Here is a 55,658-nt window from a genome sequence, read left to right as displayed (position 1 = left end):
ATGCCGGAGCCGTTCGGGCAGGCCGCCACGCAGGCGCCGCAGCCGATGCAGGCGGCCGACTCGAAGGCGGCGTCGGCGTCGGCCTTGGCCACCGGGGCGGCGTGCGCCTCGGTGGCGCTGCCGGTCGGGGCGGTGACGTAGCCGCCGGCGGCGATGATCCGGTCGAAGGCGCTCCGGTTGACCACCAGGTCCTTGACCACCGGGAAGGCCCGGGCGCGCCACGGCTCGATGTCGATCGTCTCGCCGTCGGCGAACTGCCGCATGTGTAGCTGGCAGGCGGTGGTGCCGCGCTGCGGCCCGTGCGCGTCCCCGTTGATCATCAGGCCGCACATGCCGCAGATGCCCTCACGGCAGTCGTGGTCGAACGCGACGGGCTCCTCGCCGGCGAGGATCAGCCGCTCGTTGAGCACGTCGAGCATCTCCAGGAACGACATGTCGGGGGAGACGTCGTCGACCGGGTAGGTCACCATCCGACCCTTGTCCTCGGGGCCGGACTGGCGCCAGATGCGCAGGGTCAGGTTCACTTGTAGCTCCGCTGCGTGGGGTGGACGTACTCGAACTTCAGGTCTTCCTTGTGCAGCACCGCCGGCTCGTCACTGCCGGTGAACTCCCAGGCCGCGACGTAGGCGAACCGCTCGTCGTCGCGCTGCGCCTCGCCGTCCGGGGTCTGGTGTTCGGCCCGGAAGTGGCCGCCGCAGGACTCCTCACGGTGCAGGGCGTCGACGCACATCAGCTCGGCCAGTTCGAAGAAGTCGGCGACCCGGCCGGCCTTCTCCAGCGACTGGTTGAGCCCCTCGCCGTCGCCCGGGACACGGACCCGCTGCCAGAACTGTTCGCGCAGGGCGCGGATCTCGTCGATCGCCTTGCGCAGCCCGGCCTCGGAGCGCTCCATGCCGCAGTGCTCCCACATGATCTGGCCCAGCTCCCGGTGGAACGAGTCCACCGTCCGGTCGCCGTCGACCGCCAGCAGCCGGGAGATCCGGTCCGCCACCTCGGCCCGCGCCTCGACCGCCGCCGGGTGGCTGGCGTCGACCTTCTCCAGCGGACCGGAGGCCAGGTAGTTGGCGATGGTGCTGGGCAGCACGAAGTAGCCGTCGGCCAGGCCCTGCATCAGCGCCGAGGCGCCGAGCCGGTTCGCGCCGTGGTCGGAGAAGTTCGCCTCGCCGATCACGAACAGGCCGGGGATGTTCGACTGGAGGTCGTAGTCGACCCAGAGGCCGCCCATCGTGTAGTGCACGGCGGGGTAGATCCGCATCGGGACCTCGTACGGGTCCTCGCCGGTGATCCGCTCGTACATCTCGAAGAGGTTGCCGTACTTGGCCTCGATGGCCTTGCGGCCGAGCCGGTCGATCGCGTCGGCGAAGTCGAGGTAGACGCCGAGCTTGGTCGGCCCGACCCCCCGACCCTCGTCGCAGACGTTCTTCGCGGCGCGGGAGGCGATGTCCCGGGGGACCAGGTTGCCGAAGGAGGGGTAGATCCGCTCCAGGTAGTAGTCCCGCTCGTCCTCGGGGATGTCCCGGGGGTTGCGGGCGTCGTCCCCGGCCTTCGGCACCCAGACCCGGCCGTCGTTGCGCAGCGACTCGCTCATCAGGGTCAGCTTCGACTGGTGGTCGCCGGAGACCGGGATGCAGGTCGGGTGGATCTGCGTGTAGCAGGGGTTGGCGAAGTACGCGCCCTTGCGGTGCGCCCGCCAGGTGGCGGTGACGTTGCAGCCCTTGGCGTTGGTGGAGAGGTAGAAGACGTTGCCGTAGCCGCCGGAGGCGAGCACGACCGCGTCGGCCATCTCGGTGCTGATCTCGCCGGTGACCAGGTCCCGGACCACGATGCCCCGGGCCTTGCCGTCGACCAGCACCAGCTCCAGCATCTCGTGCCGGGTGTGCATCTCCACGTTGCCCAGGCCGATCTGCCGCTCCAGCGCCTGGTACGCGCCGAGCAGGAGCTGCTGGCCCGTCTGGCCCCGGGCGTAGAAGGTGCGCTGCACCTGCGCGCCGCCGAAGGAGCGGGTGTCGAGCAGGCCGCCGTACTCGCGGGCGAACGGGACGCCCTGGGCGACGCACTGGTCGATGATGTTGACCGACACCTCGGCCAGCCGGTGCACGTTCGACTCGCGGGAGCGGAAGTCGCCGCCCTTCACGGTGTCGTAGAAGAGCCGGTGCACCGAGTCGCCGTCGTTGCGGTAGTTCTTGGCGGCGTTGATGCCACCCTGCGCGGCGATCGAGTGCGCCCGGCGCGGGCTGTCCTGGTAGCAGTAGCTCTTGACCCGGTAGCCCTGCTCGCCGAGCGTGGCGGCGGCCGAGCCGCCGGCCAGGCCGGTGCCCACCACGATGACCGTCATCTTCCGGCGGTTGGCCGGGTTGACCAGCTTGGCCTCGAAGCGGCGGGTCTCCCAGCGCTTCTCGACCGGGCCGGCGGGAGCCCTGGTGTCGGCGATCGGGTCGCCCTCGGCGAAGAGTTCCATGTCAGGACACCAATCCGGTGAGTACGGCGAACGGGACCACCAGGTAGCCGGCGCAGAGCGCGACGGCGAGGACCAGTGCGGCGGCGCGGGCCCGGCGCTCACCCTTCGGGGTCTGCTGCCCGAGGCTGCGGAACGCGCTGAACGCGCCGTGCCGCAGGTGGAAGCCGATCGTGACGATCGCCAGGGTGTAGAAGAGCGTGACGTACCAGCGCTCCGGCGCGAAGTCGGCGACCACGTTGCCGTACGGGTTGCTGGCGTCGCCGACCGGGTTGAGCGTGCCGGTGGTCAGGTCCAGGATGTGGTAGATCACGAAGAGCAGGATGATCACCCCGCCCCAGCGCATGGTGCGCGCGGCGTAGCTGCCCTGGACCTTCTTGCGGTGGGCGTACTTCACCGGGCGGGCGGCGCGGGCCCGGACGGCCAGCACGGTCGCCGCCGCGATGTGGGCGACCACGGCCACCACCAGCGCGGTCCGCAGGATCCACAGGAACCACACGCCCGGCAGCAGCGGCTTGCCGATGTCGCGCAACCAGTGGGCGTAGTGGTCGAACGAGGTCTCGCCCGTGAACACCTTCAGGTTGCCGAGCATGTGCGCGATCAGGAACAGCACCAGCAGAATGCCCGTCACCGCCATGACAGCCTTCAGGCCGACGTTCGAGCGGATGGGCGACCGAGTTTTCGTGATTACCACCTGACCGACGCTAGGAGCACTTCGATCAGTCGTCCAATGCATCGACCTCGCAGTCTTGATAGCCATAAACTATGAAGATGCAGCTCCATCAGCTCAAGTACTTCGTCGCGGTGGCCGAAGTGCGACATTTCACCCAAGCCGCCGATCTGGTCGGCATCACCCAGCCTTCGTTGAGTAAGCAAATTCACGCCCTGGAGACCGACCTCGGGGCCCCGCTCTTCGAACGGGTAAGGGGCAACATCACCCTCACCACCGCAGGTGAGGTGCTGCTGCCGCTGGCCAAGCGGATCCTGGCCGACGTCGACACCGCCACCCGGGAGGTGCAGGAGCTGGTCGGGCTGCGCCGGGGTCGGGTCCGCCTCGGTGCCACCCCCAGTCTGGCCACCTCGCTCGCCCCACCGGTGCTGCGCCGGTTCCGCGACGCCCACCCCACCGTCGACCTCCGGGTCGAGGAGGGCGGCTCCCAGGACCTGGTCCGCGACCTGCTGCGCGGCGACCTCGACCTGGCGCTGATCATCATGCCGGCCCAGGGCACCGACCCGGGGCTGCGCGCCGACGCGATCCTCCGGGAGAGCCTGGTGGTCGCCTCGGTGGACCCGGTGCCCACCGCCGGGGCCGGCGGCGAGTTGCGCATCACCGACCTGCGCGGCCAGCCCCTGGTGATGTTCCGCGAGGGCTACGACCTGCGCGATGCCACCATCCAGGCCTGCCGCGAGGCCGGCTTCGACCCCACCTTCTCCGTCGACGGCGGCGAGATGGACGCCGTGCTCAGCTTCGTCGAGGCCGGGCTGGGGATCGCCCTGGTGCCCGGCATCGTGGTCGCCCGCCGCCCCGGTGTCCGGGTCACCCGGCTGGCCCCGCCCGGCGTCCGGCGGACCATCGCGGTGGCCCGCCGCCGCGACGTCGTACCCACCCACGCCGGCCGGGAGCTGCGCCGCATCCTGCTGGAGTACGTCCACGACGCCACCACCGACGGCACCCTGCCACCCGGTGTCGAGCCGCTCTGAGGCCGGCCGACGGCGCACGGGAGGAGACGTGTCCGGGCACCCCGGATTCCTACGCTGGACCGCATGGCATCCACCGGACGCGCCGTCGTGGTCGGCGCCGGCATGGGCGGGTTGCTCGCCGCCCGCGCGCTGAGCGAGGCGTACTCCGAGGTGGTCCTGCTGGACCGCGACGCCCTGCCGGTGGGCCCGGCCAGCCGGCGCGGCGTGCCACAGGGACGCCAGCTCCACGTGCTGCTCGACCGGGGACGGCAGGTGCTCACCGAACTCTTCCCCGGCCTCGGCGACGAGTTGACCGCGCGCGGCGCCGCCGCCGTCGACCTGCACGGCGAGGTGCACTGGTACAACGACGGGCACCGGATGCGGCGCGCGCCCTCCGCGCTGATCGCCTACGGGATGAGCCGGCCGCTGCTGGAGCAGGTGGTGCGGGAGCGGGTCTCCGCCCTGCCCGGGGTACGGGTGCTGGCCGGTCACGAGGTGACCGGACTCCTCGCCACCCCCGACGGGCGGCGGGTCAACGGTGTCCGGGTGGTACCCGGCGGCGGCGACCGCACCGAGGTCAGCCTCGACGCCGACCTGGTGGTGGACGCCGGGGGCCGGGGCAGCCGCAGCCCGGTCTGGCTCGTCGACCTCGGCTACCGGGCCGCCCCCGAGGAGCGGGTGCCGGTGGACCTCACCTACGTGACCCGCACCTACCGTCGGGAGCCCGGCCAGTTGGAGGGGCTGCTCGGCGCGTTGGCCAACGCGATGCCCGGCCGGCCGCGCGGCGGCGTCGTCGCCCCGCAGGAGGACGGCCGGTTCGCGGTCGCGCTCAACGGCATGCTGGGTGAGCAGCCGCCCACCGACGACGAGGGGATGGCCGCGTTCGCCGGCTCGCTGTCCGCCCCGCAGATCGGCGAGCTGCTCCGCTCGGCGTCGCCGCTCGACGCGCCGGCCCGGATGCGCTTCCCGGCCAGCGTCCGCCGCCGGTACGAGCGGCTGCGCCGGCTGCCCGAGGGCCACCTGGTCTTCGCCGACGCGCTGTGCAGCTTCAACCCGGTCTACGGCCAGGGCATCACGGTCGCCGCGCTGGAGGCGCTGCTGCTGCGCCGGCTGCTGGCCCGGGGCGGTGACCCGCTGGCCCGGCGCTTCTACCGGGGCGCGGCCCGGCTGATCGACACGCCGTGGCAGATCTCGGTCGGCACCGACCTGCGCTTCCCCGAGGTCACCGGCCGGCGGACCCTCTCGGTGCGGCTGGTCAACGCCTACCTGGCCCGGCTGCACGCGGCGGCCAGCACCGACGCCGGGCTCGGCGCCGCCTTCCTGCGGGTGCTCAACCTCGTCGACCCGCCGACCCGGCTGCTCACCCCGGGCCGGGTGCTGCGGGTGCTCCGTGGCCCGCGTCCGGACCCGGCCCGGCCGGTCCGGGCCCACCGGGCCTGACCGGCCGGCGGCTCACCGCCCCTCGGCGTCGTCCATCGCCCGGTAGATGCGCTGCTCGGACACCGGGTACGGGGTCCCCAGCGCCTGCGCGAAGACGTTCACCCGCAACTCCTCGATCATCCAGCGGATCTGCCGGACCGCCGCCGACTGCCGCTTCGCCGGGGGCAGCGCGGCGAGCAGGTCCTGGTACTCCTTCTGCACCGCCGTGACCCGGTCCTGCTGCTGCTTGTCCCGCTGCGGGTTGCCGGCCAGCCGGTCCAGCCGCCGCTCGATCGCGGTCAGGTAGCGCAGCAGGTCGGGCAGCCGGGCGTACCCGGCCTCGGTGACGAACCCCTTGTGCACCAGCCCGGTGAGCTGGTGGCGCAGGTCGGCCAGGGCGGCCACCACGGCCAGGTTGCGGGTCGCGCCGAGCCGCTGCTCCACCGCGTACGCCACGGCGAGCACCTGGCGGACCCGGCCCATCACCTCGACCACGGTGTCGACCAGGTCGGCACGGACCCGCTCGCGCAGCGCGGCGAAGCCCTCGGCGTCCCAGGCCGGGCCGCCCGCGTCCGCGACCAACTTGTCGATCGCCGCCCCGGCCACGTCCTCGATGAGCGGGAGCACCCCGCCGTGCGGGTTGCGGCTCAGCGCCAGCTTCGCCTCGTTGCTCAGCCGCCCCTGGAGGAACTTCGCCGGTGACGGCACGGTCAGCCGCAGCAGCCGGCGGGTGCCCGCCCAGTGCGCGGCGGCCTGCTCGGCCTCCGAGTCGAAGACCCGCACCCCGACCGTCGTGCCCTCGTCCACCAGCGCCGGGTACGCGGTCACCGCGTACCCGGCCCGGACCTGTTCGATGGTGCGCGGCAGGGTGTCGATGCTCCACTGGGTCAGCCCGGTGCGGGCCAGGTCCGGCGCGGCGGCGGCGACGACCTGGCGTACCTCCTGGCGGAGCCGGCGTTGCAGGGCCGGCAGGTCCTTGCCCTCGGCGACCGGCTCGTCCTGTTCGCCGATCACCCGGAAGGTCACCCGCAGGTGCGGCGGCAGCTTGCCCGGCTCCCACGCCTCCCGGGGGACGGTCACCCCGGTCATCCGGCGTAGCTGCCGGGTGAGCGCGTCGAGCAGCGGCTCCGCGCCGGGGGTGATCGCGGCGAGCGCCGCCCGGGCGTAGTCGGGCACCGGCACGAAGTTGCGCCGGACCGCCTTCGGCAGCGACCGGATCAGCGCGATCACCAGCTCCTCGCGCAGCCCGGGCACCTGCCAGTCGAAGCTCTCCGCCGGCACCTGGTTGAGCAGCGGCAGCGGGATGTCCACGGTGACGCCGTCGGTGGGCGCGGTCGGGTCGAAGGTGTACCTCAGCGGCAGGGCGACCCCGTCGGCCCGCCACTCGTCCGGGTAGTCGGCCTCGTCGACCCCGCCGCGCCCGGCGTTGACCAGCAGCTCGCGGGTGAAGGTGAGCAGGTCGGGCCGCTCCCGGCGGGCGGTCTTCCACCAGGCGTCGAAGTGCCGGCCGGAGACCACGTCGGCCGGGATCCGCTGGTCGTAGAAGCCGAAGATGGTCTCGTCGTCGACCAGGATGTCCCGGCGGCGGGCCCGGTTCTCCAGCTCCTCGATCTCGGTGAGCAGCTTGCGGTTGTCCTGCCAGAACTGGTGGTGGGTCTGCCAGTCGCCCTCGACCAGGGCGTGCCGGATGAACAGTTCCCGGCTCAGCGCCGGATCGATCCGGCCGAAGTTGACCTTCCGGGCGGTGACCAGCGGGACACCGTACAGGGTGACCTTCTCGTAGGCCAGCACCGCGGCCTGCTTCTTCTCCCAGTGCGGCTCGCTGTAGCTGCGCTTGACCAGGTGCTGGGCCAGCGGCTCCACCCACTCCGGCTCGACCCGCCCGGCGACCCGGCCCCAGAGCCGGGAGGTCTCCACCAGCTCGGCGGCCATCACCCAGCGCGGCGGCTTCCTGAACAGCGCCGAGCCGGGGAAGACCGCGAACTTCGCGCCCCGGGCACCCAGGTACTCGTGCTTCTGGGCGTCCTTGAGCCCGATGTGCGACAGCAGACCGGGCAGCAGCGACTGGTGCACCTTCGGGGTGTCGATCTCCTCCGGCAGGTCGGCGGTCGGGCCGCGCCGGCCACCGTCCGCCGGGCCGTCGGCCGGGCCGCGCCGGCCCCGCCGCCCGTCGCCCTGCTCGGGGGTACGCAGCACCTGGCGGAGCTGGCTGACGATGTCCTGCCACTCGCGGACCCGCAGGTAGTTGAGGTACTCGGCCTTGCACATCCGGCGGAACGCGCTGGACGACAGCGCCCGCTGCTGCTCGCGCAGGTAGCGCCAGAGATTGAGGAACGACACGAAGTCGGATTCCCGGTCGGCGAACCGGGCGTGCGCCTGGTCGGCCTGCGCCTGCTTCTCCGCCGGCCGCTCCCGTGGGTCCTGGATGGACAGCGCAGCGGCGATCACCAGCACCTCGGCGGCGCAGCCGTTGCGTTCGCCCTCCAGCACCATCCGGGCCAGCCGGGGGTCGACCGGGAGCTGGGCCAGCCGCCGGCCCAGCGGGGTGAGCCGCTTCGCCGGGTCGGCCTCGGCCGGGTCCAGCGCGCCCAGCTCGTGCAGCAGGTTGACGCCGTCGGTGACGTTGCGCCGGTCCGGCGGGTCGATGAACGGGAAGGCGGCGAGGTCGCCCAGCCCGATCGAGGTCATCTGGAGGATCACCGAGGCGAGGTTGGTGCGCAGGATCTCCGGGTCGGTGAACTCGGGCCGGGAGGCGAAGTCCTGCTCGTCGTAGAGGCGGACGCAGATGCCGTCCGAGGTCCGGCCGCAGCGGCCCTTGCGCTGGTTGGCCGACGCCTGGGAGACCGGCTCGATGGGCAGCCGCTGCACCTTCAACCGGCTGGAGTAGCGGGAGATCCGGGCCGTGCCCGGGTCCACCACGTACTTGATGCCGGGGACGGTCAGCGAGGTCTCCGCGACGTTGGTGGCCAGCACCACCCGGCGGCCGGGGTGCGGGGCGAAGACCCGGTGCTGTTCGGCCGCCGACAGCCGGGCGTACAGCGGCAGGATCTCGGTGCCCAGCAGGGAACGTTTCGACTGCACCAGCTTGCCGAGCGCGTCGGCGGTGTCCCGGATCTCCCGTTCGCCGCTGAGGAAGACCAGGATGTCGCCGGGTCCCTCGGCGGCCAACTCCTGCACCGCGTCGCCGATCGCCTGGATCTGGTCGCGGACGTTCTCCTCGTCGTCGCCCTCGTCCTCGTCGGCCCCGGTGACCTCGACCAGCGGCCGGTAGCGCACCTCCACCGGGTACGTCCGCCCGGAGACCTCGACGATCGGGGCGGGCTTCCCCTCGGCGTCGGCGAAGTGCTTCGCGAACCGGTCGGTCTCGATGGTCGCCGAGGTGATGACCACCTTGAGGTCGGGACGCTGGGGCAGGAGCTGCCGGAGGTAGCCCAGGATGAAGTCGATGTTGAGGCTGCGCTCGTGCGCCTCGTCGATGATCAGCGTGTCGTACTGGCGCAGCATCCGGTCGGTCTGCAACTCGGCCAGCAGGATGCCGTCGGTCATCAGCTTGACCAGGCTGCGGTCGCTCACCTGGTCGGTGAAGCGCACCTTGTAGCCGACCACGTCGCCCAACTCGGTACCGAGCTCCTCGGCGATCCGGTCGGCGACCGTCCGGGCGGCCAGCCGGCGGGGCTGGGTGTGCCCGATCAGCCCGGTGATCCCGCGCCCCAGCTCCAGGCAGATCTTCGGTAGCTGGGTGGTCTTGCCGGAGCCGGTCTCGCCGGCCACGATCACCACCTGGTGGTCGCGGATGGCGGCGGCGATGTCGTCCCGGCGCTCGCTCACCGGGAGCTGTGCCGGATAGGTGATCACCGGCACCGCGGCCCGGCGGCCCGCCAGCCGCGCCTCGGCCCGTGCCACCTCGACGGCGATCTCGGCCAGCGCGTCGTCGCGCCGCTGCGGGTCCTTCAGCCTGCGTACCCCGTCCAGCCGCCGCTGGAGGCGGCGCTGGTCGCGGAACATCAGCGGGGTGAGGCGGCGGTGCAGGTCACGGGCGGTGACGGCGTCGGCGGGTGCGGCTGGATTCTGCATGTCGTCGCCAAGGATAGGCAGCCCGCCGCCGGACCGCTGCCGGGTTACGCCCGGCGTGGGTCACACCGCCCGGGCGGCTGCCCCGGCGGCGGGTCCGGCCGGGCTAGGCTGACCGCCGGAACCACGCCGACCACGGGGGCTGCCGGGATGACCACGACGATGCTGGACACCGACCGCGCGCTGGTGCAGGCCGCCACGGCGGTCGCCAAGCTGCGCTGCCGCAGTGACAACCACACCGTCGCGGCGGCGGCCCGGACCGCCGACGGGCGGGTCTTCACCGGCGTGAACGTCTACCACTTCACCGGCGGCCCGTGCGCCGAGGTGGTGGCCCTCGGCGCCGCCGTCACCCAGGGCGCGGGAGAGCTGGAGACCATCGTCGCGGTGGGCGACCGGGGGCGCGGCGTGCTCCCGCCCTGCGGCCGGTGCCGGCAGGTGCTGCTCGACTACCACCCGGCCATCCAGGTCATCGTGGGTCCGCCGGACGCGCTGCGGAAGGTGCCGGTGACGGACCTGCTGCCCGACACGTACGTCTGGGGCGACCAGCAGCTCGACGCCTCGGCGATGGTCCGGACCGGGCAGTGGCCGCTGCCGACGGTGCCGGGGAGCCGGCCGGCCTCGGAGGACTGAACCGGCTCAGTCGCCGGCCGCCGCCTCCAGCATCGACCGCGGCACCGGGACGCTCTCGAACCGGACGTTGCCCTCCGGCACCAACCAGCTCGCCACCCGCACCACCAGCCGGCCGGCGCGTACCGCCGGGTCGTTGGCGTACAGCTCGCGGGCCATCTCCGGGTCGACGGAGAGCACCGCGAAGCCGCGCAGCCGCTCGTCGTCGGGGTCGAGGAAGGGGCCGGCGGCGAGCACGTGGCCCTGCTCCACCAGGCCGGCCTGATGGGCCAGGTGCGCGTCCTGGAGGAGGTCGGCGGCGTCCCGGGGCAGCTCCGGGGCGTCCGCCGGGCGGACCAGGAGCAGCACGGTGTGCTGGTCGAATCGCATTTTCCCAGCCTAGGGGCAGTTCCGGTCGCCGGTCTCCGCTCCGCCGGCCGGTGCGCCGACCGATCGACAGTCCTCGGTTAGGTTAGCCTAAGTTCCTCGGTTAAGGTAAGGCGAACCTTATTCCAGTACCGGGAGCATCGTGACCACCGTCGCCGCACGTCCGGCCGCTGTCCCACAGGCCGGCGGGCAGCGGGGCCGCCGTACCGCGGTCGCCGCCGGTGCCCTGGTCGCGCTGACCCTCGCCGTGCTGGCCAGCCTCGCCCTCGGCAGCCGTCCGCTCGGCGTCGGCCAGGTCTGGCACGCGCTGGTCGCCCCCGACGGCGGGGTGGCCAGCACCATCGTCCGCGAGCTGCGCGTCCCCCGGACCGCCCTCGGCCTGGTCGTCGGGGTGGCCCTCGCCGTCGCCGGGGTGCTGTTCCAGGCGCTCACCCGCAACCCGCTCGCCGAACCCCGGATCCTCGGCGTCAGCGCCGGCGCCTCGTTCGGCGTGGTGCTCGCCATCTCCGTCTTCGGCGTCGGCAGTCTCACCGGCTACGTCTGGTTCGGCGTGGCCGGCGCGTTCGCCGCCGGCCTGCTGGTGCTGGCCGTCGCCGCCCGCAGCCGCGACGGCGGGAGCCCGGTCACCCTCGCGCTGATCGGCGCGGCCCTCGACGCCAGCCTCGCCTCCGCCGTGTACGCCCTGCTCAGCATCGACGCCCGCACCTTCGAGGAGTACCGGTTCTGGGTGGTCGGCGGGCTGACCGGCCGGGACGTCGGCGTCGCCGGGCAGGTGCTCCCCTTCGTCCTCGCCGGCCTGCTGCTCGCCGTCCTGGTCGCCCGGGGGCTCGACGCGCTCGCCCTCGGCGACGACGTGGCCCGCGGCCTCGGCCACCGGATCGGCCTGGTCCGGCTCGCCGGTGGCGGCGCCGCCGTGCTGCTCACCGGCGCCGCGGTGGCCGCCGCCGGGCCGATCGCCTTCGTCGGGCTGGCCGTGCCGCACCTGGCCCGCGCCCTGGTCGGCGCCGACCACCGCTGGACCCTGGCGGTGTCCGCGCTGCTCGGCCCGGCCCTGCTGCTCGGGGCGGACGTGGTGGGCCGGCTGGTCGCCCCGCCCGGAGAGGTGCCCGCCGGCATCGTCACCGCGCTGATCGGCGCGCCGCTGCTGGCGTACCTGGTGCGCCGGGCCACGGTGGTGACCGCGTGACCCCGCTCACCGCCGGACTGCCCGGCCGGTCGCTGCTGCGGCTCGGCCCGGTCAGCCTCCAGGTCCGCCGCCGGGCGGTGCTGGTCGCCGCCGCGCTGACCGTGCTGCTCGCCGCCGCCGTGGTGCTGAGCCTCTGTCTGGGCACCCCGTACGTCGCCCCGGCCGACGTGCTCCGCTCGCTGGCCGGCGCCGGCACCCCGTACGACCTGGTGGTGCGCGACCTGCGGCTGCCCCGGACGGTGCTGGCCGTGGTGGCCGGGGCGGCCTTCGGGATCGCCGGGACGCTCATCCAGAGCGTGGCCCGCAACCCGCTCGCCAGCCCGGACGTCATCGGTATCACCCAGGGTGCCGGCCTGGCCGCCACCGTCGCCATCACCACCGGAGCCGCCGCCGTGCTGGTCGCCCCGGCCGCCCTGGTCGGCGGGGTGGGGGCGGCGCTGCTGCTGCTCGTCCTCGGCGCCCGGCACGGCCTGGCCGCGCAGCGGTTCGTGCTGGCCGGCGTCGCCGTGGCGTTCGCCCTGCGGGCGTTGACCGAGGTGGTCATGCTCTCCGCCGACCCGATCGACGGGCTGCGGGCCCAGATCTGGCTGGTCGGCACCCTCGCCGGCAGGGGCTGGGCCGAGACCGGCTGGATCGCGCTGACCCTCGCCGTCCTGCTGCCGGTGCTGGCCTGGGCCGGCTGGGCGCTCAACGGCAGCGCGCTCGACGACGACACCGCCCGGGGCGTCGGGCTGCGCCCGGTGGCCCGCCGGATCGGCCTGGCCGTCACCGGCGTCGCGGTCGCCGCCTCGGTCACCGCCCAGGTCGGCGCGGTGGACTTCGTCGCGCTGGTCGCCCCGCAGGTGGCCCGCCGGCTGGTCCGCGCCGAACGGCCCCCGCTGCTCTGCGCCGCGCTGGTCGGCGCGCTGCTGCTGGTGCTGGCCGACCTGGCCGGGCGGCGGCTGTTCGCCCCGACCCAACTGCCGGCCGGCGTGCTCACCGCCGCGATCGGCGGGCCGTACCTGATGTTCCTGCTGGTCCGACGCCGTCGGCGGTCCGCGTGAACCCCACCCCTGGCAAGGAGGCGTGATGCTGTCCACCCGCGACCTGGTCGCCGGCTACGACGAGCGGACCGTCCTGGACGGGCTCGACCTGGCGCTGCCAGCCGACGCGTTCACCGTGATCGTCGGGCCGAACGCCTGCGGCAAGTCCACCCTGCTGCGCACCATGGCCCGGCTGCTCACCCCGCGCCGGGGCACGGTGCTGCTCGACGGCACCGCCATCCGTGACCTGCCCACCCGGGAGGTGGCCCGCCGCCTCGGTGTGCTCCCGCAGAGCCCGCTGGTGCCCGAGGGCGTCACCGTCGCCGACCTGGTCGGGCGGGGACGGCAGCCGTACCAGCGGTGGTGGCGGCAGTGGTCCGAGCAGGACGCCGAGGCGGTCGACCGGGCGATGGTCCTCGCCGACGTCGCCGGCCTGGCCGACCGGCCGGTGGACACCCTCTCCGGCGGCCAGCGGCAGCGGGTCTGGATCGCCATGACCCTCGCCCAGGACACCGAGGCGCTGCTGCTGGACGAGCCGACCACCTTCCTCGACCTGGCCCACCAGGTCGAGGTGCTGGACCTGCTGCGTCGGCTGCGGGTGGAGCGGGGCCGCACCGTGGTGGCGGTGCTGCACGACCTCAACCAGGCCGCCCGGTACGCCGATCACCTGGTCGCGATGAAGGCCGGCGCGGTGGTGGCCGCCGGCCCGCCCCGGGAGATCCTCGACGCGGCGCTGGTGCGGGAGGTGTTCGGGCTCGACTGTGTGGTCGTGCCCTGCCCGGTGACCGGGGCGCCGCTGGTGGTGCCCGCGCTGACCGGCCCCGCGCTGCCGCCATCCAGGTCCCCCGGCGACCAGACCTCGACCGTTGCCACGGACCCGACTGTTGCCGCGGCCTCGACCGTTTCCGTGGACTCGACCGTTTCCGTGGACTCGACCGTTTCCGTGGACCCGACCGTTCCGGCGGTCCGCTCTCACTCCGGCGACGCGGCTGGCCCGCGCGTCGGCTCGTACCCCTCGAAAGGACACTGATGCGCCGTCTCGCCGCCGCCCTCACCGCGGCCCTGGCCCTCGGCTTCGGACTCACCGCCTGCGGTGAGAGCGACCCGGTCGCCGACACCGCCACCGGAGAGACCCGGGAGATCACCCACGCCATGGGTACCACCAAGGTGCCGGCGGACCCCAAGCGGGTCGTGGTGCTCGACACCGACAAGATCGACACAGCGCTCTCGCTCGGTGTCACACCGGTCGGCGCCGCCACCGCCGGCGAGGCGAAGAGCTGGCCGACCTACTTCGGCGCGGAGAAACTGGCCGGCATCAAGGAGGTCGGTGTGCTCACCGAGCCCGACCTCGAGGCGATCACCGCGCTCAAGCCGGACCTGATCCTCGGCAGCAAGTTCCGCCAGGAGAAGTTCTACGACGAGCTGAGCGCCATCGCCCCGACCGTCTTCACCGCCAAGGTCGGCATCAACTGGAAGGAGAACCTGCTCCTCGACGGCCAGGCCCTCGGCAAGGAGCAGCAGGCCAAGGACCTGCTGGCGAGCTACGAGAAGCGAGCGAAGGACGTCGGCGCGAAGCTGGGTGACGCCGCCTCGCGGAAGGTCTCCATCGTCCGCTTCATCCCGGGCAACATCCGGGTGTACGGCCCGGACTCCTTCTCCGGCATCGTGGTCGGTGACACCGGGCTGGGCCGTCCCGAACGGCAGCGGCTCGACGGCAAGGAGGACAAGCGCTTCGACCTGGTCAGCGCCGAGCGGGTCAACGAGGTCGACGGCGACGTCATCTTCGTGACCGCGTACGGCGAGAAGGCCGCCGCCGAGCAGGCCAAGGTGACCACCGGCAGCCTCTGGCAGGGTCTGGCCGCGGTCAAGGCGGGCAGGGCGCACGTCGTCTCCGACGAGACCTGGATGACCGGCATCGGTGTCGGCGCCGCCAACAAGATCCTCGACGACCTAACGAAGTACCTGACCGCCTGAGCCTGGCTTGACCTGGCCTGGCCTCGGCCTGGCCCGGCCAGGCGTCCGTGCTTTGTCGTGTGGTGGCGAGCGTCTGGGCCTGCTGGTCCGTGCCGAGTCTCCGTGTTTGTCGTGTGGTGACGAGGGTCCGGGCCTGCTGGTCCCGTGCCGAGTCTCCGTGTTTGCCGTGCAGTGGCGAGGGTCTGGGCCTGCTGGTCTCTGCCGAGGGTCCGTGTGTTTGCCGTGCGGTGACCAGCGCCCGGGGACGCCGCGCCGCTGCCTGCCCCGCTTGTGCTCTCGCGCCTGTTGCTCTCGCGCTTGTGCCCGGTACCGGCGTCGTGGAGTTAGCCAAGATCACGCTCGATCCATGAAGTAGTGGCCTCCTGTCTCAGGGAGGCCACTACTTCCATGTTCGAGCGTGATCTTCCGCTAGTTCCGCAGGTGAGTGTGCAAGCAAGCGAGCCGAGGAGCCGAGGAGCCGAGGAGCCGACGAGCCGAGGAGCCGACGAGCCGAGGAGCCGACGAGCCGACGAGCCGGGAGCCGGGACCCGGGAGCCGGAGAGCCGGAGAGCCGGGGATTCGGGGAACTGGGTTGGGCGACGGAGAGCGGGCTGGGGCTGGGGAGCGGGCTGGGCAAGGTGGGCCGGCCTGGGCAAGGTGGGCCGGGCTGGGCAAGGGTGGGATCATCGGCCGGTAGGTGTCGACGGTCGTGATGCTGCCGGGGCCGGGGTGCCCGTCACGCGCGGTCGCGGTGGCCGCGCAGGCGCAGCGCGGCGCGAACCTCGGCGAGGAAGCCGGCGAAGTCCTCGCGGAGGCGCCGGGCGGTCACGTGCAGCACGATCCACTCTCCGCCGAGCAGCCGGTTCAGCCGGCGTCGGTCCCGGTGGAACTGCTCCGGGTCGCCGTGCCACAGCCCGTCGTACTCGACGGCGACCTTGAACTGTGGCCACGCGAGATCCAGCCGGGCGACGAACCGGCCGCCGGCCGTGACGACCCACTGGGTCTCCGGTCGGGGCAGCCCGGCCAGCACCAGCCGGACCCGGGTCCGGGACTCCGGCGGCGACTCGGCTCCCGGATCCGCCAGGTCGACCGCGCGGAGCAGGGACCGCCACCCTCGTTGTCCGGCGCGGGCGAGGGCGTACTCCCGGAGCGCGGCCACGTCGGTGAGGCGGCGGGCCAGCAGCGCGTCGATGACGACGACCGCTTCGACCACGTCCAGCCAGCGGGCCAGGTCCCAGCAGGTACGCGCCGGCGAGGTCACCAGCATTCCGGCCCGGTCGACGATGTCCTCGGCGGCGAGGTCGGCGTGGTGCACCCCCAGCCCCGCTGCCGGTCCGCGTCGTCGCCCGACCACTGTCGGGTCCCCGGTCAGGCCCGGAGGAGGACGTCGATCTTGGCGACACACACCTGCTGCTGGTCGGGGTACGAGCACGTCGACCGGATCGTCGGGTGGCACACTTCCGACGCCGAACAGGGCTGCGGCGGAGCGGCCGGCGATGGCGGCACCGGGTGGCAGCAGCCACCGGGCCACCGCCGTACACCGATGGCGGTGGGTGACCTGGAGTCGGGCGTCGGCGTAGACGTCCCGGAACAGCGGTCGCCAGGCGGTGCTGCGCAGGTCGTTACGGGTGAGCAGCCCTCGGGAGACGGCCACCGATCCACGGAAGATGCGCCCCCGCAGTTGCGGCGGGCGACGGGGAGCCTTCGGCATGCCCTCCACCCTGCCAACGTGCCGTGCCCCGTGCTGTCCCCTGTGGATAACCCGGTTTCCATGAACATCGCTGCCGATACGAGCAAGATCGTGCTGCGACATGGATGTAGTGGCCTCCCGGCCGCCGGGAGGCCACTACATCCTGGATCGAGCACGATCTTGCAGGCAGGCAGGCAGGCAGGCAGGCAGGCAGGCAGGGCGGGGCAGCAGGCGGGCAGGCGGTCAGGGGAGGCGGTAGCGGTCGGGAAGGCCGTGGCGGTCAGGGAGGCGGTGGCGGGCAGGGGTGCGGGCGGTGGCGCCAGACCTCCGCACCCCAACGCCGCCGCCGCGTGGTTGGGGCGTGGGTGGTGCTGTCAGGCGGCGGTGGACCAGATGGCGCGGAAGGCGGCGGCCTCGCCGGCCAGCCACTGCTCGACCTGCGCCGGCTTGACGTCGGTGGGCGTCCGGTGCGCGACGCCGCGGCGTACGTCGACCAGGACCGGCTCGGCGTGCGGGAGCACCGCGTCCATGTGCCGGGCCATCAGGTGCAGGGTGGCCAGCGCCGCCTCCTCGCTCGGCGGGGCCTCGTCGAAGTGCAGGCGTACCGCCTCGGCGTGGCCGTCGGCGTACCGGACGCCGAACTGGGGGTTGATCTTGACGGGCAGGTCGCCGAGCATGGCGAGGGCGTCGCGGGTCTGGGCCAGGTCGACGGCGGCCGGCTCGCCGAGGGACTCCAGCCAGGCCGTGGCGCCCGGCACGAGCGCCTGGTAGAGCGGACGCCAGCGCGGCTTGACCACGTCGGCCACGCCGGCCAGGTGGGTGCCGCCGGTGTGGAAGGCGATGTCGGCCTTGAGTGCCTTGACGAACTGGCCGTGCGGGTTGAAGCCGTGCCGGCTGGCGCGCTGCCGGCGCAGGCCGCCGACGAAGGTGGCCTTGGTGGGCCCGGTGCGGTCGACGTACCGGGTGAAACCGAGGAGGGTGGCGTACGGCGTGAGGGGGGTGGCGATGGGCGCGGTCACGAGCGTCCTCCCAGGTCAGGAACTCGATTAGTACACACATTCTAATCGATGGGGGTGACATCGCCCAGGGCAGAAAAGGGGCCGTCCGGACGCACCGGACGGCCCCTTCGAGAAATGCGACCTAGAGCTGCCCGACGTCCGTGATCCGGACCACCGCGGCCCCCTGCTCGTCGGAGGCGGCGAGGTCGACCTCGGCGCTGATCCCCCAGTCGTGGTCGTCCTCCGGGTCGTCCAGGATCTGCCGGACGGCCCACCTGTCCCGACCCTGCTCGATCATGAGCAGCGCCGGTCCGCGCGCGTCCGGCCCCACCCCGATCGAGTCGTACGACTCGAAGTACGGCTCCAGCGCCTCGGCCCACGCGTCGGCGTCCCAGCCGGCCGCCCCGTCCAGCTCGCCGAGGTCCCACCAGCGGCGCAGCGCGGCCAGCTCGACCCGGCGGAACAGCGCGTTGCGCACCAGCACCCGGAAGGCGCGGGCGTTACGGGTGACCGCCGGCACCCGCTCCTCCAGCGAGGCGTGGGCCTGGGCGGCGTCGGCGACGTCGGACGGGTTGCGCAGCCGCTCCCACTCGTCGATCAGGCTGGAGTCGACCTGCCGGACCAGCTCGCCCAGCCACTCGATGAGGTCGACCAGCTCCTCGGTCTTGGCGTCCTCGGGGACGGTCTGCCGCAGCGTCTTGTACGCGTCGGCGAGGTAGCGCAGCACCAGCCCCTCGGAGCGGGTGAGGGAGTAGAACTGCACGTACTCGGTGAAGGTCATCGCCCGCTCGTACATGTCCCGGACGACGGACTTGGGGGAGAGCTGGTGGTCGGCGACCCACGGGTGGCCCTGCCGGTACATCTCGTACGCGGCGTCCAGCAGCTCCGCGAGGGGCTTGGGCCAGGTCACCTCGTCGAGCAGTTCGATGCGGGCCTCGTACTCGATGCCCTCGGCCTTCATCGCGGCGACCGCCTCGCCGCGCGCCTTGAACTGCTGGGCGGAGAGCACCTGGCGGGGGTCGTCGAGGATCGACTCGATCACCGAGAGCACGTCCAGGGCGTACGACGGGGACTCGACGTCGAGCAGTTCGATGGCGGCCAGGGCCAGCGGCGACAGCGGCTGGTTGAGCGCGAAGTCGAGCTGGAGGTCGACGGTGAGCCGGACCCGCCGGCCCTGCTCGTCGGGCTGGTCGAGCTGCTCGACCACCCCGCCGGCGCGCAACGCCCGGTAGATCGCGACGGCCCGCCGGATGTGCCGGCGCTGGGCGGCGGCGTCCTCGTGGTTGTCGGTGAGCAGGTGCCGCATCGAGGCGAACGCGTCGCCGGGTCGGCCGATCACGTTGAGCAGCATCGAGTGGCTGACCTGGAAGCTGGAGGTGAGCGGCTCCGGATCGGCCTCGACCAGGCGCTGGAAGGTCGGTTCGCCCCAGCCGATCGAGCCCTCCGGTGGTTTCTTCTTGACCACCTTGCGGCGCTTCTTCGGGTCGTCGCCGGCCTTGGCGAGGGCCTTCTCGTTGTCGATGACGTGCTCGGGGGCCTGCACCACGACCCGGCCCAGGGTGTCGAAGCCGGCCCGGCCGGCCCGGCCGGCGATCTGGTGGAACTCGCGGGCCTTGAGCAGTCGGGTACGCACCCCGTCGTACTTGCTCAGGCCGGTGAACAGCACGGTGCGGATCGGCACGTTGATGCCCACGCCCAGGGTGTCGGTGCCGCAGATGACCTTGAGTAGCCCGGCCTGGGCCAGGGTCTCCACCAGCCGCCGGTACTTGGGCAGCATGCCGGCGTGGTGTACGCCGATGCCGTGCCGGACCAGCCGGGACAGCGTCCTGCCGAAGCCCGAGGTGAACCGGAAGTTGCCGATCGCGGCGGCGATCATGTCCTTCTCGGCCCGGGTGCAGACGTTCACGCTCATCAGCGCCTGGGCGCGTTCCAGCGCGGCGGCCTGGGTGAAGTGCACGACGTACACCGGGGCCTGCTTGGTCTGGAGCAGCTCCTCCAGGGTCTCGTGCAGCGGGGTCAGCGCGTACGTGAAGATCAGCGGGACCGGTCGTTCGGCCGAGCGGACGACGGCGGTGGCCCGCCCGGTGCGCCGGGTCAGGTCGTCGACGAACCGGGTGGTGTCGCCGAGGGTGGCCGACATCAGCACGAACTGCGCCTGCGGCAGTTCGATGATCGGCACCTGCCAGGCCCAGCCCCGGTCCGGCTCGGCGTAGAAGTGGAACTCGTCCATGACCACCTGGCCGACGTCGGCCTTCGCGCCCTCGCGCAGCGCCAGGTTGGCCAGGATCTCGGCGGTGCAGCAGATGATCGGGGCGTCGGCGTTGACGCTGGCGTCGCCGGTGAGCATGCCGACGTTCTCCGCGCCGAACACCTCGCAGAGCGCGAAGAACTTCTCCGACACCAGCGCCTTGATCGGCGCGGTGTAGAAGGTGGTGCGGTCGTCGGCCAGGGCGGCGAAGTGCGCGGCGATCGCCACCAGGCTCTTGCCCGAGCCGGTCGGCGTATTCATGATCACGTTGGCCCCGGAGACGATCTCGATGACCGCCTCCTCCTGGTGGGGGTAGAGGTCGAGGCCACGTTCCTTCGCCCAGCCGGCGAACGCGTCGAAGAGGGTGTCGGGGTCGGCGCGTCGAGGCAGCGCGGCAGTGAGCGTCATAGCGCCCCCCATCGTGCCCGCACCACCACCCCCCACGCCACCCGGGCCACCCCCACCCAGCCCGCCGGGCCCCGGCCCGGGAGGGTCGGGGGTGGCAATATCGCTGATCTGGCGGCATCGCCAGCGGGCGGATACCGCTACCTGGGCGATACCGAGCTGCGGTGGTGGATCAGGTCGAAGACGGGGCGGCCGGCGGTGAGGGCGCGGCGTTCGAACTTGGTCACCGGGCGGTGGGCGGGGCGGGGCGCGTAGCCGTCGTGCACGTCGTACAGCTCGGGGTCGGCGGTCAACGTCAGCCGCATCGACTCGGCGTACTCGGCCCAGTCGGTGGCGCAGTGCAGCGTCCCGCCGCCGGCCAGCCGGGAGCGCAGCAGCGCCACGTGCTCCGGCTGGATGATCCGGCGCTTGTGGTGCCGCGCCTTCGGCCACGGGTCCGGGAAGAAGACGTGCACGGCGTCCAGGGACCCCTCCGGCATGGCCCGGACCAGGTCCAGCGCGTCGCCCCGGGCGACCCGCACGTTGCGCAGGCCGTGCCGCTGCGCCAGGTCGAGCAGGTTGGCGATGCCGGGGGTGTGCACCTCGACGGCGAGGTAGTCCCGGCCCGGGTCGGCGGCGGCCATCGCGGCGGTGGCGTCACCCATGCCGGAGCCGATCTCCAGCACCACCGGGGCGTCCCGCCCGAAGAACCCGGCCGGGTCGACCGGCCCGTCGAGGCCGGCGATGTCGATACCGTACGCCGGCCAGAGCCGGTCCAGCGCGTCCGTCTGCCGGCCGCTCATCCGGCCACGGCGGGGGTGGAAGGTGCGGATCCGGGCGGCCGGCGGGGCCACCGGGACGGCGGGGTTCTGGTCGGTGGAGGTCACAGCGACCCGAGCGTACGCGACGGTTCCGCGGTATCGGATGTGATGTCCGCCCGGGGGTGAGACGATTCATCCCGTACGGCAGGTCAGCGCCTGTGTCGCTCCGGCGCTGCCCGAGCGCCGGGAGGGGGAATGGTGTCTGTCGTGCTGCACCGCGTCGCGTTGGCGGTCGCCTTCGGTGCCCTCGTTCCCACGCTGTCCGGCGTCGCCGCCGCGTCGGCCGCCCCGCCGCCGCTGACCGCTCCGGCACAGCCCCTGGCGGCCTCGCCGCCGTTGACCGCCCCGGCGCAGCCCGGTCCGGACCAGGGCGGAGGAGCGCAGCCGCCACCCCCCGGGGTGGTCTTCGTCGAGGTCACCCCGGGCACCGTCGCGCCCGGTTACCTGGTCGGCATCCGGGCCAGTTGCCAGGACAACGCGATCCCGGCGACTGTCGTCTCCGACGCCTTCGGCCGGGTCCAGGTGCAGCCGCAGCGTGGCCTGCTCACCGCCGCCCCGATGGTCAACGACCGCACCCGCCCCGGCAACTACCGGGTCAAGCTGGACTGCCCCGACGGCGCGACCGCCGCCACGATGCTCCAGGTGGTGAAGTCGGTGAAGCCCAGCCCCGGACCGCACACCGGGTTCGGTGGCGCCGCCGCCGGCGGCGGCGTCCCCGGTGGGCTGCTGGTCCCCGGTGGCCTGGCGCTGACCATCGCCGGGGCGGTGGTCGGCATCGCGGCGGCCCGCCGGCCCCGTGGTGCCGTCGGGCGCTGACCATGGCCCTGCCGCCCGCCCCGCCCGCCCGCCGACCCGACCGGGCGCGGCAGCGCGGCCCCTGGTCGACGCCGCTGGCCGTGGCGCTGGTGCTGCTCGGTGTCTTCGCCACCGGGGCCGGGCTGGGCCGTACGGTCGGGCCGCTGGACTGGGCCGCCGCGCCCCCGCCGCGCCCGGCGTCCGCCGAGGAGAACGGGCCGCGGAGCGGCCTGCCGGCCAGCCGCCCGGTGCGCCTCGCCGTTCCGGCGATCAAGGTGGCCGCCCCGGTCACCCCGGTCGGCCAGGCCCGGGACGGGTCGATCGACGTCCCGCCGCTGGACCGGCACGACGAGACCGGCTGGTACGACCGGGGCCCGACGCCCGGCGAGCCGGGCCGGGCGATCATCGTCGGGCACGTCGACTCGAAGGACGGTCCGTCGGTCTTCTACGACCTGCGCAAGCTCAAGCCGGGCGACGAGATCGAGGTGACCCGCGACGACCGGCGGGTGGTGGTGTTCCGGGTCGACTCGGTGGAGTACTTCGCCAAGTCGGCCCTGCCCGCCGACCGGGTCTACGGCGACGACGGCGCACCGGCGCTGCGGCTGATCACCTGCGGCGGCCAGTGGATCGGCGGGCGGACCGGCTACGCCGACAACGTCATCGCCTTCGCCTCGTTGGCCGGGACCCGGGAGCCCTGACCGCCGCGCCCCTCATCGGGCCGAGGGGCGGTGCGCCGCTCAGCCCCTGCCGGTGACCTGCTGGACGACCTCGAACTCCAGCAGCGTCGCGCCGGAGGCCACCGGCCAGGAGACCCGCCCCGGATCGCTGCGCTCGGGGGCGCGAGGCGCGCAACCCGGGGCGAGCCCGGGGGAGAGTAAGGCTCAGGTGCTGGGTGGGTGTGCCCAGGTTAGGAAGCGGTCGGTCACGTCGATCGGTCGGCTGCTGTCGAGCCGCGCGAGGTGGTCTTGCGCCTCCTCCTTCAGCGTCGCCAGTAGCGCCAACAGACCCGCCCGGGCGCCGGCGTACTTGTCGAGGAGGGCGAGTTTCGCCTCTCCGCACGGCCAGGGGTGGGCGTCGACCCGGCAGAGCCAGGTGGGCCGCAGCGGCGTGTGCCGGCCCGGCAGCGGGGCCGTCACGCGGGCACCCGCGTACGCGCCAGCGGCCGGCGCGGTACCTCCGTGCGCGGGGCCCGCTTCACGACATCCGCCCCCGCCGGCATGACGTACAGGCTCCGGCGGGCAACCGCGGCCCCGCCAGGGCCCAGCTCGTAAGCGTCGACCCAGAGCCACCCCTGATAGGTGTGCCAGTCGTGCAGCACCCGGATGACCCGCACGGTGATCGGCCTGATGAATTGCACGCTCGCGGCGCGGCCCAGGTGCAACACGTCCCCCGGCGTGATCGTCTGCTCGGTCACCACCGGCCCCCGTTCCGCCCGCCGGCCCAGCGCGACGCCGGGACGACGTTCGTCATCCGCCCCGGCCCCCGGTACGGCGGAATGAACGGCCCGATCGGACCGGGCACGATCGGCGGCGCGGGTGGTGGCGTCGGGTCGGTCTCGGGATTCCGGTCGGGCTTCGGGCGTGGCTGCGGCGTGTCGTCCGGCACAGTGCTCCCCTGACGTCGTGGCGTTTGGGAAGGGGGCGCCTCTCACCCCTCACAAGAGACGACCCCCGAGGACGACGCGACCGGGGCCCCTTCCTCCCGCCCGGCGGCGTCGTCCCGCCCAAAACCCTCCCAGCGAGTGACGGACGAATGAACCACCCGTGTGCGACCGTCGAGGGACGTCTAGGAAAGGTCTCTCGATGCCCCGAAACGAATCTCTGCGGGACGCGCTCGCCACCGCAGGTCTGACGGTCGGCGAGCTTGCGGCCCGCTGCGACGTCGATGCGAAAACCGTTGAGCGGTGGGTCAGCCGGGTCGGATTCCACACCCACGGTCGCGGGTGCGGGCGGCCGGGGTCCTAGGTAAAGATGAAGACGTGCTGTGGCCTGAATCTGTTCGCCGCGCGATCAAGCTGGGCGCAGACCGCGAGTTGGTCGGCGTCTACTCGCGGCGCTCTGACCTACCCCGCTCGCTCTTCCGGGGTCTGATCGAGGGGGCGCAGCACCGACTGTGGTTCGGCGGTTACACGAGTTATTTCGTCTGGCTCGGAGTGCCACACGCGGCCGAGACCATCGGCGCGAAGGCCCAGGCAGGAGCAGACGTGCGCTTCCTCCTGGGCGACTCGGCCAGTCCGGTCACCACCAGCCGGGACCAGATCGAGGCGACGCCCCTCAACCTCGCAACGCGGATCGCCATGACGCAGGCCGAAATCGCTAAGTCGCCGGTCCCTCTGCCCGTCCGGCTGTCTGACCGGCATATCGCGATGTCGGTCTGGGTTTTCGACAACGACGCGGTCGTGGCGACCCACATCGGCGGCGCGCTAGGGCAGGATTCGGTCACTCTGCACCTTCGGCGCAGGGAGGGCGACGGGCCGTTCAGCCGGTATGTCGAGCACTTCGAGACCCTATGGGCCGACGCTGACGGCGTGACGTAGCAACTGGGAGCACTCCGTCACTCCCGCGCCGCTCTTCCGCACCCGGCATCACCTCCGCGTCACCAGGCGTACCCGCAGACGCCCCCGGCGGCGGGCTATCTCGCGTTTACACGGCCACGTCAGGCTGAACCCATTCGGGCGATACGCGGGTGTCGACCGGCGCGCGGTGCCCTCGCGCCGGGGCCTTCCGGGCGGTGATCCGGTGTACGAAGATCGCCACCAACGCGCGCCGGTCCGCCAGCGATGCCGCGTGCCACCACGACCCCGGCCCGATCGGGTCGCCGCCGAGCTCGCCTAGCCACTGCTCAATCGGGCACGTCGGCGTCGACCACGATCGGGGCGTGGTCGGAGGGAGCCTTGCCCTTGCGGGCCTCCCGGTCGACGTACGCCGAGCGGACCGTCTCGGCCAGCGGCGCGGAGGCGTACACCAGGTCGATCCGCATGCCCTTGTTCTGGTGGAACATGCCGGCCCGGTAGTCCCAGTAGGTGTACGGGTGCGGCCCCTTCATCGGGGTGGGCACCACGTCGCTGAGCCCGAGGTCGCGCAGCGCGGCCAGGGCGGCCCGCTCGGCCGGGGTGACGTGGGTCGAGGTGGCGAAGAGCGCCGGGTCCCAGACGTCGGCGTCGGTCGGCGCGACGTTGAAGTCGCCGCAGACGGCGACCGGGCCGCCGGTGGCCAGCTCCGGTGCCAGCGCGTCACGCAGCGCCGCGAACCAGGCCAGCTTGTACGCGTAGTGCGGGTCGTCGGGTGCCCGGCCGTTCGGCACGTACACCGACCAGACCCGGACCCCGCCGCAGCTCGCCGAGATGGCCCGTGCCTCCGGCGCGGGGAAGCCCGGTTCGCCGGGGAAGCCGACGGCGACGTCGGCCAGGCCGGCGCGGGACAGGATCGCCACCCCGTTCCACCGGCCGTCGCTGTGGCTGGCCACCTCGTAGCCCAGCGCGCCGACCTCGGCGACCGGGAAGGCCCCGTCGGGGCACTTGGTCTCCTGGAGGCAGACCACGTCCGGGTCGGTGGCGGCCAGCCAGTCCAGCAGTCGGGGTAGCCGGGCCTTCACCGAGTTCACGTTCCAGGTCGCCAGGCGCATGTCACCAGCCTGCCGCATCCGGGCCCGGCCCGCCGGGCAGGCGGGGGCGAGTGTCGCCGCGCAGGGCCGGGAGGCGGTGGCGCGGGCGGTCCGACGGCGAGGGACGGCGGCGACCCCGTCGCGGGTCGCCGCCGTCCGCTCACCGGCTGCCCGGTCAGGCGCCCGGGGTGTCCCCGGGGCGGGTCTGCTCGGCCAGGAAGCGTTCCAGCTCCGCGCCCAGTTCGTCGGCGGTGGGCAGCGGCCCGGTCTCGGCGGCGAGCAGGTTCTTCTCGCCCCGGCCCCGGGCGAACGCGTCGTACTGCTCCTCCAGGGCACGCACCAGGGTGGCGGCCTCGTCGGTCTGCGCGACCTGGCGGTCGATCTCGACCCGGACCACCTCGGCGGCGGCGCGCAGGCCGTCGTTGGGCAGCAGCAGCCCGGTGCTGCGGGACACCGAGGAGAGCAGCACCTCGGCGGCGGCCGGGTACTCGGTCTGGGCGACGTAGTGCGGGACGTGGGCGGCGAAGCCGAGGGCGTCCCGGCCGGCCTCGCCGAGCCGGTACTCCAGCAGGTGCCCGACGCTGCCGGGGACCTGCACCCGCTGCAACCACGGCTCGTAGCCGGCGATCAGCTCCCGGCGGGTGGCGTGCGCGGTCACCCCGGTGGGCCGGGTGTGCGGGACGGCCATCGGGATCGAGTTGAGCCCGACGGTGAGCCGGACGTCGAGCCGGGCGGCGACCGCGCTGACGGCGGCCACGAAGCGTTCCCACTGTAGGTCCGGCTCCGGGCCGGTGAGCAGCAGGAACGGCGTCTCGTCGTCGTCGCGCAGCAGGTGCAGGGCCAGTTCGGGCGCGTCGTAGTGCTCCCAGCGGTCCTCGACGAAGGTCATCACCGGGCGGCGGGACCGGTAGTCGAAGAGCTGGTCGACGTCGAAGGTGGCGATCGGGCGGGCGTCCAGCGAGCCGAGTAGCTGCTCCCGGGCCAGGCGGGAGGCGCTGCCGGCGTCGACGAAGCCGGTGAGCGCCTGGATCAGCACCGGCTGACCGAGGTCGGGCAGATCGTCGGTGAGCTGGTACAGCTCGTGTGGGTCGAGCACCGGTCGGACCTCCTGAGGAAACGCGCGTACGGGCGGCCGTGCGCACACGGCACCCGGTTCGGGGAACGTACCCGCCGCCGGTATCCATTCCATCAGTGGGCGAGTCGTGGCCAAACCCGATGATCAAACCCGGATGAAGTCCTCAATTCGGCGATCATCCAGGGTGCCACCGGGTCGGACGGTTCCGATCGGATCCCCCGAAAGGTGGACATGGTGGATCATGGGACCGGGTGGGGAGGTCTGCGCCGTCGAGCACGCCGGGCGGCGCGACCCGACGCGGCTGACCGGGATGCCCGCTACGCGCGGTGTGCGACCGTGGGCACCTGGCCGGGGCCGGGCGTCCGCTTGTGGTGGGGTGGATTGTGACGAGGGCCACTCCGTGACGGTGGGTGACCGGCAGGAGGCCTGCCTAGCCTCGTCGGATGCGTGACGACGACACCATCGACGACCAGGACGCCCCCGTGGGCACGACTGGCCTTTCGGACGATACCCCCTCGTCCGTTCAGGTTGGCGTTCTCCGTAACCCCCGCTCTCTCCGTACCCGTCTCGGCGGGCTGGCTAACCCCCTGACCCGCCGTCCGGCCGGTACCCGGGTGGCGCTGGCCACCGGGGTGCTCTGCTGCCTCGGCGCCACCGCCTTCGCCGGCGTGCAGGCCCTGCCCACCGACCGCGCCGACCGGATCGGCACCGAGGCCGCGCTCACCGAGCGCGCGCCGCAGGCCGCGTCGCGCGGGGAGGCCCGCACCCCGGTCGGCACCGTCCCGAGCCCGGCCGCCGCCAGCCCGACCGCCGCCCCGTCGCCCACCCCGACCGCGACGGCCAAGCCCAAGCCGAAGCCCAAACCCAAACCGAAGCCCAAGCGGATCTACCCGGTGGCCGGCCTCGACCAGGCCCAGATGGACAACGCCAAGACGATCGTCAGGGCCGGGCAGAAGATGGGCGTGCCCCGCCGGGGGCTGGTCATCGCGGTGGCCACCGCGATGCAGGAGAGCAACCTCTACAACTACGCCAGCGGCGTGCTGCCCGAGTCGCAGGAGTACCCGCACCAGGCGATCGGCTGGGACCACGACTCGGTCGGCCTCTTCCAGCAGCGGCCCAGCAGCGGCTGGGGCGAGGTCGGCCAGCTCATGGACCCCGAGTACGCCACCCAGGCGTTCCTCGGCGCGTTGCAGGAGATCCCCGGCTGGGAGGACCTGCCGCTCACCGTCGCCGCGCAGGCCGTGCAGGTCTCCGCGTACCCGGACCTCTACGCCCAGCACGAGTGGCGGGCGGTCGAGGTGGTCGGCGCCATCCTGGCCTGACCGGACACAATGGACGGTTGTCGGTTGCCGTGAGCGGGTACACATGACGGAGGACACCTGATCGGAGGACGACATGTCAGCACTGATGCAGCGGATCAGCGCCTTCCTGCGCTCGCCCAGGGGGCAGCAGTTGGTCGACCGGGGCCGGCGTGAGCTGGCCAAGCCGGCGAACCAGGCCCGGCTCAGGCAGGCGGCCAGCAAGCTGTCGGGCCGCCGCCGCTGACCACCTCTCCGCCGACGCCACCCCCGGGAGCCCCCGTGACCGACGCCGCGCCCGCCGCCGACGAACCCACCGTCCCCACGCCGCCGGTCGCCCCGGCCCCGGCGGCCACCCCGGCCCCGGCCCCTGCCCCGGCGCCCGTGGCTCCGGCCCCGGTGCCGGTCGGTGACGCCCCCGAGGCGCCGCCGGCGCGGCTCTGGGACCGGATGCGGGACGACCCGCAGTACGCGCCGGAGCATCTCGCCCTGGAGGCGGTCCGGCGGCTCGGTCCGGAGGCGGCGCAGTGGGCCGCCCGGATCCGGGCCGAGCGGCCCGACGTCACCGCCGACGAACTGGCCGAGCAGGCGGTCCGGCGGTTCGTCAACCGGGCCCGCCTCTCCGGGGCGGTCTCCGGGGCGGCCGGGTTGCCGGGCGCCGTGATCGACGTGGGCGTGCTGGCCTGGACCCAGGCCCGGTTGGTGCTGCACGTCGCCGCCGCGTACGGGGTCGACCCGGTGCATCCGGACCGGGCCACCGACCTGCTCGTGTTGCAGAAGGTGCACAAGGCTGCCGAGGCGGCCCGGCTGGCGCTGGGCGTCGCGGCCGGCCGGGAGCGCGCCGGCGCGCTGTTCGGCCACGCGGCGCAGCACCCGCTCGGCCGGGTGATGCTGCAACTGGGGGTCCGGTTGGCCCGGATGGCCGGGGTGCGGGCGGCGAAGCGGATGTTCGCCAAGGTCGTCCCGGGCGCCGCGATCATCCTCGGCACCTGGGCCAACTCGTCGGCAACCAAGGACCTCGCCGAGCGGGCCCGAGCGCTCTACCGGCAGGGCCGGGGCGGGGTGCCGCAGCCGCGCCGTCCCTGACCCGTCGACCTGCTCCGCCGCGTCCGGTCCGCCGGGCGCGGCGGAACCGCGTCCCGGCCGGCGGGCCAGGCCCGGGGACGGTCGACGGTGCTCAGAGTCGCCAGCCGGCGGCCGTGAAGGTCACCTCGGCGAGCCGGTTCTGCCCGGCGACGTTGGGGTGGAACCAGTCCAGGGCGTTGACCTCGTCCAGGCTGAACCGCACCCGGTGGACCGCCCCGCCGTCGTAGCGGCAGCGCGACCCGTACGCCCGGCAGGCCGCCTTGAGTTGGGTGTTGTAGGCGTCGATCCGGTCGGCGAAGCGGGTCCGGCGGGCCCGGTCGGCCGGCGCGTCCGAGGTGGGGTTCGCCAGCAGGGCCGGGCAGATGCCGGCCTTCCAGACCCGGACCGCGCGGGACTCGGTGTGCCCGACCTCCCAGAGCCGGTTCAGGTCCGGGATGCTGGTGACCAGGACCCGGGCCTTCGGGCGGCCGTCGCGGAGCACCCGCAGCGCCCGGTCCACCTCGGTACGGAAGGTGGCGGCCGGGGTCATCCGGTCGATGTCGTCGCGGCAGGCGTCGTTCGCGCCGATCAGCACGGTGACGTAGTCGGCCTTGTCGCGGACGGCGGCGCCGGCCTGCCCGGCGAGCGCGTCGGCGCGGGCCCCCGGGGCGGCGTGGTTGCGGGCCCGGCCCCGGACCGGCGCGCCGGCGTCGAGCAGTCGCTGGTAGTGGCTGTCCACCCGGATGCCGTCCCCGGTGGACCAGGAGTTGCGCTGGCACGAGGTGAGCACCAGGCAGGAGCCGAAGCCGGTGGTGATCGAGTCGCCGAGGGCGGCCATGCTGCCGGGCAGCCCGGTCGGGGTCGACCCCCCGGGGGTCGGGCGGGGAGTGGCTCCGCCGCCCTCCTCGCAGGCGAGCGCGGCCAGCGCCAGCAGGCAGGCCACGGCGGCGACCCAGCGTCGAGGCATGCGTCTTCCCCCGGTCTGACGGCGCAGAGCGACAGCGTGGTCACTCTACGGTCCGGACGGGATGGAATGGGCCGCCCGTGTCGACTTCCGGGCAGATTAAAAATCCAGAAACATAAATCTGTTAGGGATGGTTCAGCGGGCCGTCCGCCACGGTGCCCGCTGCCCGTGCAGCCACCAGTGCAGGGCCCGGGTGATCCGGGGCAACACCAGGTAGGTCATCAACGGGGTGAGGCAGAGCGTCATCAGCAGCGTCCGGGCGGCCAGCGGCACCCCGCCGATGAACCGGGCGGTGAGCAGGGTCGCGGTCAGGCTGAGCGGAAAGAACGCCAGCCAGATCGTCACCGCCTGCTTCCACCGGGGCGGTGTGACCGGGCCGCCCTCGGCAGCCGGCGTCAGGGTCTCCACCACGTGGTCGACCGGCGGCTCGAACCAGCCCTCGATGCCGGTGCGGCGTTCCACCCGGCGGTGTTCGACGATGCCCTGCGCGGAGGTCAGCCACCAGTGCCGCTGCGGGGACTCCTCCCAGCGGCGCAGCGTCTCGTGGTCGGCGAAGCGGTAGAGCATGTGCCACTCGGGCGAGCCGGGCGCGTTCTGCACCCAGCCGGCGCCGAGAAAACCGGGGAAGCCCTCGGCCAGCGCGGTACCGGCCCGCATCCACGCCACCATCTCACCGGTGCGCGCGGGATCGGCCCGCCGGGCGATCGCGACGGTCACCGGCACCGCGTGGGTCATGGTCATGCCCTCATCCTCCCCGCCGCCGCCGGTCGCCGCGCACGGTTGTAACGCAACCCACCGGGCCGACCGTCCGGGGCGTACCCGGGGCGTGGCCGGGATCACCCGGCTGCCCGGCGGTGGGCGGCCGGGCGATCCGGGCGCCCGGAGCCGGTTAGCCGGGTCCGTGCGGGGGTAGCCCGGGACGATGACGAGATCGCAGCCCCGGCGGGCCCGTGGCACGGTCGGCCACGCGTACAGCGCGCTGAACCTCCGGCTCGCGCTGGCCCTGTTCGGCCTGGTCACCATGACCGTCTTCGCGGTCCTGGCGTTCTGGGCCGGCGTGTCGTGGCTGGGCGTCGTCTGCGCGTTGTTCGCCGTCGTGGCCGTGGTCGACCTGGTCGTCATCCAGCGTCGCCGGGCCGCCCGACGCCGTGAGGAGCCGGGCGCACGGCACTCACTCTTCGAGTGACAGGAGTACGAGATGGCCATCGCCACCACCAACCCCGCCACCGGTGAGGTGCTCAAGTCGTACGACCCGATGTCGACCGAGCAGATCGACGCCGCCATCGAGCGGGCCGACCTCGCCTTCCACGAGCTGCGCCGGACGACGTTCGCGCAGCGGGCGCAGTGGCTGAACACCGCGGCCGACCTGCTCGACGCCGAGCGCGACGAGACCGCCCGGCTGATGACCACCGAGATGGGCAAGACGTACGTCGCGGCGAAGGCCGAGGTGACCAAGTGCGCGGCGGCCTGCCGGTTCTACGCCGCCCACGCCGAGCGGATGCTCGCCGACGAGCCCGCCGACGCCGGGGCGGTCACGGCGAAGCGGGCGTTCGTCCGCTACCAGCCGATCGGGCCGGTGCTCGCGGTGATGCCGTGGAATTTCCCGCTCTGGCAGGTGCTGCGGTTCGCCGCCCCGGCCCTGATGGCGGGCAACACCGGCCTGCTCAAGCATGCCTCCAACGTGCCGCAGACCGCGCTCTACCTGGAGGAGGTGTTCCGCCGGGCCGGTTTCCCCGAGGGCGCGTTCACCACCCTGCTGGTCGGCTCGGACGCGGTCGACCGGATCCTCAGCGATCCCCGGGTCCGCGCCGCCACCCTGACCGGCAGCGAGCGGGCCGGCCGGTCGATCGGCCAGATCGCCGGCCGGGAACTGAAGAAGACGGTGCTGGAACTGGGCGGCAGCGACCCGTTCGTGGTGATGCCCTCGGCCGACGTGGACCGGGCCGCCGAGGTGGCCACCACCGCCCGCTGCCAGAACAACGGCCAGTCCTGCATCGCGGCCAAGCGGTTCATCGTGCACACCGACGTCTTCGACGCCTTCGCCGAGAGGTTCGCCGCGAACATGGCCGCGCTGCGGGTCGGTGACCCGATGGACGAGAACACCGATGTCGGCCCGCTGGCCAGCTCCGGCGGCCGGGACGAGGTCGACGCCCAGGTGCAGGACGCGGTGGACCACGGGGCGACGGTGCTCTGCGGCGGGCAGAAGCCGTCCGGCGACGGCTGGTACTACCCGCCGACCGTGGTCACCGACCTGAACCCGCAGATGCGGATGTGGTCCGAGGAGGTCTTCGGGCCGGTCGCCGGGCTCTACCGGGTGTCGTCGTACGCGGAGGCGATCGAGGTGGCCAACGGCACCCCCTTCGGCCTGGGCTCGAACGCCTGGACCACCGACCCGGCCGAGCAGGAGCGCTTCGCCGACGACCTGGACGCCGGCAACGTGTTCGTCAACGGCATGACCACCTCCTACCCCGAGCTGCCGTTCGGCGGGGTGCGGAACTCCGGCTACGGCCGGGAGCTGTCGGCGGTCGGCATGCGGGAGTTCTGCAACACCAAGACCGTCTGGGTGGGGGACGGCGCCGCCTCGGCGGGGGCCGGCGCGCACGCCGAGTAGCAGCCGGGCGCGGCTTTAGCCGGACCCCGTCATGGGTACGGAAGGACGCCATGACGGTGTTCGGCTTCCACGCCTCCCACGAACAGATCCACCCGAGCCGGCTGCTGGCGGCGGTGATCCACGCCGAGCGGGCCGGCTTCGACGCCGCCATGTCCTCGGACCACTTCTCCCCGTGGAGCGCCCGGCAGGGCCAGTCCGGCTTCGCCTGGTCCTGGCTCGGCGCCGCGCTCCAGGCCACCGGGCTGCCCTTCGGCGTGGTCAACGCCCCCGGGCAGCGCTACCACCCGGCGATCATCGCGCAGGCCATCGGCACCCTGGGCGCGATGTACCCGGGCCGGTTCTGGGCGGCGTTGGGCACCGGCGAGGCGAGCAACGAGCACATCACCGGTGAGGGCTGGCCCCGCAAGGACGTCCGGGCCGCGCGGCTGCGCGAGTGCGTGGACGTGATCCGGGCGCTGCTGGCCGGCGAGGAGGTCAGCCACGACGGCCTGGTCCGGGTGGACCGGGCCCGGCTGTGGACCCGGCCGGCGGAGCCGCCCGCCCTGATCGGGGCGGCGGTCAGCGTGGCCACCGCACGCTGGTGCGCCGAGTGGGCGGACGGCCTGATCACCGTCAACGCGCCGACCGCGCACCTGCGGCGGATGATCGACGCCTACCGGGACGCCGGCGGGCGCGGGCCGCTGCACCTCCAGGTGCACGTGAGCTGGGCCCCGGAGCAGGCCGAGGCGGAGGCGGTGGCGTACGAGCAGTGGCGCAGCAACGTCTTCGCGCCGCCGGTCTGCTGGGACCTGGACACCGCCGAGCACTTCGACATGGTCAGCGAGCAGGTGCCGTTGGCGAGGGTGGCCGAGGTGGTCAACGTCTCCGCCGACCTGGGCCGGCACGTCGGCTGGCTCGCCGAGTACGTCGAGCTGGGCTTCGACCAGATCGCCCTGCACCACGTCGGGCAGGAGCAGCGCGCCTTCGTCGACGCGTTCGGTGCCGAGGTGCTGCCGAAACTGCGTGCCGCCGGGTGATCACGCCGGCCCACCCGTACGCCTAGGCTCCTCCCATGGAGGCTCTGTTCGAGGTCGTGGTCTTCCTGGCGATCGCGACCTTCGGTGCCGCGCTGGCCCGCCGGCTCGGTCTGCTCGCACCGATCCTGCTGGTGGTGCTCGGCCTCGGGCTCTCCTTCCTGCCCGGCTTCCCGCACGTCCGGCTCGACCCGGACCTGGTGCTGGTGGGCATCCTGCCGCCGCTGCTCTACGTGGCGGCGCTGGAGACCTCGGTGCCGGCGTTCCGGCTCAACCTGCGGCCGATCCTGCTGCTCGCGGTGGGGCTGGTGCTCTTCACCGCCTTCGTGGTGGGGACCGTGGTGCACCTGCTCCTGCCCGAGTTGCCGTACGCGATCTGCCTGGCGCTGGGCGCGGTGGTGGCACCGCCGGACGCGGTCGCCGCCACGGCGGTGGCCCGGCGGGTCGGCCTGCCCCGGCGGGTGGTGACCATCCTGGAGGGGGAGAGCCTGGTCAACGACGCCACCGCGCTGGTGCTGCTGCGGGTGGCGATCGTCGCGGCCACCGCGACCGCCGGCCGGGTCGGGGTGGGCGACGTGGCCCGGGAGGTGCTGGTCGCCGCCGGCGGCGGCATCCTGTTCGGGCTGCTCGGGGTGGTGGTCTTCGGGTACCTGCACAAACGGATCACCGACCCGGTGCTGGACAACGCGCTGTCGCTGATCGTGCCGTTCGCGGTGGTCTTCGCCGCCGAGGAGGTGCACGCCTCCGGGGTGGTGGCGGTGGTGGTGACCGGGCTGGGCATCGGGCACAAGCTGCCGCTGCTGATGTCGGCCGCCTCCCGGCTCCAGGTCGCCGCGTTCTGGCGGCTCGCCCGGTTCCTGCTGGAGGGGCTGGTCTTCCTGCTGGTCGGCCTGCAACTGCCCGAGGTGCTCCAGGACCTCGACGAGCCGACCGGGCGGCTGGTGGGGATCACCGTGGCGGTGCTGGCGGCGGTCTTCCTGTCCCGGTTCGTGTGGATCTTCCCGGCCGCCTACCTGACCCGGCTGGTGCCCCGGGTCCGGCAGCGGGACCCGGTCCCGCCGGTGCAGTTCCCGATCGTCATCGGCTGGGCCGGGATGCGTGGCGTGGTGACGCTGGCCGCCGCGCTGGGTCTGCCGCTCACCCTCGCCGGGGACCAGCCGTACCAGCGGGCGCTGCTCATCTGGCTGGCGTTCGCGGTGATCGTGGCGACCCTGGTCGGTCAGGGGGCCACCCTGCCCTGGGTGGCCCGCCGGTTGCGGCTGCCGCCGGACGACCCGGTGCAGGACGCGCTCTCCGCCGCGGCCGTGCAGCAGCAGGCCAGCAAGGCGGCCCGGGAGCGGCTGGACGAACTGGCGCAGGGAGCGCCCCCGGCCGTCGTGGAGCGGCTGCGCGGCCTGGTGCAGAGCCGCACCAACCTGGCCTGGGAGCGGCTCGGCGGCTCCGACCGGGAGACCCCCTCCCGGGCGTACGGTCGGCTGCGGCAGGAGATGATCGACGCCGAGCGGGAGGTCTTCCGGGCCGCCCGTGACGCCGGGAGGATCCCCGAGGAGGTGCTGGTGCGGGCCTATCGTGACCTGGACCTGGAGGAGTCGTTGCTGCGACCGGAGGCCGACTGATGAGCTGCCAGCACCTGGCGGGGGCGGGCACCGCCGAGCCCGCCGTCGCCGATGCCTGCCCGGACTGCGTCGCGCTCGGCAACGACGACTGGGTGCACCTGCGGGCCTGCCTGGGCTGCGGGCACGTGGGCTGCTGCGACTCGTCGCCGTACCAGCACGCGACCAGGCACTTCGAGTCGACCGGACATCCGGTGATGCGTTCGGTCCAGCCGGGGGAGACCTGGCGCTGGTGCTTCGTCGACGAGGAGATCGGCTGACCGGTGCGCTCCGGCTGACCGGTGCGTCCCGCTGGCCCGGGCGGGTCAGATGTGGCGGCCGAAGGCCCGGCGGGCGCGACACCTGTCACAGCGGTATGACGTAGCCGCTATTCGACCAGGCTGCGACCATCCCCTTAACATCAATGAATATCTATTGATGGGAGGTCGGATGATCCGACGACGACAGTTCTCGCGTACCGCCGGGACCCTGCTGGCGCTCGTGCTCACGGCGACCGGCGTGGTCGCCGGGGTCGGCACCGCCGCGTCCGCCGCGGCGCGGACCGTCTACTACGACGCGAGCCGGGCCGGGGAGTTCCGCACCAACTTCGACCAGGCCGCGACGATCTGGAACAGCTCGGTGACCAACGTGCGGCTGGCCCCCCGCACGCCGGGCAACATCACCATCTACGTCGACACCGGCTGGCCCCGGGCGCAGACGACCAGCCTGGGCAACGGCCGGGTCTGGATGGGTACCCAGGCCGTCGACCAGGGGTACGACCGGACCCGGATCGCCACCCACGAGATCGGCCACATCCTCGGCCTGCCGGACAACCGCACCGGCCTCTGCACCGACCTGATGTCGGGTAGCAGCGCCCCGGTCTCGTGCCGCAACGCGCAGCCGAGCGCGGCCGAGGCGTCCCGGGTCAACTCGCTGTTCGCCGGGGCGCTCGCCGCGCCGGCCGCCGGCGCCACCTACGTCTGGAACGGCGGCGACGACGTCGTGCCGACCATCGTCGGCGGCGGTACGGTCACCGAGAACTACCCGTGGCTGGTCTACGTCTCCGGCTGCACCGGCACGCTGATCAAGGCAAACTGGGCGGTCACCGCCAAGCACTGCTCGACCCCGTCGTCGGTCCGGGTGGGCAGCACCAACCGCACCAGCGGCGGCACGGTGGTCAGCGTCTCCCGCGCCGTCAACCACCCGTCCATCGACGTCAAGCTGCTGCAACTGGCCAGCTCGGTCAGCTACGCCCCCGCGCCGATCCCCACCACGTCCGGTGCGGTCGGTACCGCCACCCGGATCATCGGCTGGGGCCAGAGCTGCGCCACCCCCGGCTGCGGCTCCGCGCCGACGGTCGCCCGGGAGTTGGACACGTCGATCGTGGCCGACAGCCGGTGCAGCGGGATCGACGCCACCTACGAGATCTGCACCAACAACACCGGTGGCGTCGCGGGCGCCTGCTACGGCGACTCCGGTGGCCCGCAGGTGCGCAAGGTCAACGGGGTGTGGAACCTGATCGGCGCGACCAGCCGGGCCGGCAACAACAGCTCGACCTGCGCCACCGGCCCGTCCATCTACGAGGACCTGCCGTCGATCCGTACCTGGATCAACACCCAGGTGGGCGGCCTGCCCGTCGCCTGAGCGCCACCCGTCACCGGGCGCCCGCTCCTCCCGCAACGGGAGCGGGCGCCCTCGCGGGTGCGGTCGAGCCGATCACCGCCACGTCGTGGCCCACCGGTGCCGGGAACTCGGTACCACCGGTGGGTCGGGCAGCGCCGGGCGGTCGGGGCGACCGCCCGGCGCCGCGGACCCCGGGTGGCAGCCCGGGGCCCGAGTGGCGGGTGGTGCTCAGGACACCGTGCACGCGCCGCCGTTGACGGTGATCAGCTCGGGTGCCGGATTGGCCAGCGTGCCCGTCCGGCTCAGCAGGCCGAAGGTGACGCTGCCGCCGGGTGCGATCTTCGCGTTGTACGACTCGTTGCGCGCGGTCACCGTGGCCCCGGCCTGGCTGACCTTCGCCGTCCACGCCTGGGTGACCTGCTGGTCGCCGGTGAAGGCGTACCGGACGGTCCAGCCGTTGATCGCGGCGGTGCCGGTGTTGCGGACGGTGACCTGGGTGTTCGAGCCGTCCGGCCAGGTGCCGTGGACCTGGTAGGTCACCGCGCAGGTGCGTGGCGCGACCGCCGTGGCCGCACCCTGGTCGGCGAGGAACGAGGCGAGCCAGGCCAGCGCCGAGTTCCAGTTGATCGCCACCTCGTTGGTCGCGTACGAGTTGATGTCGTCGACGTAGCAGAACATCGGGGCGCAGCCGTTGAGCAGCTGCGCGGCGTACGGGTCCTGGAGAGCGGCGTTCGGGCCACCGGCGAGCGAGCCGGCCGGCGGGTTCGGCAGGGACGGGTCGAGCTGGCGGCCGAAGATCCGGCTGTGCTGGTGGTGCGCGTTCTGCTCGCCCCAGCCGGTCACGTACGACATGTTCAGCGCGTTGCGGCCGAGCAGGTAGTCGGTCGCCTGCACCGCCCCGTCCCGGTACTTCGCGTCCCGGCTCAGGTCGAAGGCGGTGGCCAGCACGACCGTGTTGTTGATGACGTTGCTGTTGCTGCCCCAGACGTAGCTGCCCGCGTCGCCCGGCATCGGCAGCCCGTACGCCTGGGCGCGCAGCGCCGTCAGGTAGCGGTCGGCGGCGTCGGTCACCGAGGCGCGGATCCGCGCCCGGTCGGCGGCCGGCAGGCCGTTGGGCACGGTGGCCAGGTCGAGCCGGCCGAGCGCCGCCACGCTCTGCCAGCCGAACGCCCCGGCCGCGCCGAAGACGTCCCCGGTGTGCAGCGCCGAGCCGGTCAGGTCGTCCAGGTACGCCTTCTTGCCGGTGGTCAGGTACAACTCCACCGCCGCCCAGTAGAACTCGTCGGTGACGTTGTTGTCCTCGTACGCGCCGCCGCCGGTGCCGTCGTTGACGCTGGCGTAGATCGCCGGGTGGGCCTTCGCGGCGGCGTACGCGGTCGACGCGGCGGTGCCGCAGCGGGCGGCGAACGGCGCGTCGTACGGGGCGAAGAGGCGGGCGCACTGGGCGGCGACGGCGGCCAGGTTGAGCGTGGCGGCGGTCGACGGCGGATGCAGCTCACGCGGCTGCGGGTCGTCCTGCGGGGCGAGCGGCAGGCCGGTCCACGCCCTGTCGTGGATCTTGTGGTGGGCCATCCCGGCCAGCGGCTTGCCGGCCGGCACCTGCATGCGCAGCAGGAACTCGATCTCCCAGCGCGCCTCGTCGAGGATGTCCGGCACCGCGTTGCCGCGCTCGGGCACCCGCAGCGTCGAGTCGCCGAGCGCCGCGCCGCCGGCGGCGGTCTCCGCGGTCTTCGTCCGCTCGAAGGCGCTCAGTAGCTGGTAGGCGGCGATGCCGCCGTTGACCACGTACTTGCCGTGGTCACCCGCGTCGTACCAGCCGCCCCGCACGTCGAGGGAGTAGTCGCAGACCCCGGGCTGGCACGGCACGGCGGTGTCGCCCTGGTTGGGGGCGACGCCGAGGTGGCCCGCCGGGCGGGCGTACTCCTCGCCGATCAGGTCACCGTCGATCGCGATGCCGCTGCGCTGGGCGTAGAAGAACTGGAGCGAGTCGGCGCGCAGCCGGTCGTAGAGGTCGCCGGAGATGTCGAACGGGTGGCTGGTCTCGCCGTCGGCGACCAGCGTGTAGCCGGTGCCCGGCCGTTGGTAGGTGGAGAAGTCGATGGTCTGCACGGGCTGCCCGGAGGCGGCGTCGACCCCGCGTGGGGTGCTCTGGCCGCTGGCCACCACCGCGCCGGCGGCGGAGCGGAGCTGCCAGGGCAGCGCCTCGGTCGACGGGGTCACCACGGTGGCGTTCTTCGGGCCGCCGGGCAGGTAGCCGACCTGGTTGACCCGGACCCGGGGGCCGGTGTCCGGCACGTACGGCGGGGCGGCCTCGCCGCCGCGCAGCGAGACGTTGTCCAGGCAGAGCCGCTGTTCGGCGGCGGTCCCACCGACCTGGAAGATGAGCTGCGCGTTGGGGTTGTCGTCCGGGACGGTGAACGTCTGCTCGACCCGCTGGGTCTCGGTGCCGGCGACGGCGGGGACGCTCGCGTACGACGTGTAGGGGGCGGTGCCGAGCTGGAGCACGGCGGTGACCCTGGCCCCGGGGGCGGACGAGATGTCGAAGCCCAGCCGGTACTCGGCTCCGGCGTTGAGTCGCACCCCGTCGTGGCCGATGCCGGCGTCCCAGGGGTTGGCCAGGCCGCCGGGGACGGTGGTGCAGAGCCGGCCGTCGACGATGTCGAGCGCGCCGGTGCCGTAGGAGAACCAGGGCGTGACGCCCTCGCTGAAGTCGCCGTTGCTGATCTGTTCGGGGGCGTCCGGCGGGACCTCGGCGCGGGCCACGCCGGCGCCGGCGCCGGTGATGACCAGGGTGGTCGCTGCCAGCACCGCGAGGTGCCGCCGGCGTCGTCGGGTCAGGATCACGGGGATTCCTTTCCGGGCGGAAGGGGGAGTGGTGGGGGTGTGATCATGCTGGGAGCGCTCCCAGCATCAGTCCGATGTTTCCAGCGCGTCTCGCCCGTGTCAATCGATTCGACTGAATGACCTTCGCGGCGGCCGACCGCCCGTCCGGTGCCCCGCCGGCCCGCCGTCCGGTGCCCCGCCGGCCCGCGCCGGTGGAGCGCCGGCCGGCAGTGAGATTCGCCGCGCCACGCGCAGTCGTCCTGATCTCCTAGAGACAACAACGCCCTTCGCCTGGCAGGCTGCCTCCCATGACCCTGAAGCTTCGTTCCGTCGGGACGAGCGACCGTGGGCTGATCCGGAGCGGAAACCAGGACGCCCTGCACTCCGGTGCCTGGCTCGTCGCCGTCGCCGACGGCATGGGCGGGATGGCGGCCGGCGACCTGGCCAGCCGGATCGCCATCGACGCGGTCGCCCCCCTCGACCTGGAGACCCCCGAGGACGCCCTGGTGGCCGCCCTGCAGAGTGGCATCGAACTGGCCACCACGCGGATCCACCAGGCGGTCGAGGAGGACCCGGAACGGCAGGGCATGGGCACCACGCTGACCGCCCTGCTCTTCGCCCGGACGGGAAGCTGCCTGGCCCTGGCGCACGTGGGCGACTCCCGGGCGTACCTGTTCCGCGACGGCACCCTCAAGCAGGTCACCCGGGACGACACCTTCGTCCAGATGCTGGTCGACCAGGGCGTGATCAGCCCCGACGAGGCGTCCAGCCACCCCCGGCGCGCCGTGGTCACCCAGGCGTTGCAGGGTGAGGAGGTCTCCCCGTCGTACGCGACCATGGTTCCCCGGGACGGCGACCGGTGGCTGCTGTGCAGCGACGGCCTCTCCAACGTGGTCCGCCCGGACACCCTCGCCGAAGTGCTCCGCGAGACCCCGGACCGGGACGGCTGCGCCCGGCGCCTGATCGACCTGGCCCTGCGGGCCGGCGGCCCCGACAACGTCACCGTGCTCATCGCCGACGTCGTCGACGAGTAGCCCACCAACCAGCCGCCGCCCGGCCGACGCCGGGGCTGCGCGACACGCGCCACCGGCCCGAGGCGGGCGCGTCGACCCGGCTGACCGGGGGCGGGCGCGGCGCGGGTCAGCGCCGCCGGTGGGTGGTGTGCCGGGTCGGCGTGGCGGTGGTCGGGTCCTCGGGCCAGGGATGGCGCGGGTAGCGGCCCCGCAGTTCCCCCCGCACCTGCGGGTACCCGCCCCGCCAGAAGGAGGCCAGGTCGGCGGTGACCGCCACCGGTCGCCCGGCCGGGGAGAGCAGGTGCAGCAGCACCGGCACCCGCCCGTCGGCCAGCCTCGGCGCGTCCTGCCAGCCGAACGTCTCCTGGAGCTTCACCGCGAGCACCGGCGCGGCCGGGTCGGCGTAGTCGACCCGGACCCGTGACCCGCTGGGCACCTCGATCCGCTCCGGGGCCAGTTCGTCCAGCCGGCCCGCCTGCGGCCAGGGCAGCAGCCGGCGCAGCGCCCCGGTCACGTCGATCCGGGCCAGGTCGGCGCGGCGGCGGGCGGCGGCCAGCTCCGGCCCGAGCCACCGGTCGGCGGCGGCGAGCAGCCCGGCGTCGGTGACGTCCGGCCAGTCCTCGCCCAGCGCCCGCCGGCAGAACGCCAGCCGTTCCCGCAGCGACCGGGCCGCAGGCGTCCAGGTCAGCAGGTCCAGCCCCGTCTGGCGCAGCCCTTCGGCGAGGGCGCCGGCCAGCAGCTCCGGCGCCGGCCGGGCCAGCGGGCGGCTGACCAGCTCGACCGCGCCGAGCCGGACCACCTCCCGGGCCAGCACGTCGCCGTCGACCCAGCCGACCTCCCGCGCCTCGGTCAGCAGCGGGCCGCCGGCCTCCCGCGCGGTCGCCTCGTCCACCGGGGCGGCCAGCCGGACCCGGGCGGTCGGCGCGCCGGGCGACCGGTCGGCGACCGCGACGGCCAGCCAGTCCGCCCCCGCCAGCGCCGACCCGGCCGCCAGCTCCGCCCCGGTCCCGCCCGCCATCAGGTACGACGTCCCGCCGGCCCGGCGTACCCGGGCCAGCCGCTCCGGGTACGCCAGCCCCACCAGCAGTCCGGCGGCCAGGTCGTCGGGGAGCCGGTCCGGTCGCGGGTCCCCGTCGTTGCGGCGGCCCGGCGGTCCGTCCTCGGGCAGGGCGGCGCGCAGCCGGCGTACCTCGGCCCGCCAGCGGGCGGTCGCGGTCGGGTCCGCGCCGGCGCGCAGTCGCCGCCAGCCGGCGGTGAGGTCGTCGTGTCGTCCGGTCAGGCCGTCCTCGGCGAGCAGGGCGACCAGCTCGGCGGCCCGGTCCGGGCCCACCCGGGCGGCGCCGTCGAGCAGCGCCCGGCCCAGCCGGGGATGCGCTCCGGTGCCGGCGATGGCCCGTCCCCGCGCGGTGATCCGGCCGTCGACGTCGACCGCGCCGAGGGTGGCCAGGGTCTCCCGGGCCACGGCCAGCGCCGCGCCGGGCGGCGGGTCGGGCAGCGCCAGGCCGACGCCGTCCGGGCTGCCCCAAGCGGCCAGGTCCAGGGCGAACCCGGTCAGGTCGGCGGTGGCGATCTCCGGTTCGGGCTGCGCGGCGAGCCGGGCGTGGGTGGCCTCCGACCAGCAGCGGTAGACCACCCCGGGAGCCTCCCGCCCGGCCCGGCCGGCTCGCTGGGTCGCGGCGGCCCGGGACACCGGCACGGTGACCAGCGCGCCCAGCCCCCGGGACAGATCGGTGCGGGCCACCCGGCTCAACCCGGCGTCGACCACCACCCGGACGCCGGGCACGGTCAGGCTGCTCTCCGCGACCGAGGTGGCCAGCACCACCCGACGACGTCCGGCGGGGCGCAGCGCGGCGTCCTGCGCCGTGGCGGGAAGCCTCCCGTGCAGCGGCAGCACGGCCACCTGGTCGGCCAGTTCGGCCAGCCGGCGGGCCACCGCCCCGATCTCGCCCGCGCCGGGCAGGAAGACCAGCAGGTCCCCGTCCTGCTCGCGCAGCGCCCGGCGGACGGTGGCGGCCACGTGGTCGAGCAGGGCCGGGTCGACCCGGCCCGCGCCGGGCGGCGCGACGGGCCGGGGCGGGGGCGCCCAGACCCGGTCGACCGGGTGCAGGGCCGCCTCGGCCCGGATCACCGGGGCCGGGCGGTCGGCCCCGAGCAGCGCGGCGAACCGGTCCGCCTCCGGGGTCGCCGACATCGCCACCAGCCACAGTTCGGGGCGCAGCGCGGCCCGCGCCTCCACGGTGAAGGCGAGCGCGAGGTCCGCGTCGAGCTGCCGCTCGTGGCACTCGTCGAGCAGCACCGCGTCGACCCCGGGCAGCTCCGGGTCGCGCAGCAGCCGGCGGACCAGCAGGCCGGTGGTGACCACCTCGATCCGGGTGCCGGGGCCGACCCGCCGGTCGCCACGGACGGCGTACCCGACCCGGTCGCCGACCCGCTCACCGAGCAGGTCGGCCATCCGTCGGGCCGCCGCCCGGGCGGCCACCCGACGGGGTTGGGCGACCAGCACCCGGCCGGCGACCCGGTCGGCCACCGCGAGCGGCGCGAGGGTGGTCTTGCCGGTGCCGGGCGGGGCCACCAGGACCGCGCCGCCGGTGGCGGTCAGCGCCCGCAGCAGCGGCGGCAGCGCCGGTCGGACCGGCAGGTCGAGTCGGACGTCGGAGAGCACGGCTGCCACTGTGGCACGCCCGGCGGTCAGCCGGGGCGCACCGCGTCCAGGCCGGTGACGAAGGCGGTCCAGGCGGACGGGGGGAAGACCAGCGCCGGCCCGCCCCGGTCCTTGCTGTCCCGGACGGCGATCCGCCCGCCGTCGGCGGCGACCTCCACGCAGTTGCCGTTGCCGCTGCTGCGGCTGCTGGTGCGCCAGTCCATCGTGGACAGATGGAGTACCCGCATCCCCGTACCTCACGTTCCCCCGGGGCGTGCCGCCGCCAAGCGGTCACGCAAAGTGACGAGCAGCCTCCTTCAGGCGGGCCAACGACCCCGCCGGATCCAGTGCCATCCGGCACAGCTCCTCATGCACAAGGGTATACCCGCGCACGTGCCCGGCGTCCTCCAGAGCCAGTCCCAGGGTGAGATTGTCCAGGTAGACCACGGAGTTGTCGGCCGCGTCGGCGAACGTGAGGATCACGTACGGGGTGCTCATGGCCGGGTGCCCGCCGGCCGTGAATGGAAGTACGTGGAAAGTTACGTTCGGTGATTGAGCAACTCGGGTCATGTGGGTTAGCTGCTCCGCCATGACGGCCGGGCCGCCGACCGGCCGCAGCAGCACCGCCTCGTTGAGCACCACCGACAACTCGACCGGTGGCGAGTCCCGACGCAGCACCTCCTGCCGGCGCAGCCGGGCGGCCACCTTCCGTTCCAGGCCCTCCTCGCCGGCCGTCCGGCGGAACATCTCCCGGGCGTACGCCTCGGTCTGGAGCAGCCCGGGGACCGACTCCGCCTCGTACGTGCGCAGGCTCGCCGCCTCGGCCTCCAGTCCGACGTAGAACTCGAACCACTCGGGCAGCACGTCGCTGTAGTTCTGCCACCAGCCGCGCTGTTGCGCGCCCCGGGCGATCTCGATGAGCGCCTCGGCGTCGGCGCCGGTCACCTCGTAGAGCGCGAGGGCGGCGCGGACGTCGCGGGGCTTGATGCCGATCTGGGCGTTCTCGATCCGGGACAGGTTGCTCTTGGACATGTCGAGTTGGCGGGCGGCGACATCGAGTGTCATCCCTGCGTGTTCCCGCAGTTGGCGGAGTTCGCGGGCGATGCGGCGGCGGCGGACGGTGGGGCTGACGGTCACCCTCCGAGTCTGTCACGACAAGATCCGCAGGTCGCATGTGCACGGAGTGCAACCATCAAATCTGGGAGTTGCAATACCGGCAGCCTGCGGGCATCCTGTCACCCGGCGTCGATCATTTGTAGACAATGCGTGGGAGGCTCGCGTGCTGGTCGCCGACGAGTTCTTCCTGATCGCTCACAACGACAGCAGGGGCAGGGCGAAGCTCCACCCGAGCGCAACCGGGTTGGGCCTCGCCGCCGGTCTCCTCGCCGAGCTGGTCCTGTTCGGACAGATCACCGTCGCCGGCGGTCTGGTCACCGTGGTCGACCGCCGGCCGCCGGCCGACGCGCTCGCGCACACCGTGCTCGACCAACTGGTCGGCGAGTCCCAGCACCAGGCGGTGCGCACCTGGCTCAGCTTCCTGGCCCAGACGTCGACCACGTCGGTGGGGGACCGGTTGGCCCGCGCCGGCGTGCTGCGCCGCCAGGAGACCCGGCGGCTGCTGCGCACCAGCGTCAGCTACCTGCCGATCGACCTCAACGCGCTCGCCTGGCCGGCGACCCGGCTCCGCGCCCTGGTCGAGCGGCCGGAGCCGCCGTCGGTGTCGGACACCACCCTGCTGGGGCTGGTCGCCGCCGCCGGGTTGACCCGCGAGGTGCTGTGGAGCGCCGGCCCCCGCGCCCACCACCGGCTCACCACCCTCGTCCACTCGCTGCCCGCACCGCTGAAGGAAATCGTCGTGCACACCGAGGCCGCCGTCGGCGCGGCCGTGCTGCGCGGCACCCCCTGACCCGCGTGCCACCCCACCCTCCTCCCTCCTCCCCCTCTCCCCGGAGCAACCCCCATGCCCCCACATGCGACAGTCGAACGACCGAGCAACGTCAGTGACGCCCTGGCCCGTGGCCGGCTCGGCGTGCCGTCGGTCATCTTCTTCGTCCTCTCCGCCGCCGCGCCGCTGACCGTGGTGGCCGGTGTGGTCACCACCGGCTACGCGGTCACCGGCATCACCGGGATGCCGTTGGCCTTCCTGGCGGTGGGCGCCGTCCTGGCGCTCTTCTCCGTCGGCTACGTGGCGATGGCCCGCCGGGTGGAGAACGCCGGTGCGTTCTACGCCTACGTCTCGCGTGGGCTCGGCCGGCCGGCGGGCGTCGGCGCGGCCTGGGTCGCGCTCGTCGCGTACAACGCCCTCCAGGTCGGCCTCTACGGCGCCATCGGCGCCGCCGCCTCCCCGGTCCTCGGCACGCTCTTCGGCGTCGCACCGCACTGGGCGGTGGTGGCGCTGGTCGCCTGGGCCCTGGTCGCCTTCCTCGGCCTGCTGCGGGTGGACGTCAACGGCCTGGTGCTGGCGGTGCTGCTGATCGCCGAGATCGTGCTGATCCTGGTCTTCGACCTGGGCCAGCTCAGCCACCCCGACGGCGGCTCGGTCAGCTTCTCGGCGCTGGCCCCGTCGAACCTGCTGGTGCCCGGCGCGGGTGCGCTGCTGGTGCTCGCCATGACCGGTTTCGTCGGCTTCGAGTCGTCGGTGGTCTTCAGTGAGGAGAGCAAGGACCCGAAGCGGACGGTCCCGATGGCCACCTACCTCTCGGTGGCGATCATCGCCGGGCTGTACGCGCTCTCCTCCTGGTCGATGACCGTGGCGACCGGGCCGGACAAGGTCGCCGAGCAGGCCGGCGAGCAGAGTGTCGAACTCATCTTCAACCTGGCCGCGGCGCACCTCGGCGACACCGCCGTCACCATCGGCCAGGCGCTCTTCATGACCTCGGTGCTGGCCGCCATGATCTCGTTCCACAACACCACCGCCCGGTACGCCTTCGCGCTGGGCCGGGAACGCGTGCTGCCGGCCGCCTTCGGGAAGACCTCGCCACGCAGCGGGGCGCCCCGGGTGGCGTCGCTCGCCCAGAGCCTGCTCGGCCTGGCGGTGATCGTGCTCTACGCGGTCAACGGCTGGGACCCGGTGGTCCAGCTCTTCTACTACGCCGGCACCGGCGGCGGCTTCGGCGTGCTCCTGCTCATCGCCACCACGAGCGTCGCGGTGATCATGTACTTCGCCAAGTCCGACACCGGGGAGACGCTGTGGCGGCGGGCCCTCGCGCCGGCGCTGGCCGCCGTCGCGCTGGCCACCATCGTCGTGGTGGCGGTGGCGAACTTCGCCACCCTGCTCGGCGTCCCGCCGGACTCGCCGCTGCGCTGGGTCATCCCGGCCGTCTACCCGGTCGCCGCGCTGCTCGGCCTCATCTGGGGCCTGGTGCTGCGAACCAGCCGGCCCGACGTCTACGCCCGGATCGGGCTGGGGGCGGAGAGCGCGGCCACCTCGCTGTTCGGATCCGCGCCGAGCGGGCCGGAGCGGGTGGGAGCCGGCCGGTGAGCGGGGTGACCGTCGACCGGCTCGGCCCGGCGGAGACCCGGCTGGTCGCCGAGCGGATCGCCGAGGCGTTCATGGTGCTCCCGGCGACCTGGTGGCTGGTGCCGGACGAGTCCAAGCGGGAGGCCGTCTTCGCCGACAACTTCGAGATCCTGGTCGACCACGCGATGCGGCACGGGCTGGTCTACGGCACCGCCGAGCGGGACGCGGTGGCGGTCTGGTTCCCGCAGGTCGGCGACGAGGTGCCGGCCCCGGTGGACTACGACGACCGGCTCGCCGCGGCCTGCGGCGAGTGGACCGGGCGGTTCCAGCACCTCGACGAGCTGTTCGCGGCCAACCACCCGCATCCGGACCACCACCACCTGGCCTTCCTCGCCGTCCGTCCGGACCGGCAGGGGCACGGGTTGGGCAGCGCGTTGCTGCGCCACCACCACACCTGGCTGGACGCCCACGGCGTGCCGGGCTACCTGGAGGCGAGCAGCGAGGCCGGTCGTGACCTCTACGCCCGACACGGCTACCAGCTCCGGGAGGTCTTCCGGCTGCCCGACGGCTGCCCGTTCTATCCGATGTGGCGGGAGCCGGCCGGCGGCTGACCACAGCCGTACGACCGGGGCCCCGACGCGCTCGCGCCGGGGCCCCGGTTTCCGGGTCGGTCGCCCTGCCGCGCCGGCACCGCGTCGCGCCGGTGCACCGGGTCGGCGAGCGCGGACACGGCAGAGCCCGGCCGGCGAATCGCCGGCCGGGCTCCGTGCCTGGTGACCGGGACCGGGCCGCCGGCCCCGGTCACCGCATCAGTAGGTGCCGTCGAGCTGACCCCGCAGCTTGGTCAGCGCCCGGGCGAGCAGCCGGGACACGTGCATCTGCGAGACGCCGATCTGCTCGGCGATCTGCGACTGGGTCAGGTTGCCGTAGAAGCGCAGGGTGAGGATCTTCTGCTCGCGCTCGTCCAGGGTGGCCAGCGCGGGGCCGAGGGCCACCCGCAGCTCGGCCAGCTCGAACTCGCCGTCCTCGCCGCCGAGCATGTCGCCCAGCTCGGTGGCGCGGTCGCCGTCGCCGGTGGGGGTGGACAGCGACACCGCGTTGTAGGCGCGGGCGCCCTCCAGCCCCTCCAGGACCTCTTCCTCGGTGAGCTTGAGGTGGGCGGCGATGTCGGCGACCGTCGGCGAGCGGCCGAGGGTCTGCAACAGCGAGCTGTTGGCGTCGGAGATGGCCAGCCGCAGCTCCTGGAGCCGGCGGGGCACCCGGATGTCCCAGGTGCGGTCGCGGAAGTGCCGCTTCAGCTCGCCGATGATGGTCGGGATGGCGTAGCCGGCGAAGTCGACGCCGCGCGACGGGTCGAACTTGTCGATCGCCTTGATCAGGCCGACGGCGGCGGTCTGGGCCAGGTCGTCGGTGGGCTCACCCCGGCCGCTGTAGCGGTGGGCCAGGTGGTTGGCCAGTGGCAGCCATGCCTCGATCGCCCGGTCCCGCAGCGCGGCCCGGGACGGGTGCTGGGCGGGCAGCGCGGCCATCGCGTTGAGCAGGTCGGCGGCGCTGTCGGTGAGTGCCCGCGGGTCCAGCTTCTCGGTGGTGGACGGCGTGGTGGTCGCCTGCTCGCTCATGGTTGACGCGGTCATTGGTGGTCCTCCCTGCACCTCGTCCGCGGACAAATAGACGTGACGCTTCGGTTTAGCTTCAGATGGGCCGTTCGGTAGCCACCTTAGCCTGATCGGTGAGCCGAAATCTAGCCGAAAGGCTGATGTACTTAAGTGATTTCCGATCATCTATCGGGCAAGGCGGACATAATTTGGTCGTCCTGTGATCACAATCGCCGGTACGACCGGCTGACTCCTTGCCGCCGTCCGTCCAGCCCTGGGTCGCCGGCCGGACCGCCGCTTCCGGTCGAGCGGTCAACGTGAAATCCGACAGTGGGACAGCACTGTCGGCTTTCCGTCGTTGTCCCGCTGACGGGACCGCCCGTACCGTCGCGGTGGACCAACCCCTGGTACGGAGGCTGTTGTGCTCGACCCCGCGGAACCGCAGCTCGTCGTCGACAGCCGTACGCTGCACTTCAGCTGGCTGCCGGCGGACCCGGACGCGGTCGCCGCCCTGGTCCCTGCGGGCCTGCGTCCCCGGTCGGACCGGCAGGTCTTCATGAACCAGTACGTCGTCGAGGACGACGCCCAGACCTCCGGCTTCGGCGCGTACTCGCTGACCTACGTCGGCGTCACCCTCAGCGGGGCGGACGCGCCGGACGGGGTTACCCCGGGTGGCTGGTGGACCCACTACGTCACCTCCAGCCACCGGGTCCGGGACTACGCCGTCGCCCGTGGCGCCCCGGCCGTGCTGGGCCGCACCACCATCGCGATCCGCGGCGACTCGCTGGTCGCCGAGACCGAGGCGGACGGGGTGGCGCTGATCCGGGCCCGGGCCCGGGTCGGACACACCGGCCACGCCGTCCGCACCGGGCACAACCGGTACTTCACGCTGCGCGACGGGAAGCTGCTCAGCGCCGTCTACCCGTTCGTGGCCGAGCCGGTCACCCCGTTCGAGATCGAGTCGGTGGAGTTCCTCGACCCGACGCACCCGATCTACGCGCTCCGCCCGGAGAACCCGCTCCTCATCGGCTGGGGCTTCTACGCCCCACGCACCTCGTTCGCCTACCCGGGCGGGTTGACCCCCTACCCGGCGTCGACGCCGGCCGCGCCGGACGGCCCCGGGGCACACCGCGTCGAGTCGACCCGGCCCGGAGCACCGGAGTCGCCCCGGCAACGGTCGGCCACCTCGGCGCCGGCCCGGCCAGACCCGGCCCGCCTTGACCCGGCCCGCCTTGACCCGGTCAGCCCTGACCCGGTCAGCCCTGACCCGGCCAGCCCTGACCCGGTCAGCCCTGACCCGGCCAGCCCTGACCCGGCCAGCCCTGACCCGGCCAGCCCTGACCCGGCCAGCCCTGACCCGGCCAGCCCCGACCCGGGCCTGCCCGGGTCAGGCGTACCCGAGCCGGCCCGGCCCGGCCGGGTCCCGCCGCCGCCGGTGCCCGGGGTGGGGCCGGAGAATCACCAGGTGCCGTTCCGCCGGGCCCGCAGCGGCCTGCCGTCGGGGTCGTAGAACAGCCGGTACGCCGGCAGCGCCCAGAGCCGGGTGTGCCAGGCCAGCCGCTCCGGCCGGTGCGGACGCAGCCGACCCGGTGGCCGGGGGCCCGCACGGCCGGCGTCGTGCCACCGCTGGAGCGCCGTCGCGGCCGAGGTGATCGCCCGGACCGCGTCGGCCGGGTCCAGCAGGTCGCGGTCGTCGCCGTCCGGGTCCCGGTCCAGGTGCTCGCGCCAGAGCCGCAGCCGCAGGTCCCGGGCGAACACCCGGGCCCCGTCGCCCAGCCCGGCCGGGTCGGTGGGGCCCCGCTCGTCGCGGGTGTCGTCGAGCACCGCGCAGGACAGCTCGCTGTCGTGCGTCCAGGAGCGGCGGTTGAAGTTGTCGCTGCCCACGCTCGCCCACACGTCGTCCACCACGCAGACCTTGGCGTGCACGTAGACCGGCTCGCCCCGGCGGTTCTCCACGTCGAAGACGTGCACCCGGTCCGGGGCGGCCCGCTCGCAGAGGGAGAGCGCCTGCTCTCGACCCACCATGTTCGGTGGCAACGCCAGCGCGCCGTCGACGTCCGGGTGGCGGGGGACGACCGCGACCAGGTGCAGGTCCGGGCTGGCCGTCAGCGCTTCGGCGAACAGCTCGGCCACCTCGGTCGACCAGAGGTACTGGTCCTCCAGGTAGATCAGCCGGCGGGCCCGGCGTACCGCCTTGGTGTAGCCCCGGGCCACCGTCCGCTCGCCGTCGGGGGCGAACGGGTAACGGGGCCGGACCGCCGGGTAGGTGCGCAGCACCTGGATCCGGTGTGGGCCGCAGGGCGGCGGGTCGGCCGGCTGGGCGGGCAGCGGATCGGGACTGAGGTCGGCGCCGCGCAGCCTGTCCCGCAGGTAGGCCAGCGGGTTCTCCGAGTCCAGCGGCGTCGGGTCGGTCCACCGCTCGCGGAACGTGGTGTCCAGCGCGCCGACCACCGGCCCCCGGACCGCGAGCTGCACGTCGTGCCACGGCGGGCGCGGGCCGTACCTCGGCGACATGGCGACGGCCTGCGGGTCGCCGTGGTGGTCGGCGTCGTCCCGGCGACTGTGGCACAGGTCGATCCCGCCGGCGAAGGCGACGTCGCGCTCCGGCGCGCCCGGGTGCCGCAGCACCACCAGCTTCTGGTGGTGTGATCCGCCCCGGCGGACCCGCTGGTCGAGCAGCACCTCCCCGCCGGCGGCGCCCACGGCCTCGCTCAGGCTGCGGTTCTCCGCCTCGCTGTAGGAGAGCGAGTCGAGGTGCGAGCGCCAGATCAGCCCCTTGACCACCACCCCGCGCCGGGCGGCCTGCGCGAAGAGCTGGACCACGGTGGGGCCGTCCGGGCGTAACCGCTCGTCCGGGTCGCCGCGCCAGTCGGTGAAGAAGAGGTGGTCACCCTCGCCGAGGGCGGCCACCTCGGTGGCCAGCCGGTCGAAGTACGCGGCACCGTGAATCAGGGGCTCGGCGAGGTTTCCGCTCGTCCAGACGGGTAACTCCGAGACCGGGTTGGCGCGTTCCTCAGCGGTCAGGAACCAGTCCTGCATCGCCACGTTCCCGCCTCCCGAGGTCGACATCGTCCTCACGGTAGGACGACTGCCGCAGGTGCGCACGCCGGGTGGACCCGGAAGCGCCCAGGTGGTGACCTGACGCACCGTCCAGACACCGAACGCCGAGGAGGCCCCGCAATGCCCGCCGAGACGACGAACCCCGCGACCGAGTACCGCCCGCAGGCGGTCGAGAGCGAAGGCGGCGCGATCCTGGCGGTGTTGCTGATGGTGATCCTCGGCGTCGCCGGGATCTTCGCGGTCTCCTGACGCTGGTGCGGGCGCCCCGGCGGACCGGGGCGCCCGCACCCACGGGTCAGGGGCGCTCGCCCTGGCCGCCGGTGTGCGGCAGCCGCTCGGCGGGAACGACGCCCAGCCTGCCGGCCTGGAAGTCCTCGAAGGCCTGGACCAGCTCGGCGCGGGTGTTCATCACGAACGGCCCGTAGTGCGCCACCGGCTCCCGGATCGGCTGGCCGCCCATCAGGTAGAGGTCCAGCGCCGGGGTGTTGCTGTCCTGCCTCCCGTCCGCGGTCACCCGCAGCGCGTCGCCCGGACCGTGCACGGCGAGCTGACCGCCCTGGAACGGACGCCGGTCGGTGCCGACCGTGCCCCGGCCGGAGAGCGCGTAGACCAGCGCGTTGAACTCCGGCCGCCAGGGCAGGCTCAGCTCGGCGCCGGGCTGGAGCGTGACGTGGGCGATGGTGATCGGGGTGTGGGTCGAGCCCGGCCCCTGGTGCCCGGCCACCTCGCCGGCGATGACCCGGATCAGCGCGCCGCCGTCCGGCGTGCTGAGCAGCGTCGACTCCCGGCCCCGGAGGTCCTGGTAGCGCGGCGGCATCATCTTGGCCACCCGGGGCAGGTTCACCCAGAGCTGAAGGCCGTGGAACAGACCGCCGCTGGCCACCAGGTGCTCCGGCGGGGCCTCGATGTGCAGCAGGCCGCGACCGGCGGTCATCCACTGGGTGTCGCCGTCGGTGATGGTGCCGCCACCACCCTGCGAGTCCTGGTGGTCCATGATGCCGTCGATCATGTAGGTGACCGTCTCGAAGCCCCGGTGCGGGTGCCACGCGGTGCCCTTCGGTTCGCCCGGCGCGTAGTCCACCTCGCCCATCTGGTCGAGGTGGATGAACGGGTCGAGCTCGGACACCGGCACTCCGGCGAAGGCCCGGCGGACCGGGAAGCCCTCACCCTCGTACCCGCTCGGGGCGGTGGTCAGCCGGCGGACCGGCCGGTAGCTGGTGCTCTCGTCGAGCCGGGGCAGGCGGGGCAGGACGAGGACGTCGTCGACGGTGATCGCGGGCATCTCGGGCTCCTCAGGTGTCGCGGTGGGTGGACGACGCGTCGCGGTCGGCGCGCAGCCGCCGGCCGAGCCGATCGAAGACCCGGGTCAGGGTGGCGACCTCGGCGTCGTCGAGGTCGTCCATCAGGTGCCGTCGCACCGAGGCCAGGTGCCCCGGCGCGGCCTCGCGCAGGGTCAGCAGCCCGGCGGCGGTGAGCACCGCCTCGCTGCCCCGGCGGTCGCCGGGGCAGGACTCCTTGGCGACCAGGCCGCGCCGCTGCATGGTGGAGACCTGGTAGGTGAGCCGGCTGGGGGAGAAGACCAGGCGGCTGGCCAGCTCGCCCATCCGGAGCCGCTGGCCCGGCGCCTCGGCGAGCAGGACCAGCACGTGGTAGTCGGCGAAGCTCAGCTCGCCGTCCGTGCGCAGGTCGTCCTCCAGTTGGGTGAACAGCCGTTGGCTCGCCTCGATGTAGGCGCGCCAGCAAGCCATCCGCTCGCTGTCCAGGCTCTCCGTCATGTCTCGAAGAGTAGCACTCCTTAAAATTTAAACAAGACCGGTGTGGTGGCTGTGAGCGGGACAACAGCACATCTTGACGAGGGGAACTTCAGGATTTGAAAGAGAGGATTCGTCAACTCGGGGCGGCCGAACCCAGCCGGCTGGCAGACTTCGCGCGTGGACCCCGTGGAGATCACCGCCCCCGGCCTGCTGCTGCGTGCCTGGCGGGCGGCGGACGCGCCGGCCGTGCTGGCCGCCCTGGTCGACCCCGACATCGTCCGGTGGAACGGGCAGGGCGTCACCGACCTGGCGCAGGCCACCGCCTGGCTCCGCCGGCGCGGCGACCGGCGCGACGACACCCAGCTATCGCTCGCCGTGACCGACCACGCCGACGGGACGCTGCTCGGCGGGGTCTCGCTGCACAGCATGCACGGCGCGAACGCGTCGATCGGCTACTGGACCGCCGCACCCGCCCGGGGTCGGGGCGTGGCCGGCCGGGCCGTCACCGCCCTCACCGGGTGGGGCTTCGCCGAACGTGGCCTGCACCGGATCGAGCTGTGCCACGCCGTCGGCAACCGGGCCTCCTGCCAGGTGGCCGAGCGGGCCGGCTACCGGCTGGAGGAGACGTTGCGCGAGTCGTACCGCTACGGCGACGGCCGACGCCACGACGAGCACCTGCACGCCCGGCTGGCCGCCGACTCCTGACGTTCTGGCCCCGAGCCTGCCTTCCACCGGCCCTCGGTGGCCCTGTGCCGGCCGCTCACCGCTCTCCGCACCGACCCCGGGCAGTTCCCCCACCGGACGACGCCAACCAGCCCACCCGTCGCCGGTCCGGCCCGGACGCGTCGGCCTCTCGACGGCCCTGTGCCGGCAGCCCACCGCCTTCCGCACCGACCGCCCACCGCTCTCGGTGGCCCGTGCCGGGCGTCCACCTCGGCGCTCGGCCTCACCGCCTCCTGCCCGCCGGGCCGGCATGGGGTGGACGCCCGGCGCGTGCTGGCTAGGGTCGGAGGCGTGAACGACCTCGACCTGCTCGACTGGCGCGAACACGTCGCCCGGCTGCACCTGTCCGACCTCGACCTGACCGGCTTCCGCGCGGCCCGTGACGAACTGTTCCGGACCCATCCGTCCAGTCCGCTGTCGGCCGCCGACCGGGCCGCCTTCACCGGACTGGGCTGGTTTCCGCCCGACCCCGCGGTAGTGGTCGAGGCCCCGTTGCGCCCCGCCTCGGGCACCGAGAGCATCGACACCGGCGGCCCGGACGGCGTGCTGCGCTACCGCCGGATCGCGGTCGCCGACACCCCGTGGGGACCGCTGACCCTGTGGTGGATCGAGGCGTACGGCGGTGGCCTGTTCGTGCCGGTGCGCGACGGCACCAGCGGCCGGGAGACGTACGGCGGCGGGCGGTACCTCACCGACACCGTCAAGGGGACCTTCGGCCGGGGGCTCACGGTGCTCCCCGGCGACCGGGTCCGGCTCGACGCCAACTACCTCTACAACCCGAGCTGCGCGTACGCCGACACCTGGGCCTGCCCGCTCGCGCCCCCGGAGAATCAGGTGCCCGTGCCGATCCGGGCCGGCGAGCTGACCTATCGTCCCTGATCGTCCACCGTGTCGTCCACCGTCGCCGGCCGGCCACCATGATCGGGTGAGCACTTCCGAGTGGTCTGCCCGGCGGGTCGGCTCGGAAACTCTCACCCGATCGTGGAACGGGCCCGGGGCGCGGCGCGCGTCGGGATGCCGCGCCGCGCGGACGTGGGGCGGGGCGCGATGCGGACGTGGGGCGGGGCGCGCGGTGCGGACGTGGGGCGGGGCGCGCGGTGCGGACGTGGGGCGGGGCGCGCGGTGCGGACGTGGGGCGGGGCGCGCGGTGCGGACGTGGGCCGGGGCGCGGCGCGGACGTGGGGCTCAGCGCGGACGTGGGGCGCCGAGCGGCGCGGACGTGGGGCGGGGGCGCGGTGGGGGTGTGGGGTGGCGGTGGGATGACGCCCCGGCGCGGGTTGCGCCGGGGCGTCGGGAGTCGGGCGGGTCAGCGGGCGGTCGCCCCGGTCGGGGTGAGGTGCATCCGTCCGAGTAGTTGCCGGGCCTGGTCGGCGAGGTTGGCGTCCACCGTGACCGCGTACTGGCCGGCCCGCAGTGAACTGGCCGAGGTGAAGTCGCGCTGGCCGCCGGACATGGCGTGCGCCACCGCACCGAACACCGCACCCCAGAGCGCGCCGATCACCAGCCCGACCAGGATCACCGCGATCCAGTTGCCGGCCGTGAAGAGGCCGAACAACAGGCCGATGAAGAGGCCGAACCAGGCTCCGGTGCCGGCGCCGAGCAGCGCCGCGCGCCCCGTGGTGAGCCGGCCGAGCACCGTCTCCACCAGGGTCAGGTTGGTGCCCACGATCGCCGTGTGCTCCACCGGGAACCGGTTGTCCGCCAGATAGTCCACCACCCGTTGGGCGGACGGGTAGTCCGGATACGAGCCGATCGTCACGGCCGCCGGGCCGACCTGCGGGCCGTGCCCGTCGCCGCTGGGCGGCGCCGGCCGACCGGCCGGGCCGGACGGGAGGTTGTCGCCGCCCGGCATCCCGGGTCGCCAGGTGGCGCTCGGGTTCGATGCTCTGGTCATGGCATCCTCCTTCGTCAACGGCCGGCGTTCCCGCCTGCCCGGCGGGATAACGCCGACCGGCCCAGGAATGCCGCCCGCCGCACCGGGGTAGCCCGGCCCCGGCCGGGGAATCACGCCGGCCCGGGTAATGCGGCCC

General features: G+C 73.7%; 51 protein-coding genes and 1 pseudogene (1 of these 52 only partly in view). 28 read left to right on the top strand and 24 right to left on the bottom strand.

Translation table 11 applies throughout. The annotated features are described in order from the left end of the window. The 3 genes in view from ACIQG9_RS17050 to ACIQG9_RS17040 are tightly spaced (at most 1 nt apart) and all read right to left on the bottom strand, a layout consistent with a single transcriptional unit that may run on beyond the window. Positions 1–524: the 5' portion of a succinate dehydrogenase/fumarate reductase iron-sulfur subunit gene (locus tag ACIQG9_RS17050; RefSeq protein ID WP_400403026.1), read on the bottom strand. Its footprint begins 238 nt before the window's first position; the window shows 524 of its 762 coding nt (coding positions 1–524); its start codon is at positions 522–524; the stop codon falls past the left edge of the window. Beyond that, entirely contained in the window at positions 521–2,458 is a 1,938-nt protein-coding gene (locus ACIQG9_RS17045; RefSeq protein WP_400403023.1) for a fumarate reductase/succinate dehydrogenase flavoprotein subunit, read from the bottom strand. Before ACIQG9_RS17045 ends, ACIQG9_RS17050 begins: the two co-directional genes overlap by 4 nt. Before the next feature lies 1 nt (position 2,459). Then, entirely contained in the window at positions 2,460–3,191 is a 732-nt protein-coding gene (locus ACIQG9_RS17040; RefSeq protein WP_400403020.1) for a succinate dehydrogenase cytochrome b subunit, read from the bottom strand. A 29-nt stretch (positions 3,192–3,220) separates the two neighbouring features. Between ACIQG9_RS17040 and ACIQG9_RS17035 the strand changes: the two genes are divergently transcribed. Together ACIQG9_RS17035 and ACIQG9_RS17030 are read left to right on the top strand one after the other, a co-directional pair. Then, entirely contained in the window at positions 3,221–4,156 is a 936-nt protein-coding gene (locus ACIQG9_RS17035; RefSeq protein ID WP_400403018.1) for a LysR family transcriptional regulator, read from the top strand. A 63-nt stretch (positions 4,157–4,219) separates the two neighbouring features. Further along, complete coding sequence (locus tag ACIQG9_RS17030; protein WP_400403015.1) at positions 4,220–5,575, top strand: FAD-dependent oxidoreductase; 1,356 nt, start codon at positions 4,220–4,222, stop codon at positions 5,573–5,575. Between the two features lie 12 nt (positions 5,576–5,587). On the opposite strand, the gene hrpA is transcribed toward ACIQG9_RS17030, so the two are convergent. Beyond that, positions 5,588–9,628: an ATP-dependent RNA helicase HrpA gene (gene hrpA / locus ACIQG9_RS17025; RefSeq protein WP_400403013.1), complete on the bottom strand. Its 4,041-nt coding sequence runs from the start codon at positions 9,626–9,628 to the stop codon at positions 5,588–5,590. Between the two features lie 147 nt (positions 9,629–9,775). On the opposite strand from hrpA, the gene ACIQG9_RS17020 reads away from it, so the two are divergent. Next, the gene (locus ACIQG9_RS17020) at positions 9,776–10,255 is read left to right on the top strand and encodes a cytidine deaminase family protein (RefSeq protein ID WP_400403010.1); all 480 of its coding nucleotides are present in this window, start codon (positions 9,776–9,778) and stop codon (positions 10,253–10,255) included. Positions 10,256–10,261: 6 nt separating this feature from the next. On the opposite strand, the gene ACIQG9_RS17015 is transcribed toward ACIQG9_RS17020, so the two are convergent. Beyond that, positions 10,262–10,621 carry a YciI family protein gene (locus ACIQG9_RS17015; RefSeq protein ID WP_400403008.1) on the bottom strand — a complete coding sequence of 120 codons (360 nt, stop codon included), beginning with the start codon at positions 10,619–10,621 and terminating at the stop codon, positions 10,262–10,264. Between the two features lie 139 nt (positions 10,622–10,760). On the opposite strand from ACIQG9_RS17015, the gene ACIQG9_RS17010 reads away from it, so the two are divergent. The 4 genes from ACIQG9_RS17010 to ACIQG9_RS16995 are packed head-to-tail and all read left to right on the top strand — an operon-like array spanning position 10,761 to position 14,800. Then, positions 10,761–11,804: a FecCD family ABC transporter permease gene (locus ACIQG9_RS17010; RefSeq protein WP_400403006.1), complete on the top strand. Its 1,044-nt coding sequence runs from the start codon at positions 10,761–10,763 to the stop codon at positions 11,802–11,804. Beyond that, entirely contained in the window at positions 11,801–12,847 is a 1,047-nt protein-coding gene (locus ACIQG9_RS17005) for a FecCD family ABC transporter permease (RefSeq protein WP_400403003.1), read from the top strand. The genes ACIQG9_RS17010 and ACIQG9_RS17005 overlap by 4 nt, the downstream gene beginning before the upstream one ends. A gap of 25 nt (positions 12,848–12,872) precedes the next feature. Next, complete coding sequence (locus ACIQG9_RS17000; protein ID WP_400403001.1) at positions 12,873–13,856, top strand: ABC transporter ATP-binding protein; 984 nt, start codon at positions 12,873–12,875, stop codon at positions 13,854–13,856. After that, entirely contained in the window at positions 13,856–14,800 is a 945-nt protein-coding gene (locus ACIQG9_RS16995) for an ABC transporter substrate-binding protein (protein WP_400402998.1), read from the top strand. The genes ACIQG9_RS17000 and ACIQG9_RS16995 overlap by 1 nt, the downstream gene beginning before the upstream one ends. 715 nt (positions 14,801–15,515) lie before the next feature. On the opposite strand, the gene ACIQG9_RS16990 is transcribed toward ACIQG9_RS16995, so the two are convergent. The 4 genes from ACIQG9_RS16990 to trmB form a co-directional block, all read right to left on the bottom strand. Next, entirely contained in the window at positions 15,516–16,490 is a 975-nt protein-coding gene (locus ACIQG9_RS16990) for a hypothetical protein (protein ID WP_400402995.1), read from the bottom strand. A 353-nt stretch (positions 16,491–16,843) separates the two neighbouring features. Beyond that, entirely contained in the window at positions 16,844–17,488 is a 645-nt protein-coding gene (locus ACIQG9_RS16985) for a hypothetical protein (RefSeq protein WP_400402992.1), read from the bottom strand. Between the two features lie 121 nt (positions 17,489–17,609). Continuing rightward, a complete protein-coding gene (locus ACIQG9_RS16980; protein ID WP_400402989.1) occupies positions 17,610–20,123 on the bottom strand; it encodes a DEAD/DEAH box helicase in 2,514 nt (837 codons plus the stop codon). Between the two features lie 137 nt (positions 20,124–20,260). After that, positions 20,261–20,986 carry a tRNA (guanosine(46)-N7)-methyltransferase TrmB gene (trmB, locus tag ACIQG9_RS16975; RefSeq protein ID WP_400402986.1) on the bottom strand — a complete coding sequence of 242 codons (726 nt, stop codon included), beginning with the start codon at positions 20,984–20,986 and terminating at the stop codon, positions 20,261–20,263. A gap of 129 nt (positions 20,987–21,115) precedes the next feature. On the opposite strand from trmB, the gene ACIQG9_RS16970 reads away from it, so the two are divergent. Both ACIQG9_RS16970 and ACIQG9_RS16965 read left to right on the top strand, forming a co-directional pair. Continuing rightward, the gene (locus ACIQG9_RS16970; protein WP_400402984.1) at positions 21,116–21,736 is read left to right on the top strand and encodes a hypothetical protein; all 621 of its coding nucleotides are present in this window, start codon (positions 21,116–21,118) and stop codon (positions 21,734–21,736) included. A 2-nt stretch (positions 21,737–21,738) separates the two neighbouring features. Beyond that, entirely contained in the window at positions 21,739–22,413 is a 675-nt protein-coding gene (locus ACIQG9_RS16965) for a class F sortase (RefSeq protein ID WP_400402982.1), read from the top strand. A 183-nt stretch (positions 22,414–22,596) separates the two neighbouring features. Here ACIQG9_RS16965 and ACIQG9_RS16960 read toward each other — a convergent pair whose 3' ends face one another. Both ACIQG9_RS16960 and ACIQG9_RS16955 read right to left on the bottom strand, forming a co-directional pair. Further along, a complete protein-coding gene (locus ACIQG9_RS16960; protein WP_400402979.1) occupies positions 22,597–22,851 on the bottom strand; it encodes a flavin reductase in 255 nt (84 codons plus the stop codon). Then, entirely contained in the window at positions 22,848–23,129 is a 282-nt protein-coding gene (locus ACIQG9_RS16955; RefSeq protein ID WP_400402977.1) for a hypothetical protein, read from the bottom strand. Before ACIQG9_RS16955 ends, ACIQG9_RS16960 begins: the two co-directional genes overlap by 4 nt. Positions 23,130–23,693: 564 nt before the next feature. Here ACIQG9_RS16955 and ACIQG9_RS16950 point away from each other — a divergent pair. Beyond that, positions 23,694–24,251: an XRE family transcriptional regulator gene (locus ACIQG9_RS16950; protein WP_400402975.1), complete on the top strand. Its 558-nt coding sequence runs from the start codon at positions 23,694–23,696 to the stop codon at positions 24,249–24,251. 305 nt (positions 24,252–24,556) lie between these two features. On the opposite strand, the gene ACIQG9_RS16945 is transcribed toward ACIQG9_RS16950, so the two are convergent. Continuing rightward, the gene (locus ACIQG9_RS16945) at positions 24,557–25,339 is read right to left on the bottom strand and encodes an exodeoxyribonuclease III (RefSeq protein ID WP_400402972.1); all 783 of its coding nucleotides are present in this window, start codon (positions 25,337–25,339) and stop codon (positions 24,557–24,559) included. 154 nt (positions 25,340–25,493) lie between these two features. Next, positions 25,494–26,414, bottom strand: coding sequence for a proteasome assembly chaperone family protein (locus tag ACIQG9_RS16940; RefSeq protein ID WP_400402969.1), 921 nt, complete (start codon positions 26,412–26,414; stop codon positions 25,494–25,496). A gap of 593 nt (positions 26,415–27,007) precedes the next feature. Here ACIQG9_RS16940 and ACIQG9_RS16935 point away from each other — a divergent pair. The 3 genes from ACIQG9_RS16935 (at position 27,008) to ACIQG9_RS16925 (ending at position 28,777) form a co-directional block, all read left to right on the top strand. Beyond that, on the top strand, positions 27,008–27,715 hold the full coding sequence (locus tag ACIQG9_RS16935; protein ID WP_400402967.1) for a hypothetical protein: 708 nt from the start codon (positions 27,008–27,010) through the stop codon (positions 27,713–27,715). A gap of 73 nt (positions 27,716–27,788) precedes the next feature. Next, positions 27,789–27,938, top strand: a complete 150-nt coding sequence (locus ACIQG9_RS16930; protein ID WP_400402966.1) for a hypothetical protein — start codon at positions 27,789–27,791, stop codon at positions 27,936–27,938. Positions 27,939–28,075: 137 nt separating this feature from the next. Continuing rightward, positions 28,076–28,777, top strand: coding sequence for an EcsC family protein (locus ACIQG9_RS16925; RefSeq protein ID WP_400403228.1), 702 nt, complete (start codon positions 28,076–28,078; stop codon positions 28,775–28,777). A gap of 91 nt (positions 28,778–28,868) precedes the next feature. Here the strand turns inward: ACIQG9_RS16925 and ACIQG9_RS16920 are convergent, their stop codons facing one another. Next, entirely contained in the window at positions 28,869–29,723 is an 855-nt protein-coding gene (locus tag ACIQG9_RS16920) for a GDSL-type esterase/lipase family protein (RefSeq protein ID WP_400402964.1), read from the bottom strand. 132 nt (positions 29,724–29,855) lie between these two features. Further along, entirely contained in the window at positions 29,856–30,461 is a 606-nt protein-coding gene (locus tag ACIQG9_RS16915; RefSeq protein ID WP_400402962.1) for an antibiotic biosynthesis monooxygenase, read from the bottom strand. Between the two features lie 181 nt (positions 30,462–30,642). Between ACIQG9_RS16915 and ACIQG9_RS16910 the strand changes: the two genes are divergently transcribed. From ACIQG9_RS16910 to ACIQG9_RS16880, 7 genes and pseudogenes are all read left to right on the top strand, one after another. Further along, a complete protein-coding gene (locus tag ACIQG9_RS16910) occupies positions 30,643–30,906 on the top strand; it encodes a DUF6343 family protein (RefSeq protein WP_400402960.1) in 264 nt (87 codons plus the stop codon). Positions 30,907–30,918: 12 nt separating this feature from the next. Continuing rightward, the gene (locus ACIQG9_RS16905; RefSeq protein WP_400402958.1) at positions 30,919–32,331 is read left to right on the top strand and encodes an NADP-dependent succinic semialdehyde dehydrogenase; all 1,413 of its coding nucleotides are present in this window, start codon (positions 30,919–30,921) and stop codon (positions 32,329–32,331) included. A gap of 50 nt (positions 32,332–32,381) precedes the next feature. Beyond that, complete coding sequence (locus tag ACIQG9_RS16900; protein ID WP_400402957.1) at positions 32,382–33,347, top strand: TIGR03885 family FMN-dependent LLM class oxidoreductase; 966 nt, start codon at positions 32,382–32,384, stop codon at positions 33,345–33,347. A 35-nt stretch (positions 33,348–33,382) separates the two neighbouring features. Continuing rightward, on the top strand, positions 33,383–34,960 hold the full coding sequence (locus ACIQG9_RS16895) for a Na+/H+ antiporter (RefSeq protein ID WP_400402955.1): 1,578 nt from the start codon (positions 33,383–33,385) through the stop codon (positions 34,958–34,960). Next, positions 34,960–35,217 (top strand): UBP-type zinc finger domain-containing protein, encoded by a 258-nt coding sequence (locus ACIQG9_RS16890; RefSeq protein ID WP_400402953.1) that lies wholly within the window; start codon positions 34,960–34,962, stop codon positions 35,215–35,217. The genes ACIQG9_RS16895 and ACIQG9_RS16890 overlap by 1 nt, the downstream gene beginning before the upstream one ends. A 49-nt stretch (positions 35,218–35,266) precedes the next feature. Continuing rightward, positions 35,267–35,818 (top strand): annotated as a pseudogene (locus ACIQG9_RS16885) (snapalysin family zinc-dependent metalloprotease); the annotation flags it as partial. Between the two features lie 51 nt (positions 35,819–35,869). Continuing rightward, positions 35,870–36,580, top strand: a complete 711-nt coding sequence (locus ACIQG9_RS16880; protein ID WP_400403226.1) for a S1 family peptidase — start codon at positions 35,870–35,872, stop codon at positions 36,578–36,580. A gap of 207 nt (positions 36,581–36,787) precedes the next feature. Here the strand turns inward: ACIQG9_RS16880 and ACIQG9_RS16875 are convergent, their stop codons facing one another. Continuing rightward, positions 36,788–39,397, bottom strand: a complete 2,610-nt coding sequence (locus ACIQG9_RS16875; protein ID WP_400403224.1) for a glycoside hydrolase family 9 protein — start codon at positions 39,395–39,397, stop codon at positions 36,788–36,790. 293 nt (positions 39,398–39,690) lie between these two features. Here ACIQG9_RS16875 and ACIQG9_RS16870 point away from each other — a divergent pair, with 293 nt between their 5' ends. Continuing rightward, entirely contained in the window at positions 39,691–40,416 is a 726-nt protein-coding gene (locus tag ACIQG9_RS16870) for a PP2C family protein-serine/threonine phosphatase (RefSeq protein WP_400402951.1), read from the top strand. Positions 40,417–40,522: 106 nt separating this feature from the next. On the opposite strand, the gene hrpB is transcribed toward ACIQG9_RS16870, so the two are convergent. The 3 genes from hrpB to ACIQG9_RS16855 are packed head-to-tail and all read right to left on the bottom strand — an operon-like array spanning position 40,523 to position 44,173. Next, entirely contained in the window at positions 40,523–43,057 is a 2,535-nt protein-coding gene (gene hrpB / locus ACIQG9_RS16865) for an ATP-dependent helicase HrpB (protein ID WP_400402949.1), read from the bottom strand. 26 nt (positions 43,058–43,083) lie between these two features. Next, positions 43,084–43,284, bottom strand: coding sequence for a DUF397 domain-containing protein (locus tag ACIQG9_RS16860; RefSeq protein ID WP_400402946.1), 201 nt, complete (start codon positions 43,282–43,284; stop codon positions 43,084–43,086). Positions 43,285–43,327: 43 nt separating this feature from the next. Further along, positions 43,328–44,173: a helix-turn-helix domain-containing protein gene (locus tag ACIQG9_RS16855; RefSeq protein WP_400402944.1), complete on the bottom strand. Its 846-nt coding sequence runs from the start codon at positions 44,171–44,173 to the stop codon at positions 43,328–43,330. A gap of 142 nt (positions 44,174–44,315) precedes the next feature. Here ACIQG9_RS16855 and ACIQG9_RS16850 point away from each other — a divergent pair, with 142 nt between their 5' ends. The 3 genes from ACIQG9_RS16850 to ACIQG9_RS16840 are packed head-to-tail and all read left to right on the top strand — an operon-like array spanning position 44,316 to position 47,107. After that, the gene (locus ACIQG9_RS16850) at positions 44,316–44,942 is read left to right on the top strand and encodes a GPP34 family phosphoprotein (RefSeq protein WP_400402941.1); all 627 of its coding nucleotides are present in this window, start codon (positions 44,316–44,318) and stop codon (positions 44,940–44,942) included. A gap of 54 nt (positions 44,943–44,996) precedes the next feature. After that, the gene (locus ACIQG9_RS16845) at positions 44,997–46,517 is read left to right on the top strand and encodes an APC family permease (protein WP_400402938.1); all 1,521 of its coding nucleotides are present in this window, start codon (positions 44,997–44,999) and stop codon (positions 46,515–46,517) included. Next, on the top strand, positions 46,514–47,107 hold the full coding sequence (locus ACIQG9_RS16840; protein ID WP_400402935.1) for a GNAT family N-acetyltransferase: 594 nt from the start codon (positions 46,514–46,516) through the stop codon (positions 47,105–47,107). The genes ACIQG9_RS16845 and ACIQG9_RS16840 overlap by 4 nt, the downstream gene beginning before the upstream one ends. A 198-nt stretch (positions 47,108–47,305) precedes the next feature. On the opposite strand, the gene ACIQG9_RS16835 is transcribed toward ACIQG9_RS16840, so the two are convergent. Beyond that, complete coding sequence (locus ACIQG9_RS16835) at positions 47,306–48,130, bottom strand: SigB/SigF/SigG family RNA polymerase sigma factor (RefSeq protein WP_400402932.1); 825 nt, start codon at positions 48,128–48,130, stop codon at positions 47,306–47,308. A 382-nt stretch (positions 48,131–48,512) separates the two neighbouring features. Between ACIQG9_RS16835 and ACIQG9_RS16830 the strand changes: the two genes are divergently transcribed. Next, entirely contained in the window at positions 48,513–49,601 is a 1,089-nt protein-coding gene (locus ACIQG9_RS16830) for a hypothetical protein (protein WP_400402930.1), read from the top strand. On the opposite strand, the gene ACIQG9_RS16825 is transcribed toward ACIQG9_RS16830, so the two are convergent. Then, positions 49,550–51,136: a phospholipase D family protein gene (locus ACIQG9_RS16825; protein WP_400403222.1), complete on the bottom strand. Its 1,587-nt coding sequence runs from the start codon at positions 51,134–51,136 to the stop codon at positions 49,550–49,552. The genes ACIQG9_RS16830 and ACIQG9_RS16825 overlap by 52 nt on opposite strands. A 135-nt stretch (positions 51,137–51,271) precedes the next feature. Here ACIQG9_RS16825 and ACIQG9_RS16820 point away from each other — a divergent pair, with 135 nt between their 5' ends. Continuing rightward, entirely contained in the window at positions 51,272–51,400 is a 129-nt protein-coding gene (locus tag ACIQG9_RS16820) for a hypothetical protein (RefSeq protein ID WP_400402927.1), read from the top strand. Between the two features lie 46 nt (positions 51,401–51,446). Here ACIQG9_RS16820 and ACIQG9_RS16815 read toward each other — a convergent pair whose 3' ends face one another. Beyond that, positions 51,447–52,433: a pirin family protein gene (locus ACIQG9_RS16815; protein ID WP_400402924.1), complete on the bottom strand. Its 987-nt coding sequence runs from the start codon at positions 52,431–52,433 to the stop codon at positions 51,447–51,449. A 10-nt stretch (positions 52,434–52,443) separates the two neighbouring features. Continuing rightward, positions 52,444–52,926 carry a MarR family winged helix-turn-helix transcriptional regulator gene (locus tag ACIQG9_RS16810; RefSeq protein WP_400402922.1) on the bottom strand — a complete coding sequence of 161 codons (483 nt, stop codon included), beginning with the start codon at positions 52,924–52,926 and terminating at the stop codon, positions 52,444–52,446. A 156-nt stretch (positions 52,927–53,082) separates the two neighbouring features. On the opposite strand from ACIQG9_RS16810, the gene ACIQG9_RS16805 reads away from it, so the two are divergent. Continuing rightward, positions 53,083–53,610: a GNAT family N-acetyltransferase gene (locus ACIQG9_RS16805; protein ID WP_400402919.1), complete on the top strand. Its 528-nt coding sequence runs from the start codon at positions 53,083–53,085 to the stop codon at positions 53,608–53,610. 309 nt (positions 53,611–53,919) lie between these two features. After that, positions 53,920–54,507 (top strand): DUF1684 domain-containing protein, encoded by a 588-nt coding sequence (locus tag ACIQG9_RS16800; RefSeq protein ID WP_400402916.1) that lies wholly within the window; start codon positions 53,920–53,922, stop codon positions 54,505–54,507. A gap of 427 nt (positions 54,508–54,934) precedes the next feature. Here the strand turns inward: ACIQG9_RS16800 and ACIQG9_RS16795 are convergent, their stop codons facing one another. After that, a complete protein-coding gene (locus ACIQG9_RS16795; RefSeq protein ID WP_400402913.1) occupies positions 54,935–55,522 on the bottom strand; it encodes a general stress protein in 588 nt (195 codons plus the stop codon). Between the last annotated feature and the right edge of the window lie 136 nt (positions 55,523–55,658).

The sequence above is a fragment of the Micromonospora sp. NPDC092111 genome, assembly GCF_044755745.1.
In the GTDB taxonomy this organism is placed as follows: domain Bacteria; phylum Actinomycetota; class Actinomycetes; order Mycobacteriales; family Micromonosporaceae; genus Micromonospora.
This window is presented reverse-complemented; position numbering and strand designations above follow the sequence as displayed.

What these genes read in the sequence shown, in the direction of transcription:
- ACIQG9_RS17045 (WP_400403023.1), bottom strand. Translation starts at nt 2,458, where the DNA reads ATGGAACTCTTCGCCGAGGGCGACCCGATCGCCGACACCAGGGCTCCC.
- ACIQG9_RS17040 (WP_400403020.1), bottom strand. Translation starts at nt 3,191, where the DNA reads ATGCATTGGACGACTGATCGAAGTGCTCCTAGCGTCGGTCAGGTGGTA.
- ACIQG9_RS17035 (WP_400403018.1), top strand. Translation starts at nt 3,221, where the DNA reads ATGAAGATGCAGCTCCATCAGCTCAAGTACTTCGTCGCGGTGGCCGAA.
- ACIQG9_RS17030 (WP_400403015.1), top strand. Translation starts at nt 4,220, where the DNA reads ATGGCATCCACCGGACGCGCCGTCGTGGTCGGCGCCGGCATGGGCGGG.
- hrpA (WP_400403013.1), bottom strand. Translation starts at nt 9,628, where the DNA reads ATGCAGAATCCAGCCGCACCCGCCGACGCCGTCACCGCCCGTGACCTG.
- ACIQG9_RS17020 (WP_400403010.1), top strand. Translation starts at nt 9,776, where the DNA reads ATGACCACGACGATGCTGGACACCGACCGCGCGCTGGTGCAGGCCGCC.
- ACIQG9_RS17015 (WP_400403008.1), bottom strand. Translation starts at nt 10,621, where the DNA reads ATGCGATTCGACCAGCACACCGTGCTGCTCCTGGTCCGCCCGGCGGAC.
- ACIQG9_RS17000 (WP_400403001.1), top strand. Translation starts at nt 12,873, where the DNA reads ATGCTGTCCACCCGCGACCTGGTCGCCGGCTACGACGAGCGGACCGTC.
- ACIQG9_RS16995 (WP_400402998.1), top strand. Translation starts at nt 13,856, where the DNA reads ATGCGCCGTCTCGCCGCCGCCCTCACCGCGGCCCTGGCCCTCGGCTTC.
- ACIQG9_RS16990 (WP_400402995.1), bottom strand. Translation starts at nt 16,490, where the DNA reads ATGCCGAAGGCTCCCCGTCGCCCGCCGCAACTGCGGGGGCGCATCTTC.
- ACIQG9_RS16980 (WP_400402989.1), bottom strand. Translation starts at nt 20,123, where the DNA reads ATGACGCTCACTGCCGCGCTGCCTCGACGCGCCGACCCCGACACCCTC.
- ACIQG9_RS16970 (WP_400402984.1), top strand. Translation starts at nt 21,116, where the DNA reads ATGGTGTCTGTCGTGCTGCACCGCGTCGCGTTGGCGGTCGCCTTCGGT.
- ACIQG9_RS16965 (WP_400402982.1), top strand. Translation starts at nt 21,739, where the DNA reads ATGGCCCTGCCGCCCGCCCCGCCCGCCCGCCGACCCGACCGGGCGCGG.
- ACIQG9_RS16945 (WP_400402972.1), bottom strand. Translation starts at nt 25,339, where the DNA reads ATGCGCCTGGCGACCTGGAACGTGAACTCGGTGAAGGCCCGGCTACCC.
- ACIQG9_RS16930 (WP_400402966.1), top strand. Translation starts at nt 27,789, where the DNA reads ATGTCAGCACTGATGCAGCGGATCAGCGCCTTCCTGCGCTCGCCCAGG.
- ACIQG9_RS16920 (WP_400402964.1), bottom strand. Translation starts at nt 29,723, where the DNA reads ATGCCTCGACGCTGGGTCGCCGCCGTGGCCTGCCTGCTGGCGCTGGCC.
- ACIQG9_RS16915 (WP_400402962.1), bottom strand. Translation starts at nt 30,461, where the DNA reads ATGACCATGACCCACGCGGTGCCGGTGACCGTCGCGATCGCCCGGCGG.
- ACIQG9_RS16910 (WP_400402960.1), top strand. Translation starts at nt 30,643, where the DNA reads ATGACGAGATCGCAGCCCCGGCGGGCCCGTGGCACGGTCGGCCACGCG.
- ACIQG9_RS16905 (WP_400402958.1), top strand. Translation starts at nt 30,919, where the DNA reads ATGGCCATCGCCACCACCAACCCCGCCACCGGTGAGGTGCTCAAGTCG.
- ACIQG9_RS16900 (WP_400402957.1), top strand. Translation starts at nt 32,382, where the DNA reads ATGACGGTGTTCGGCTTCCACGCCTCCCACGAACAGATCCACCCGAGC.
- ACIQG9_RS16895 (WP_400402955.1), top strand. Translation starts at nt 33,383, where the DNA reads ATGGAGGCTCTGTTCGAGGTCGTGGTCTTCCTGGCGATCGCGACCTTC.
- ACIQG9_RS16890 (WP_400402953.1), top strand. Translation starts at nt 34,960, where the DNA reads ATGAGCTGCCAGCACCTGGCGGGGGCGGGCACCGCCGAGCCCGCCGTC.
- ACIQG9_RS16870 (WP_400402951.1), top strand. Translation starts at nt 39,691, where the DNA reads ATGACCCTGAAGCTTCGTTCCGTCGGGACGAGCGACCGTGGGCTGATC.
- ACIQG9_RS16860 (WP_400402946.1), bottom strand. Translation starts at nt 43,284, where the DNA reads ATGCGGGTACTCCATCTGTCCACGATGGACTGGCGCACCAGCAGCCGC.
- ACIQG9_RS16845 (WP_400402938.1), top strand. Translation starts at nt 44,997, where the DNA reads ATGCCCCCACATGCGACAGTCGAACGACCGAGCAACGTCAGTGACGCC.
- ACIQG9_RS16835 (WP_400402932.1), bottom strand. Translation starts at nt 48,130, where the DNA reads ATGACCGCGTCAACCATGAGCGAGCAGGCGACCACCACGCCGTCCACC.
- ACIQG9_RS16820 (WP_400402927.1), top strand. Translation starts at nt 51,272, where the DNA reads ATGCCCGCCGAGACGACGAACCCCGCGACCGAGTACCGCCCGCAGGCG.
- ACIQG9_RS16815 (WP_400402924.1), bottom strand. Translation starts at nt 52,433, where the DNA reads ATGCCCGCGATCACCGTCGACGACGTCCTCGTCCTGCCCCGCCTGCCC.
- ACIQG9_RS16810 (WP_400402922.1), bottom strand. Translation starts at nt 52,926, where the DNA reads ATGACGGAGAGCCTGGACAGCGAGCGGATGGCTTGCTGGCGCGCCTAC.
- ACIQG9_RS16795 (WP_400402913.1), bottom strand. Translation starts at nt 55,522, where the DNA reads ATGACCAGAGCATCGAACCCGAGCGCCACCTGGCGACCCGGGATGCCG.